This window comes from Aeromonas sp. QDB20 (genome assembly GCF_027707805.1).
Taxonomy (GTDB): Bacteria; Pseudomonadota; Gammaproteobacteria; order Enterobacterales; family Aeromonadaceae; genus Aeromonas; species Aeromonas dhakensis.
On the sequence record NZ_JAPCJC010000028.1, the window covers coordinates 1 to 51,390 of the forward strand.

47 protein-coding genes, 1 tRNA gene and 3 pseudogenes are annotated in these 51,390 nt (G+C 58.2%); 22 read left to right on the top strand and 29 right to left on the bottom strand.

Translation table 11 applies throughout. From position 1 onward, the window contains the following. The 3 genes from PG897_RS20540 to PG897_RS20550 form a co-directional block, all read left to right on the top strand. The coding region (locus PG897_RS20540; protein ID WP_270829329.1) for a type I secretion C-terminal target domain-containing protein at positions 1-3,360 on the top strand (3,360 nt) is incomplete at its 5' end. Positions 3,361-3,446: 86 nt separating this feature from the next. Beyond that, positions 3,447-4,004 carry a hypothetical protein gene (locus PG897_RS20545; protein ID WP_043169896.1) on the top strand — a complete coding sequence of 186 codons (558 nt, stop codon included), beginning with the start codon at positions 3,447-3,449 and terminating at the stop codon, positions 4,002-4,004. A 56-nt stretch (positions 4,005-4,060) separates the two neighbouring features. Beyond that, the gene (locus PG897_RS20550) at positions 4,061-4,765 is read left to right on the top strand and encodes an SIMPL domain-containing protein (RefSeq protein WP_017783052.1); all 705 of its coding nucleotides are present in this window, start codon (positions 4,061-4,063) and stop codon (positions 4,763-4,765) included. A 225-nt stretch (positions 4,766-4,990) separates the two neighbouring features. On the opposite strand, the gene PG897_RS20555 is transcribed toward PG897_RS20550, so the two are convergent. Further along, on the bottom strand, positions 4,991-6,367 hold the full coding sequence (locus PG897_RS20555; RefSeq protein WP_005302537.1) for an amino acid permease: 1,377 nt from the start codon (positions 6,365-6,367) through the stop codon (positions 4,991-4,993). Positions 6,368-6,729: 362 nt separating this feature from the next. Between PG897_RS20555 and PG897_RS20560 the strand changes: the two genes are divergently transcribed. Then, positions 6,730-7,017 (top strand): hypothetical protein, encoded by a 288-nt coding sequence (locus PG897_RS20560; protein ID WP_139752663.1) that lies wholly within the window; start codon positions 6,730-6,732, stop codon positions 7,015-7,017. A gap of 90 nt (positions 7,018-7,107) precedes the next feature. Here PG897_RS20560 and ppsR read toward each other — a convergent pair whose 3' ends face one another. Beyond that, complete coding sequence (gene ppsR, locus PG897_RS20565; RefSeq protein WP_005302533.1) at positions 7,108-7,920, bottom strand: posphoenolpyruvate synthetase regulatory kinase/phosphorylase PpsR; 813 nt, start codon at positions 7,918-7,920, stop codon at positions 7,108-7,110. 308 nt (positions 7,921-8,228) lie between these two features. Here ppsR and ppsA point away from each other — a divergent pair, with 308 nt between their 5' ends. Beyond that, positions 8,229-10,607 carry a phosphoenolpyruvate synthase gene (gene ppsA / locus PG897_RS20570; RefSeq protein WP_201884960.1) on the top strand — a complete coding sequence of 793 codons (2,379 nt, stop codon included), beginning with the start codon at positions 8,229-8,231 and terminating at the stop codon, positions 10,605-10,607. A gap of 301 nt (positions 10,608-10,908) precedes the next feature. After that, complete coding sequence (locus tag PG897_RS20575) at positions 10,909-11,886, top strand: AraC family transcriptional regulator (RefSeq protein ID WP_201885125.1); 978 nt, start codon at positions 10,909-10,911, stop codon at positions 11,884-11,886. Between the two features lie 95 nt (positions 11,887-11,981). On the opposite strand, the gene PG897_RS20580 is transcribed toward PG897_RS20575, so the two are convergent. The 6 genes from PG897_RS20580 to PG897_RS20605 form a co-directional block, all read right to left on the bottom strand. Next, complete coding sequence (locus PG897_RS20580; protein WP_201884961.1) at positions 11,982-14,363, bottom strand: beta-glucosidase; 2,382 nt, start codon at positions 14,361-14,363, stop codon at positions 11,982-11,984. Positions 14,364-14,775: 412 nt separating this feature from the next. Next, positions 14,776-15,234 (bottom strand): serine protease chaperone, encoded by a 459-nt coding sequence (locus PG897_RS20585; protein ID WP_201884962.1) that lies wholly within the window; start codon positions 15,232-15,234, stop codon positions 14,776-14,778. 17 nt (positions 15,235-15,251) lie between these two features. Beyond that, complete coding sequence (asp, locus tag PG897_RS20590) at positions 15,252-17,126, bottom strand: serine protease Asp (protein ID WP_201884963.1); 1,875 nt, start codon at positions 17,124-17,126, stop codon at positions 15,252-15,254. A 463-nt stretch (positions 17,127-17,589) separates the two neighbouring features. Further along, the gene (locus tag PG897_RS20595; protein WP_201881156.1) at positions 17,590-18,129 is read right to left on the bottom strand and encodes an isochorismatase family protein; all 540 of its coding nucleotides are present in this window, start codon (positions 18,127-18,129) and stop codon (positions 17,590-17,592) included. Positions 18,130-18,144: 15 nt separating this feature from the next. Next, a complete protein-coding gene (locus PG897_RS20600) occupies positions 18,145-18,519 on the bottom strand; it encodes a hypothetical protein (RefSeq protein ID WP_016351149.1) in 375 nt (124 codons plus the stop codon). A 267-nt stretch (positions 18,520-18,786) separates the two neighbouring features. After that, on the bottom strand, positions 18,787-19,521 hold the full coding sequence (locus tag PG897_RS20605) for an NYN domain-containing protein (RefSeq protein WP_017764172.1): 735 nt from the start codon (positions 19,519-19,521) through the stop codon (positions 18,787-18,789). A gap of 483 nt (positions 19,522-20,004) precedes the next feature. Here PG897_RS20605 and PG897_RS20610 point away from each other — a divergent pair, with 483 nt between their 5' ends. Continuing rightward, positions 20,005-20,835, top strand: a complete 831-nt coding sequence (locus tag PG897_RS20610) for a MetQ/NlpA family ABC transporter substrate-binding protein (RefSeq protein ID WP_201881158.1) — start codon at positions 20,005-20,007, stop codon at positions 20,833-20,835. 70 nt (positions 20,836-20,905) lie between these two features. Here the strand turns inward: PG897_RS20610 and PG897_RS20615 are convergent, their stop codons facing one another. After that, on the bottom strand, positions 20,906-21,652 hold the full coding sequence (locus PG897_RS20615; RefSeq protein ID WP_226014530.1) for a phosphatase PAP2 family protein: 747 nt from the start codon (positions 21,650-21,652) through the stop codon (positions 20,906-20,908). A gap of 314 nt (positions 21,653-21,966) precedes the next feature. Between PG897_RS20615 and PG897_RS20620 the strand changes: the two genes are divergently transcribed. The 7 genes from PG897_RS20620 to dedD all read left to right on the top strand — a co-directional run bounded on the left by PG897_RS20620 (position 21,967) and on the right by dedD (position 30,818). After that, positions 21,967-23,097, top strand: coding sequence for a 4-phosphoerythronate dehydrogenase (locus PG897_RS20620; protein WP_201881160.1), 1,131 nt, complete (start codon positions 21,967-21,969; stop codon positions 23,095-23,097). Positions 23,098-23,238: 141 nt separating this feature from the next. Further along, entirely contained in the window at positions 23,239-24,255 is a 1,017-nt protein-coding gene (locus PG897_RS20625; protein ID WP_201881168.1) for an aspartate-semialdehyde dehydrogenase, read from the top strand. Between the two features lie 273 nt (positions 24,256-24,528). Then, complete coding sequence (locus PG897_RS20630; protein ID WP_201881170.1) at positions 24,529-26,724, top strand: FimV/HubP family polar landmark protein; 2,196 nt, start codon at positions 24,529-24,531, stop codon at positions 26,722-26,724. 164 nt (positions 26,725-26,888) lie between these two features. Continuing rightward, the gene (gene truA / locus PG897_RS20635; protein ID WP_201881172.1) at positions 26,889-27,698 is read left to right on the top strand and encodes a tRNA pseudouridine(38-40) synthase TruA; all 810 of its coding nucleotides are present in this window, start codon (positions 26,889-26,891) and stop codon (positions 27,696-27,698) included. A 119-nt stretch (positions 27,699-27,817) separates the two neighbouring features. Further along, complete coding sequence (gene accD / locus PG897_RS20640) at positions 27,818-28,681, top strand: acetyl-CoA carboxylase, carboxyltransferase subunit beta (RefSeq protein WP_005302503.1); 864 nt, start codon at positions 27,818-27,820, stop codon at positions 28,679-28,681. A 2-nt stretch (positions 28,682-28,683) separates the two neighbouring features. Continuing rightward, on the top strand, positions 28,684-29,943 hold the full coding sequence (gene folC / locus PG897_RS20645) for a bifunctional tetrahydrofolate synthase/dihydrofolate synthase (RefSeq protein ID WP_201881174.1): 1,260 nt from the start codon (positions 28,684-28,686) through the stop codon (positions 29,941-29,943). Positions 29,944-30,017: 74 nt separating this feature from the next. Beyond that, positions 30,018-30,818, top strand: coding sequence for a cell division protein DedD (gene dedD, locus PG897_RS20650; protein ID WP_201881176.1), 801 nt, complete (start codon positions 30,018-30,020; stop codon positions 30,816-30,818). A gap of 57 nt (positions 30,819-30,875) precedes the next feature. On the opposite strand, the gene PG897_RS20655 is transcribed toward dedD, so the two are convergent. The 3 genes from PG897_RS20655 to PG897_RS20665 form a co-directional block, all read right to left on the bottom strand. Continuing rightward, positions 30,876-31,220 carry a TusE/DsrC/DsvC family sulfur relay protein gene (locus tag PG897_RS20655; protein ID WP_005302496.1) on the bottom strand — a complete coding sequence of 115 codons (345 nt, stop codon included), beginning with the start codon at positions 31,218-31,220 and terminating at the stop codon, positions 30,876-30,878. A gap of 20 nt (positions 31,221-31,240) precedes the next feature. Further along, entirely contained in the window at positions 31,241-33,394 is a 2,154-nt protein-coding gene (yccS, locus tag PG897_RS20660) for a YccS family putative transporter (protein WP_017764180.1), read from the bottom strand. A 163-nt stretch (positions 33,395-33,557) separates the two neighbouring features. Next, positions 33,558-34,214: a Bax inhibitor-1/YccA family protein gene (locus tag PG897_RS20665; RefSeq protein WP_005302492.1), complete on the bottom strand. Its 657-nt coding sequence runs from the start codon at positions 34,212-34,214 to the stop codon at positions 33,558-33,560. Between the two features lie 183 nt (positions 34,215-34,397). On the opposite strand from PG897_RS20665, the gene PG897_RS20670 reads away from it, so the two are divergent. Both PG897_RS20670 and PG897_RS20675 read left to right on the top strand, forming a co-directional pair. After that, positions 34,398-34,485, top strand: a tRNA-Ser gene (locus PG897_RS20670). Between the two features lie 275 nt (positions 34,486-34,760). Next, positions 34,761-35,791, top strand: a pseudogene (locus PG897_RS20675) (IS630 family transposase). A 210-nt stretch (positions 35,792-36,001) separates the two neighbouring features. Here PG897_RS20675 and PG897_RS20680 read toward each other — a convergent pair. From PG897_RS20680 to PG897_RS20745, 14 genes are all read right to left on the bottom strand, one after another. Next, on the bottom strand, positions 36,002-36,358 hold the full coding sequence (locus PG897_RS20680; RefSeq protein WP_270829334.1) for a hypothetical protein: 357 nt from the start codon (positions 36,356-36,358) through the stop codon (positions 36,002-36,004). A gap of 1 nt (position 36,359) precedes the next feature. Further along, entirely contained in the window at positions 36,360-36,902 is a 543-nt protein-coding gene (locus tag PG897_RS20685; RefSeq protein WP_270829336.1) for a hypothetical protein, read from the bottom strand. Positions 36,903-36,930: 28 nt separating this feature from the next. Next, positions 36,931-37,257 (bottom strand): type IV toxin-antitoxin system YeeU family antitoxin, encoded by a 327-nt coding sequence (locus PG897_RS20690; protein ID WP_270829337.1) that lies wholly within the window; start codon positions 37,255-37,257, stop codon positions 36,931-36,933. Then, positions 37,254-37,616, bottom strand: a complete 363-nt coding sequence (locus PG897_RS20695) for a hypothetical protein (protein ID WP_270829338.1) — start codon at positions 37,614-37,616, stop codon at positions 37,254-37,256. The genes PG897_RS20690 and PG897_RS20695 overlap by 4 nt, the downstream gene beginning before the upstream one ends. Further along, the gene (locus PG897_RS20700; RefSeq protein ID WP_270829339.1) at positions 37,613-37,828 is read right to left on the bottom strand and encodes a hypothetical protein; all 216 of its coding nucleotides are present in this window, start codon (positions 37,826-37,828) and stop codon (positions 37,613-37,615) included. Before PG897_RS20700 ends, PG897_RS20695 begins: the two co-directional genes overlap by 4 nt. Continuing rightward, complete coding sequence (locus tag PG897_RS20705; protein ID WP_270829340.1) at positions 37,828-38,334, bottom strand: hypothetical protein; 507 nt, start codon at positions 38,332-38,334, stop codon at positions 37,828-37,830. The genes PG897_RS20700 and PG897_RS20705 overlap by 1 nt, the downstream gene beginning before the upstream one ends. Positions 38,335-38,489: 155 nt before the next feature. Then, a complete protein-coding gene (locus tag PG897_RS20710) occupies positions 38,490-38,630 on the bottom strand; it encodes a hypothetical protein (RefSeq protein ID WP_270829341.1) in 141 nt (46 codons plus the stop codon). Then, positions 38,627-39,124, bottom strand: a complete 498-nt coding sequence (gene radC / locus PG897_RS20715; RefSeq protein ID WP_270829342.1) for a RadC family protein — start codon at positions 39,122-39,124, stop codon at positions 38,627-38,629. Before radC ends, PG897_RS20710 begins: the two co-directional genes overlap by 4 nt. 88 nt (positions 39,125-39,212) lie before the next feature. Then, positions 39,213-39,452 (bottom strand): hypothetical protein, encoded by a 240-nt coding sequence (locus PG897_RS20720; protein WP_442866315.1) that lies wholly within the window; start codon positions 39,450-39,452, stop codon positions 39,213-39,215. 37 nt (positions 39,453-39,489) lie between these two features. Beyond that, entirely contained in the window at positions 39,490-39,918 is a 429-nt protein-coding gene (locus PG897_RS20725) for a hypothetical protein (RefSeq protein WP_270829344.1), read from the bottom strand. 10 nt (positions 39,919-39,928) lie between these two features. Next, the gene (locus tag PG897_RS20730) at positions 39,929-40,354 is read right to left on the bottom strand and encodes a DUF2787 domain-containing protein (protein WP_270829345.1); all 426 of its coding nucleotides are present in this window, start codon (positions 40,352-40,354) and stop codon (positions 39,929-39,931) included. 19 nt (positions 40,355-40,373) lie between these two features. After that, positions 40,374-40,721: a YkvA family protein gene (locus PG897_RS20735; protein WP_270829346.1), complete on the bottom strand. Its 348-nt coding sequence runs from the start codon at positions 40,719-40,721 to the stop codon at positions 40,374-40,376. Positions 40,722-40,803: 82 nt separating this feature from the next. Next, positions 40,804-41,253 carry a hypothetical protein gene (locus tag PG897_RS20740; RefSeq protein ID WP_270829347.1) on the bottom strand — a complete coding sequence of 150 codons (450 nt, stop codon included), beginning with the start codon at positions 41,251-41,253 and terminating at the stop codon, positions 40,804-40,806. Between the two features lie 12 nt (positions 41,254-41,265). Beyond that, positions 41,266-41,589: a hypothetical protein gene (locus PG897_RS20745; protein WP_101320153.1), complete on the bottom strand. Its 324-nt coding sequence runs from the start codon at positions 41,587-41,589 to the stop codon at positions 41,266-41,268. Between the two features lie 219 nt (positions 41,590-41,808). Here PG897_RS20745 and PG897_RS20750 point away from each other — a divergent pair, with 219 nt between their 5' ends. Beyond that, the gene (locus PG897_RS20750; RefSeq protein ID WP_101320151.1) at positions 41,809-42,159 is read left to right on the top strand and encodes a helix-turn-helix domain-containing protein; all 351 of its coding nucleotides are present in this window, start codon (positions 41,809-41,811) and stop codon (positions 42,157-42,159) included. Positions 42,160-42,259: 100 nt separating this feature from the next. On the opposite strand, the gene PG897_RS20755 is transcribed toward PG897_RS20750, so the two are convergent. Then, on the bottom strand, positions 42,260-43,213 hold the full coding sequence (locus PG897_RS20755) for a DUF932 domain-containing protein (protein ID WP_270829348.1): 954 nt from the start codon (positions 43,211-43,213) through the stop codon (positions 42,260-42,262). A 320-nt stretch (positions 43,214-43,533) separates the two neighbouring features. Then, on the bottom strand, positions 43,534-44,580 hold the full coding sequence (locus PG897_RS20760) for a hypothetical protein (RefSeq protein WP_270829349.1): 1,047 nt from the start codon (positions 44,578-44,580) through the stop codon (positions 43,534-43,536). Between the two features lie 273 nt (positions 44,581-44,853). Between PG897_RS20760 and PG897_RS20765 the strand changes: the two genes are divergently transcribed. From PG897_RS20765 to PG897_RS20775, 3 genes are all read left to right on the top strand, one after another. After that, positions 44,854-45,153 carry a helix-turn-helix transcriptional regulator gene (locus PG897_RS20765; protein ID WP_270829350.1) on the top strand — a complete coding sequence of 100 codons (300 nt, stop codon included), beginning with the start codon at positions 44,854-44,856 and terminating at the stop codon, positions 45,151-45,153. Beyond that, positions 45,146-46,696, top strand: coding sequence for a YfjI family protein (locus PG897_RS20770; RefSeq protein WP_270829352.1), 1,551 nt, complete (start codon positions 45,146-45,148; stop codon positions 46,694-46,696). The genes PG897_RS20765 and PG897_RS20770 overlap by 8 nt, the downstream gene beginning before the upstream one ends. 458 nt (positions 46,697-47,154) lie before the next feature. Then, positions 47,155-48,219 carry a YagK/YfjJ domain-containing protein gene (locus tag PG897_RS20775; RefSeq protein ID WP_270829353.1) on the top strand — a complete coding sequence of 355 codons (1,065 nt, stop codon included), beginning with the start codon at positions 47,155-47,157 and terminating at the stop codon, positions 48,217-48,219. Positions 48,220-48,258: 39 nt separating this feature from the next. On the opposite strand, the pseudogene PG897_RS20780 reads toward PG897_RS20775, so the two are convergent. After that, positions 48,259-49,406: pseudogene (locus tag PG897_RS20780) on the bottom strand (IS3 family transposase). A gap of 713 nt (positions 49,407-50,119) precedes the next feature. Between PG897_RS20780 and PG897_RS20785 the strand changes: the two are divergent. Further along, a complete protein-coding gene (locus PG897_RS20785) occupies positions 50,120-50,521 on the top strand; it encodes an H-NS family histone-like protein (protein WP_270829355.1) in 402 nt (133 codons plus the stop codon). Positions 50,522-50,723: 202 nt separating this feature from the next. Then, positions 50,724-51,315 (top strand): annotated as a pseudogene (locus tag PG897_RS20790) (IS481-like element ISAs19 family transposase); the annotation flags it as partial. Between the last annotated feature and the right edge of the window lie 75 nt (positions 51,316-51,390).

A 51,390-nucleotide genomic window follows, 5' to 3' on the forward strand; every position in this document is an offset into this window, starting at 1 on the left:
AACAACCTCATCAGCCTGGCCAATGGCAAGGTGCTGCTGAGTGCGACCGTGACGGTGGTGGATGGCGACAACGACACCGCGACCGGGACGGTGAGTGCGGACCTGGGCGGCAACATCAACTTTGAGGACGATGTGCCGACAGCCAAGGACAACAGCATCGTCATTACTGAGGCGGGCTTGCCGCCTTTCAACCTCGTGATGGTGATCGATACCTCGGGCAGCATGTTGTGGCAGATAGGTACGACGTCAAATGGCTCGCCAAACCGTCTGGAACTGGCCAAAGATGCCCTGAACCACATGATCGAATCGTATGTGGCGCTGGGGGTTCCATTGGTCATTACGGTCATTGATTTTGCCAGTGGTGCAGTCCTGATCCCGCAAACCAGTGATCCTGATGTGGCCAAGGCCAGCATTTCTGGTTTGCCAACGGATGGCGGTGGTACCAACTACAATGCCCCCTTGGTACTGGCACAGAATCAACTGACAACGGATTTGGCAAACCCTGCCTTGGCCGGGTATGAAACCAAGGTCTATTTCCTGTCGGATGGTGCGCCCAATGAAGGCAATGTCCCCGCCGGCTGGACCAGCTTTGTGAACAACAACAACGTTGAAGTTTACGCCGTTGGTCTGAACGTGAGCGGCAATGCTTCGGCGATCGCCCAGCTGGGACTGGTGGAGGACAACGGGGATGCGGTGACGCTGGTCAACAATATCTATGACCTGGATGCCACTTTGCAGGCGACTGTGCCGCCTCCTGCCACTGGCAATGTGATCACGGATGTGGATGCGACTGCCGGCGTGGACAGTGCAGGCGCGGATGCCCCCGCAACTGTGTTCCAGGTCAGCTTCACCGTCAGCAATCCGGCTGCGTATGTGGGGGTTGCCGACAGCATCAATGGCAATGTCGTGACCTTCCTGGTGCAAGGAGGAACAACGGGTCCCATGACTACGCCTCTGGGTGGCCAGTTGGTGGTCAATGCCGACGGTTCCTACTCCTACACACCGCCCAATGATGTAGCAGTGGATACGTTGGAGACCTTTACCTACACCATAGTGGATGCAGATGGTGACACCTCCAGTGCCTTGCTGAAGATACTGGTGCTGGATACCACACCGATCACGGCCTCCGTGTTCGAGGATGGTTTGCCCACCGGCTTGCCTGGCAACGACCCGTCCCTGACAACCGTGGGCGGCTCACTGGCCCATATGGTGATTGACAGTGCCGGCGTCAGTTTCGGTGTTGGCAGCACAGCCGGCTTGCCGGCGTTGACCTCAGGCGGTGTGCCGATCACCTACAGCATCGTTCATGGTGTCGGGGTGGATACCCTGGTGGCCATGGCCGGCAGCAAACCGATCTTTACGCTGGCGGTGGAGGCGGATGGTGATTACACCTTCACCCTGCAGGGGCCGATAGATCATGCTCAGGCTGATGGCAATGATCTGGAACTGAAGGCGTTGAACCTCTCCAGTGCGATCACTGCCCATGAAGGACCGGACAATGTGACTCTGGTACGGGATTTCATCGTGCAGGTTGAAGATGATGTGCCCCTTGTCATGACGCCCGCAATGGGAGTCATGTTGAACCAGTCCGGGCTTACTGAGACCTTCCTGCTGGATGGCGATGGCTCGCTGTTGAACAACTACGGGGCTGATGGTGGTTCGATCCGCTTTGACAGCAGTCTGAATGGCAGCAGTGGCCTGACCTCGGGTGGCTTGCCCATCACCTATGCCTTGTCGTCGGATGGTATCACCCTGACCGCTACAACGGCGGCCGGCACCGTGTTCATTGCCACCCTGCAACCTGCATCCGGGACTTATCAGATCCAGATGATTGGCGAAGTGGACGGCGGGCAAACCACCATCGACTTCAACGGCGGGGGTTACGACTTCGTTGGCGGCAATGCATCCTGGGCCGGTTTTAATACGGCAGCGAATGACAACAGCAAGGATCTGCTGCTGACGGCGATGACCAATGGTGTGGATGGCGGTACCGTCAACACCTCTGCCAACACGGGGGGGATCAGTAGCGGTTCATCCGTCGGGTCGGGTGAGGCGATGCGGATAGACTTTGTCATCGATCTGACCGGCAACCCGGTCAGTGGTGGCTCCTACGGCGTCCTGGCGAACCAGACCCATGCCTTTGAGGCTCACTACGATGTAAATGGTGCCTCCGCCATGTTTACGGCGATCAATAGCAGCTCCAGTGTAAAACTGGTAGCCCGTCAGGATGTGGACAATGACAACGATATTGGCGATGGCAACAAGGAGTCACTGACCGCCGTGGCGATCAGCTATAACGGTTCAACCAGGATTGTCAGTATCGGAGCCGGCATGTCCCAGGTTGTCTCGGTGGGAGGCCACAGCTTCACGGTCAACTTTACCGATGACGATCCGACCGCTGGTGTGGCTTATGTCGCGACAGTTGCCGGGGTGATCTCCAATACCAAACTGGCGGCGTATACCGCAGATGGTTACAACAGCCTGGAGTTCCACTATGCCGCAGGGAGCACCTTCAAGATTGGCGACTTCGGCTCCAGCGTGGCGACTCCGGGTATTCCGGTCAACTTGCAGTTGCCGGTCACACTGACAGACGGCGATGGCGATGCCGTTCACAGCAACATCGGTCTGAGCCTGCTGCCGGATGCCCCCTTTACCGTGGACTACGAAGACTCCGCCAGCGCGGTGAATGTGACCCTGACCAGTACGCAAGGGCATGCCATCGGGTCCGACTTTGGAGACAGCATCACGGGCAACAGCCTGGACAACATCCTGTCGGGTGGTGATGGTGATGATCTGCTGTACGGGATGGGAGGCAAAGACACCCTGGTTGGCGGGTCGGGCAATGATGTGCTGGATGGTGGCAGCGGCAACGATACCCTCTATGGGGAATCCGGCAATGACACCCTGATCGGCGGAATTGGCAACGACATATTGCAAGGAGGAGATGGCAACGATCTGTTGATCGGTGGTCTGGGCAGCGACACCATGACGGGGGGCGCTGGCAGCGATACCTTCAAGTGGATTGCTGGCGATGCGGATGGCAGTACCGACACCATTACCGACTTCACGCTGGGCAACCCGTCCAACGGGGGGGATGTGCTGGATCTGTCGGATCTGCTGGTCGGTGTCCCCTCGGGGTTCAACAACAATGATCTGGCCACGGTGCTCAACAACTATCTGCAGTTCGACACCACGACCAACAAGCTGACCATAGACACGAACGGATCGGCGAGTGGTGGCTCTCAATTGACCGTCCAGTTCCAGGGCAACCTGGATCTGGATCAAAACGGAGGGCTCACAACCAACCACGACATCATCAAGCAGCTGCTGGATGACGGCAACCTCAAGGTTGATCCGTAACCAGCGAACGGGGCCGGGCCATGCCTGGCCCCTGTTTTTTGACTGAGGGGGCGGCTAAGATAGCGGCAGTACAGGAGAGGGTCACCATGCAGTCATTTAATTGGATCGATATCGATGGCATTCGCTACAGCTGGGACGGGCAGGGCAGCATTACCTGTACCGGCCAGTTTGGCTATCACGCCACGATGGCGGGTGATCGGATTGATGCGCTGGATCTGGAGAGCGATGATGGCGAGGTGGCGGGTTCACTGAATGTGGACTTTGCTGCGGCAACCATTTCCTTCACGCCGGCCCGGGGTGAGCAGCCACCTCATATGATGGTGCTGGTTGGCCATGAGCAGGGGGAGCAGGAGTATACGCTGCAAAGTCTGAGCGATATCAGCCTGCAGGATCTGCTCGGTCATTCCGACAACATCGACTGCGCCCCTCTGACGGTGGATACCATGGCAGACCCGGTCACCCCGCTGGCCGGACACGTTCTGTCGTGGGACTCCTTCCACTTTGATGATGATGTGCTGCTCAGCTCCCGCAGTGCCTCCCCCGTAACGGCTGGCCATCCGGAGCCGGCTGGCAGTGAGATCAGCATCAATATCGACATGACCAATCAGGTACTGGATCAGATCCCGCCGTTGCACGATATATGAATCCCATTCGGCGACGGGCATAATGACCTCACTCCAATAGATTGAGGTCTTTTTTTATGTGGCGTCCCCTTCTTACCCTGTCCGCTCTGGTGGTCAGTGCTCCCCTGTTTGCCATCGAAGTGCCGCAGGCTCCCCATCTGGTGGTGAGCGGCTATGCCGAGCAAAAAGCAGAGCCCGACATGCTGACCCTGAATGTCTCCGTGACAGCGCTGGAGAAACAGGGCATCAAGGCCAAACAGCAGGTGGATGGCAAGGTCGCCGCCTTCTTTGGTCAGCTCGAAGGGCTGGGCATCAAGCGCACTGACGTTGAGGCGGGCAATCTGGTGATCTCCCCGGAGTATCAGTATCCGCAGAACAAGAAGCCGGAACTGGTGGGTTATCGTGCCCAGCGCCAGCTGGCGGTCAAGCTCTATCAACTCGACAAGCTGAGCGAGCTGATGGACACCGCGCTCAAGGCCGGGCTGGAGTCCGTTTCCCAGATTGAATACGGCCTAAAGACACCGCAAGCCATGAAAGAACAGGCTCGCCTCGGTGCGGTTGAGGATGCCAGAAGCAAGGCGGAGTCGCTGGCCAAGGCATTTGGCATGAAGCTCGGCAAGGTTTACAGCGTCGAATATCGCAACAATACCCCCATGCCGATCTACAGCCGGGCCCTCAAGGCTGCCGCCATGTCGCCCGCCGCCGACATGATGGAAAACAGCTATCAACAGCAGCAGATCAGCATTACCGACAACGTGGAAGCCGTCTTCCTGCTGGAATAATCCAGCGGCTTTCGCCCCTTGTCGTCTCCAAGCCCGAGCCCAGTGTCTCGGGCTTGTTGCTTTCAGGGAGAAGCCTTCTTGCAAGCAGACTTTGGCGGGCTGTGTCGGCCCGCACTTGAGGCTGACCCTGGCCTTGGGCCATCTGCATATGGTGTCATCTGCATAGGTGAAGAGGGGGGGCCGATATGGATGTTGGTTCGCGGAGGGGCGATGAAGTTGATACCATCAACCCAAGTTGGCCGCGACGCGAGCCTGGCGCTTCTGCTTGAACTGATAGCCGATGGCCAGCACGATGATCCAGACCGGGATGAGCAGTACCGAGATCTGGATGCCCGGGGTCAGGTACATGATGACCAGGATGCCGGCCATGAAGGCGAGGCAGAGGTAGTTGCCGAACGGGTACCAGAACGCCTTGAACTTGGGAACCACGCCTTCGGCCTGCTTGCTCTTGCGAAACTTCAGGTGCGCAAGGCTTATCATGGCCCAGTTGATGACCAGGGCGGAGACCACCAGCGCCATCAACAGCTCGAACGCCTTGCCCGGCATCAGGTAGTTGATGAGTACGCACAGCAGGGTTGCCGCCGCGGAGACGGAGATGGCCACCACAGGCACACCGCTCTTGTTGGTCTTGAGCAGGCTGCGCGGGCCGTTGCCCTGCTTGGCCAGACCAAACAGCATGCGGCTGTTGCAGTAGACACAGCTGTTGTAAACCGACAGGGCTGCGGTCAGTACCACCATGTTGAGCACGGTGGCCACCAGATTGCTGTCCAGTGCGTGGAAGATCATGACGAAGGGACTGCCGCCTTCTACCACCTTGCCCCAGGGGTAGAGGGACATCAGCACGGCCAGGGCGCCGATGTAGAAGATGAGGATCCGGTAGATCACCTGATTGGTGGCCTTGGGGATGCTCTTCTCGGGATTGTCGGCCTCGGCGGCCGTGATGCCGACCAGCTCGAGCCCGCCGAACGAGAACATGATCACCGCCATCGCCATCACCAGACCGCTGATGCCGTTGGGGAAGAAGCCGCCCTGGGCCCAGAGGTTGCTGATGCTGGCGTCCGGGCCGCCGTTGCCGCTGGCCAGCAGGTAGCCGCCGAAGCCAATCATGCCGATGATGGCCACCACCTTGATGATGGCAAACCAGAACTCCATCTCGCCAAACGCCTTGACGTTGGAGAGGTTGATGGCGTTGATCAGCACGAAGAAGAAGGCCGCCGACATCCAGGTCGGGATCTCGGGCCACCAGTACTGGACATAAATGCCCACCGCGGTCAGCTCGGCCATGCTCACCAGCACATAGAGCACCCAGTAGTTCCAGCCGGAGGCAAAGCCGGCGAAGTCACCCCAGTATTTGTAGGCGAAGTGGCTGAAGGAGCCGGCTACCGGCTCTTCCACCACCATCTCGCCCAGCTGGCGCATGATCAGGAAGGCGATAAAACCGCCGATGGCATAGCCAAGCAGCACGGAGGGGCCCGCCATCTTGATGGTCTGGGCAATGCCGAGAAACAGGCCGGTGCCGATGGCGCCGCCCAGTGCGATGAGCTGGATATGGCGGTTTTTCAAACCGCGTTTCAGCTCCTCGCCGTTTTGTTGAAGATCCATTCTTCCTTCCTTACGTCTTCTGAAGTCATTCGTCTGTCATCTCGTCCGTCGGGTCACTCCATGTGACCGTGCACGGCAAAGCGTGCCTGAAACGTGACGAAATCCGTATTTATTTCGTTACGGCTGGTCGCTTTCTGTTTTTTATGGCGACTACCAACGGAAGCAGAATAGTGATAATCCATCGCTGATGCACCTATTTTCCTCATCATTCGCTGGTTTTTTCGGCGAAAGGCAGGTTTTTAGGGAGCGATGAAGCTGGCAGGGAAGTGTTTGGTTGTATTGTGAGCAATCGAATGCTGCTCGGTTGACTCTTCTGGTATTTCCTGTTTTATGAAGCCTCCCGTGCAACAAGGATGCGCTTCATGCAACGTATTATTGGCAGTTTGCTGGCCGTCGCGCTGTGGCTGACCGTGTGGCTTTCGCCCCTGTTGCTGACCATGGCGGCGGGATGCCTGCTGGTGTGGGCCGTACAGGGTGATGACTATCTGGTGATGCACCTGCGGGCTGTCTTGTTGAGCGCCGGTGCCATCGGCCTGCTGCCGGCCCTCTGGCTGACTGAACGGGTACGGCGGCGTCACGGTGTGCTCAACTTCTACGCCATGCTGATGAACAACAGAGAGCTGAACCGCTCGGGCTCCCAATCCCGTTGAGGTTCAGTCCACAAGCGCCGGATACAGATGTATCCGGCGCTTTTTCATGGTCGTTTGCCGTATCACCAGCTTGCCGGCGCGCGGCGTTTCTCAATAAAGCTGACGACGCAGGCCGGTGGCCTCGAGGATCTTGGCGCTGATCTCCTCAACCGAGTGGGAGCTGGTGTCGAGGAAGCGGATCGCCTCCTGGCGAAACAGCCGCTCGACGCAGGCCAGCTCCTGTTCGCACTGTTCCAGCGAGGAGTAGCGGCTGTTGGCGCGGCGCTGGTTGCGGATCTCGTGCAGCCGCTGGGGGGCGATGGTGAGGCCGAACAGCTTGTGACGATTGGCCTTGAGGGCGGCCGGCAGATCCAGGACCCCCATGTCCTGCTCGATGAAGGGGTAGTTGGCGGCGCGAATGCCGAACTGCAGCGCCAGATAGAGGCTGGTCGGCGTTTTGCCGCAGCGGGAGACCCCGATCAGGATGATGTCGGCCTCCTCATACTCCTTGGTGGTGATGCCATCGTCGTTGGCCAGCGCGAAGTTGACCGCCTCGATGCGATCGTCATAGAGCTTGCGGTTCTCCATGCCGTGAGTGCGGTGCAGCCTGGGCTCGGCTTTTACTCCGAGCTCGTGCTCCAGCGGGCTGACGAAGGTATTGAGAAAGTCGTGGCTGCTGGCCTGGGCCTTGAGCACCTCCTCGCGCACCTGATGATCGACGATGGTGTGGAACAAAATGGGGCGTACCCCGGTCTGGCGGAACTGCTCGTCGATGCGCATCCGTACCTGGCGCGCCTTCTCCAAGGTTTCGACAAAGGGGATGGTGATCTGCTCGAAGGCCAGCGGAAACTGGCTCAACACGGCATGGCCGAACACTTCGGCTGTGATGGCGGTGCCGTCTGAAACATAGAATACGGTGTGCACTGGGGGCTCCTGTGAGGGGGTCGGCGAGCTGGCTGGCAAGAAGTATCTCTCGAAACCATATCGTTTTTGTCAACCGGTCTGCCGTGCCCAAGTTGTGAAGTGGCTTGCAAACCTGAGTCGTTACCTTTTTGTGTTGGCATTGTAGAATGTCTGTGTCATTCGACCATCCCCAAATCTTGCTCGGGGATTTTTTTGACAATAAGTAGAAAACGTTTTCATGGTCGTTGGCAACAGTAGAAACAGACAATAACGCACATAAACTGGCGCACAAGGTGCCATGGCGGCACAGTGCCCACCAACCTGGAGACATGCAAGTGCAACAGTACGTACTCTGGTACGAGCAACTCGGAATGCAGGACGTAGAACGAGTTGGCGGCAAAAATGCATCCCTTGGCGAGATGATCAGCAACCTCTCTGGTGCCGGAGTTTCCGTGCCGGGCGGGTTTGCCACCACCGCCTTTGCGTTTAACGAGTTTCTGGAGTCAAGCGGCCTCAACGGCAAGATCCACGATCTGCTCGACAGCCTGGATGTGGACGACATCGCCGCCCTCAACCGGGCAGGCCAGCAGATCCGTGACTGGGTGATTGAAGCCCCGTTCCAGAGCGAGCTGGAGCAGGCGATCCGGGTTGCCTACGACAAGCTCAGCGGCGGGCTTGACGCTTCCTTTGCGGTGCGCTCCTCCGCCACTGCCGAGGATATGCCGGATGCTTCGTTTGCCGGCCAGCAGGAGACCTTCCTCAACGTGCGCGGCATCGACGCCGTCATGATTGCCGTCAAGCATGTGTTTGCTTCACTGTTCAACGATCGCGCCATCTCCTATCGGGTGCATCAGGGCTATGACCACAAGGGCGTCGCCCTGTCGGCCGGGGTACAGCGCATGGTGCGCTCGGATCTCGCCGCCTCCGGCGTCATGTTCACCCTGGATACCGAGTCGGGTTTCAACGACGTGGTGTTCATCACTGGCGCCCAGGGCCTTGGCGAGATGGTGGTGCAGGGCGCCGTCAACCCCGACGAGTTCTACGTGCACAAGCCGACCCTCAAGGCAGGACGCCCGGCGGTGGTGCGCAAGACCCTCGGCTCCAAGCTCATCAAGATGACCTATTCCGGCGATGCCAGCCACGGCCGCCAGGTGCAGATCGTCGACACCGATGAGGCCGAGCGCAGCCGTTTCTGCATCACGGATGCCGAGGTGATGGAGCTGGCCAAGCAGGCACTCATCATCGAGCAGCACTACGGCCGCCCGATGGACATCGAGTGGGCCAAGGACGGGCAGGATGGCAAGCTCTACATCGTCCAGGCGCGTCCGGAAACCGTGCGCAGCCGCCAGGAGGCCAACACCCTCGAGCGTTTTGCCCTCAAGCAAGCGGGCAAGGTGCTGATCGAGGGGCGAGCCATCGGCCACAAGATCGGGGCAGGTCCGGCACGGGTCATCTCTTCCATCAGCCAGATGGACGAAGTGCAGCCTGGCGACGTGCTAGTCACCGACATGACCGACCCGGACTGGGAGCCCATCATGAAGCGGGCCTCCGCCATCGTCACCAACCGGGGCGGGCGTACCTGTCACGCCGCCATCATCGCCCGCGAACTGGGCATTCCGGCGGTGGTGGGTTGCGGTGATGCCACCAAGCGCATTGAACCGGGCCAGCTCATTACCGTCTCCTGCGCGGAAGGGGATACCGGTTTCATCTACGACGGCGAGCTCGACTTCGACGTGGCGGTGACCGAGGTGGGCAACATGCCGCGCCTGCCCATCAAGATCATGATGAACGTCGGCAACCCGGACAGAGCATTCGACTTCGCCCAGCTGCCCAACGCCGGTGTCGGACTGGCTCGCCTAGAGTTCATCATCAACCGGATGATCGGGGTGCATCCCAAGGCGTTGCTGGAGTTCGACAGCCAGAGCCCCGAGCTCAAGGCCACCATCGGCAAGATGATCGCCGGCTACGAGAGCCCGCGCGAGTTCTATGTCGCCAAGCTGACCGAGGGCATCGCCACCCTGGCCGCCGCCTTCTGGCCGGAGCGGGTGATCGTGCGGATGTCGGACTTCAAGTCCAACGAGTACGCCAACCTGGTGGGCGGTCGTGACTACGAGCCTCACGAAGAGAACCCGATGATCGGTTTTCGCGGTGCGTCGCGCTATATCGCCGACAGCTTCCGCCCCTGTTTTGCCCTCGAATGCGAGGCGATCAAGCGGGTGCGCGATGTCATGGGGCTGACCAACGTAGAGGTGATGATCCCCTTCGTGCGCACCGTGGGCGAGGCGGAGCAGGTGATCGAGATCCTGGCCGAGAACGGTCTGCGCCGTGGCGAGCGGGGGCTCAAGGTGATCATGATGTGCGAGATCCCGAGCAACGCCCTGCTGGCAGACAAGTTCCTCGAGCACGTGGACGGCTTCTCCATCGGCTCCAACGACATGACCCAGCTGACGCTTGGACTTGACAGGGACTCGGGGCTTATCGCCCACCTGTTCGACGAGCGCAACGAGGCGGTCAAGGCGCTGCTGGCGATGGCCATTGCCGCTGCCCGCAAGGCGGGCAAGTACGTGGGGATCTGCGGCCAGGGGCCATCCGATCACCCGGACTTTGCCGCCTGGCTGGTCGAGCAGGGCATCGACTCTGTGTCGCTCAACCCGGATACCGTGGTCGATACCTGGCTCTATCTGGCCGAGCAGCACAAGGCGAACTGACGCAGGCTGCACACCCCCCCACCAAAATGGCGCCCACGGGCGCCATTTTTCATGACCGAACCTGACGCAACTGGTCCGATATGGCGGCCACATGTGCCCAAAATGGCGCGCTGACGCGTGCTTTTACACTCCGTTACATCTGCCCGCTTTGCAACCGCCCCATAATGGTCCCGCCAGCCCGCTGCACGGGGTGGCAGGCCCTCCGGCAGTGGCGGGCCGGGGGATCACGAGCAGTTTCCTGTCAGCACGGAGGCCAGGACGGCAGATGTCACAGAGCGTATCAAACCAGGTGATCAGACGAATGCTGGGCGCCTGCCAGCAGCAGGGGGGCGATCCTCATGCCATTCTGATGGCGGGCGGTCTCACGTCGTTCGACATCGAGCGGGAACAGGGCAGGCTGCCGGCCCACAGCCACTACCGGATGCTGCAACTGATGCAGCCCTATCTGGCCAGTTTTCACGAAACCATCCTCTCCTACGATATCGGCCAGCTCTACCAGCACTATCCGCCGCTCATCAGCCTGTGCCTGAACCAGCCCTCGCCGCGGGCGGCGCTCGAGGTGCTGCTGGCCTACCGCCCCATCATCGGCAGTTGTGACGAGCTGCGGGTGCGGCGGGGGGCGCAGGCCAGCCAATACCTGTATGTCAATCAGGGGCCCGCCAGCCTGGGGGCGAGTCAGGCCATCCCCAACTTCATCATGCTCTACCGGATTTTGCGGGTCTATCTGGCGGATCCCCGGGTCTCGGTGGGCTTCACGGGGCGACCGCCACCGCGCCATCAGCTGCTGGATCAATTCTTTGGAACCCGTTGTCGCTGGGAGCAGGGGGAAAACACCCTGACCATCGACAACGCCCAGCTCGACTGCCCCAGCCACTGCTATAACGAGCCGCTGGGTCATCTGCAACTGGCCCAGCTGGCGCAGATCTGCGCCGACATCGCCGAGCGAGCCCCCTTTGCCTGTCTGGTGGGGGAGCGGATCCGGCACAAGATCCGGGAAGGGGAGCTGGAGAGCGACGAGAGCCTGCTTAAGGAGGTGTGCGCCGCCATGAACGTCAGCCGCTGGACCCTGAATCGCAAATTGCAGGGGGAGGGGAGCAGCTTCTCGACCCTGCTGAGGGACGCGAGGGTGAGCGAAGCCTGCCGCTTGCTGGGCGAGGGGGATCAGCCGCTGCAGAACATCAGCGATCGGGTCGGCTTCTCCTCTCAAAGCGCTTTCAACCGCTTCTTCAAGGCCAACACCCGGATGACGCCGCTGGCCTATCGCAACGCCCGCCAATAAAAACGGGACCGGCACAAGGCCGGTCCCGTGGTCGGGTCATTGCTGGGCAATTGTCGGGCAAGGCCAGGCTGGGAGCCCGGCCGTGCCTGCCTCTATTAGCGAGTGATGGTGGTGACGTTGGCAGGATCCACTCCGGCCGGCAGTGCCAGTGCCCCTGGCGTGGTGTTGCTCACCACTATCTCCTTGCTCACCGTGAAGCTGACCGGCGTGCTGGCAAAGACATCCGACGAGGGGCTGATGTAGGCGCTGTAGCGACCCGGCTCCACGATCCACTGGTTGCTGGCCTCATCGAAGCTGGCAAGGATGCTGGCCGGAATGGTGAAGCTCAGCTGTTCGCTGGCCCCCGGTGCCAGTTGCGCCGTCTTGGCAAAGGCCTTGAGCTCGATGAGCGGTTTCTTCAGCTTGACCTCGGGGGCGGTCACATAGACCTGGGCCGCCTCCTTGCCTGCCACGGCACCGGTGTTGGTGATGGTGGCGGTCAGCACCAGGTTGCCGGCGCTGCCACCCTCCAGGGTATTGCTGGTGATGGCGGGGCTGGTGTAGCTGAAGCTGGTGTAGGAGAGACCGAAGCCGAACGGGTAGGAGACCGCCTGCTCGAAGGTGCTGTAGTAGCGGTAGCCCACGTAGATCCCCTCGTTGTAGTAGAGATCGTCCGGTTCGCCATCCCCGTCGGTGTCCTCACCCGGGAAGGTGCCGGCGGAGGGCACGCTGGCGTAGCTGTGCGGGAAGCTCTGGGCCAGCTTGCCGCTCGGGTTGACCGCGCCGGAGAGCACGTCCGCCACCGCATGGCCGGTCTCCTGGCCAGCCATGTAGGCCAGCAGGATGCCATCCACCTTGTCGCGCCACTGGGCGGTGTCGATGACGCCGTTGACGTTGAGCACCACCACCACCTTCTTGCCCTGGGCGTGGAAGGCGCTGCTCACCGCGTCGATGAGGGCGCGCTCGTCATCGCCGAGCAGATAGTCCCCCTTGCCGCTGCTGCGATCTGCCCCTTCCCCGGCCTGGCGGCCGATGCTGATGACGGCGGCTTGCTGGGTGGTGGCCGCATTGGCGATCAGGGCTGCCAGCTCGCCGCTAATCGGTGCCTCGGCGCAGGTGTAGTAGCCTTTGGCGCCAAATTGCCCCTCGTGATAGACCTTGTTGTTCTCGTAAAAATCGCGGTAGTAGCTCTGCAACGCCTCGTTGACCGGGAAGCGTGCTGCCAGTCCCTGCGCGATGGTGGTGGTGCTGGCGGCGTTCACATCCCCGCTGCCGGTGCCGCCCTTGTAGGTGTTGATCTGGTTGATGCCAAAACTGGCCAGGCTGCTGCTTGCCGCCAGCGGCAGGGCCGCGGCCTCGTTGCGCAGCAGCACCATGCTCTCGGCGCCGGCCTGACGGGCCAGTTTGGCGTGGGCGGTCAGATCCGGGCTGTTGCTGATGGCCAGCTGGTTGTAGGAGGGGCTCTTCATCACCTGGGTCAGGATGTGGATGGCGGCCTCGTTCACCTTGGCCTCGTCAATATCGCCCTGCTCGATGGATTGCTGCAACTGCTCCTTGACGTTGCCCGGCTCGATCAAATCCTGTCCCGCCAGCACCTGCTTGTAGGCGTTGTTGGCCACATCGCCGGCAAACCAGTCGGACATCACCAGGCCGTCGAACTTCCATTCGCCGCGCAGCAGGTCGGTCACCGCATCCTTGCGTTCGTTGACATAGGTGCCGTTGACCTTGTTGTAGGAGGTCATCACCGCCCAGGGCTGGGCCTCGTCCACCGCTATCTGGAAGCCGCGCAGATAGATCTCGCGGAAGGTTCTCGGTTCGCCGATGTCGTTGATCTGGTTGCGGTTGGTCTCTGAGTTGTTGCCGAAGTAGTGCTTGATGGTGGTGCCCACCCCGTTGCTCTCCACCCCGTTGACCATGGCAGCGCCGATTTTGCCGGTGAGCAGAGGGTCTTCCGAGTAATACTCGAAGTTGCGGCCATTGAGCGGGTTGCGCTGGATGTTCATGCCCGGGGCCAGCAGGATGTCGACCCCGTACTGGCGCACCTCGTCCCCCATGGCTTCGCCGACGGCCTTGACCAGCTTGACGTCCCAGCTGGAGGCGAGCAGCGAGCCGATGGGCCAGGCGGTGGCGTAGTAGCTGGCGCTGTCACCGTCGCGGTTGGCGTTGATCCGCACCCCGGCCGGCCCGTCGGCCAGTTTAAGGGCCGGAATGTCGATGCCGTCTGCGCTGCGCAGCACGCCGTTGATGTAACCCGCCACGCCGGGCACGTCCTGCTTGACGTTGATGGCGCCGTTGGCACTGCCGTAACCGGGGCCGGAGAGCAGGTCCAGCTTCTCGCCGAGGGTCAGCCTGGCCACCATGGCCTCGGCCTGGCCGCGGTAATAGGCATCGTCCTTGATCAGGGGATCCGAGTCATTCTGGTTGCAACCGACCAGCAGGCCGGCCAGCGCCAGGCTGACACCCAGTGAAACCGCTTTCAATTTTGTGGTGATAGGCATAAGACGTCCTCGTAACTGTCTGAATAAAAATAAAAAGGAGATATCGACACCGGGCGCAAGGCATCCGCCCGGGCTGGACCGCTCTGCTGGCGGCTGCCATTGGATATCGCAAGGAAGGCCGAACGGGCCCGTGGGCCGGCGTTTGGCTGCAGGCAGGTTAACAAGTCGGACGATGGCCGCCTTGCCCCGGGGGAGCGAGAAATGTGCCGACGGGAGCAAGGGGGCAGAGTTGTGAGCAAGGTCGCATCGAAAGGCGGTGCCAAACCAAGGGCTGAAAGTGACAAGAGGGGAGAAGGGCAGGGGAGATGGGAAAAACGGGTGGCCTGATGGCCAATGACGCTGGCAACACGCGAGGGGGCTGGTGGCCCCCTCGAAGATAAGTCAAAGCGTCCGGGCGCTGGCCCGGAGCGGTTTACTTGGGCCGTTTGAGGGCCCCGGCGAGTTCAATCTGCACCTTGACCCCCTCCTGCTTGAGCGCCGTGGCGACGGCGTTCAGATCGGTGCCCGGCTTGGCTTCCAGCAGGGCGATGCCGCCGCTGCTCAGCTTGAAGCGCAGGCCGTGGCGGCTGGCCAGCGTGCTGGCCTGGTTGTCATCGGCTTCCACCAGCAGGGTGCCGCTGGCGGTGAGCTCAGGGCTGGCCACCCCTTGCAGCAGCACGTCGCCGCTGCGCAGGGTTTGCCGGGGCGCCTTGCCGTCTGCGCTGCGGGCGACTCGCTGCTTGCTGCCGTTGTCCGGGGTGAGGTAGGTCTGACCGTTTACCTCTATGGTGCGGTACTGCTTGCCGTCGATCACCACCGATTCATCGGCGGCGTGCACGCCGGCCGAGGCCAGGAGGCCGGCCAGAGCCAGGCCGAGTAGGCTGTGTTTCATCTTGAGACTCCTTGTGATCATGAGCGGGCGGCATCGTGGCCGATCACCCGCAGGGACCAGTTGAGCAGTTGACCCGGCTGGCTGTTGTTGCGCTCGGTCAGGGTGCTGCGGCGGTTGGTGTTGAGGTCAACCAGCGTCAGCTGGCGGCTGCTGTTGGAGACGTCGGTCACCTCCAGTCGCCACTCGCCCTGGGCCGCTTCGCCATAGAACTTGTGGGAGAGCATGCGCATGTCGCGCAGCCCCTTGGTGCGCACATAACCCAGCTGCTGCCGGTCGAGGGATTGCCCCACCAGGCTGTTGTTGGGGTTGAGCAGCACGCTGCGGGTGCCGGACGGGGAGACCAGCTCGATCAGCAGGTCGGGCAGGCGCTGGTGATCCAGGCTCACCGTGACCTGGACCGCTTCGACGGTCAAGGCCTGCGCCACCTGGGTGCTGGAGCGGGTGGCACTGCTGCCCACATCCGCGATGCTCCCTTCACTGCGCGGCACAGTCACCTTCTGAGCCGGCAACTGCACCAGCGGCGGCAGCGGGGTGTGGTTGGCGGCGGCGGTCAGGGTCTTGTTCACGTCGATGAGACCAAAGCCATAGGTGGGGCTGTACCAGAGGCCGGCGGCGTTGCGCTCCCACCCTTCCAGGCCGGTGACCTGGCGGGGTTGACCGTTGGCGGCGGTATAGCTGACCTGGACCGGCTGCTGGCCGGCATCGATGCGGGTGGCGTTGCGGGCCAGCAGATCGCGCAGATCCCGCACCGACAGATCCGGGTAGGCGGACATCAGCAGCGCCATGGCGCCCGAGGTGTTGGGGGTGGCCGACGAGGTGCCGTTCATCACGCCGTTGTAGTCGCAGGTGGCATCCAGCTGCGGGTTGTTGTGCAGCCGGTTGGTGCTGGGATCGTCGGTGCGGTTGTAGCCCATGTCGCAGCCGGGCAGATCCGTGGTCACCATGGCCGGCGCATCGGTACCGTACTCGCCGCCGGGGGCGCTCAGGAAGACGTTGCTGCCGACGCTGGAGTAGGAGGAACGCACTCCGTCGGCATTGATGGCGCTCACCACCAGGTTCCAGAAGTTGCTGTTGGAGGGGTCTATGTTGCTGTTCTCGAACGGCAGCTTGGGCAGGACGCCAGTGCGGCTGAACATGTAGTCACCCGCGGCGATGCGGTTGAAGCCGTTGCCTGCCGCCTTGATGTAGGCCGCGCCCTGCGCCTGCTGGGTCTGCTGTTCGAACAGGCGATCGAGCTGAACCTGATCCAGCCCGCTAGCGCTTTGCGGATCCACCAGGCTCATGCCGTAGCTCTGGTTGAAGACCCGGTTGTCGGCGGTGGCGGGGCTGTCGCCCAGCGCATAGAGCCAGTCTTTCTGCAGCTGCTTGCTGCGCTCATCCAGCAGGTTGAACCCCTGCAGCTGGACGCGAGGGGCCACCCCCAGGGTGCCGATGCGGTTGTCGACCGCCCCGATCAGGCCAGAGACCGAGGTGCCGTGGGCACTGTCCGGATCGGTCGGGGTGGGGTCGCTGCTACCGGTCACCACGTTCTTCGAGCCGGGGCGCACATTGTCGGCCAGGTCCGGGTGGGCGATGGCCAGGCCGTCATCCACCACGGCCACGTTGATGCCCTGACCCTGCACGCCGGTACGGTGTGCCCACCAGAGGTTGAGGTCGTTGCCTGCCACGCCGCCGCGGGGGCTGAAGGCATTCTGGCCGCTGTTGAGCAGGTGCCACTGCTGATCCTGCAGCGGGTTGATGCCGGGCAGGCAGCGCGCTGCGCTGCTGCGGCCGGTATCGAGGCCGGCTTCCTTGCCGGTCAATGGGGTGCAACTCTCACTCGCCTGAACTGAAGCGATGGGCAGGGCCGAGAGCAGGGCCGAGATTGCCAACGCTAACGATGTTTTTCTCATTAATAAACTCCATCTTATATCGCACCGTCCTGGGTGCGACTGGCATCTATACATGGGAAGAACAGAGTCAAAAAGCACTCATTTTCATTCTGAGATAAGGCTCAAAGAAATCTCACAACAAATAATCGACAGACCATGTGGGGGTTCCTGCGAATCCTTTTCTGTGCTGTATTGAGAACTTTTCTCAGTTTGGCGCTATTGATATTTATCTTTTTATATCAATCGATTAGTAACCGTTTGTTAACGTCTGACGGGCCGCTACCGGTGTGAGAGAGGTGGGGCGGATCTGCGCAGGATGGGGGAAATCTTCGCGCTGGCGGGAGCGCCGCTGCGATGAAAACAGGGGGCACTGCAGGCAAGCCACACGGCGCCAATGGCGCCGGGTGGGATGACGTAGCTGGCCGGCAGGGGAGGCTATTTGATCAGCGGCAGCAATATGGTACGAAACGCCGGACGGCAGGGGCTATTTGATCAACGCCAGAATGGATCGAAACGCCGGATGGCGACAATCGCCCAGCAGCTCGTAGAGGCACATCTCCACCGAGGTGAGTTCGGCCCCGTGCGCCGCCAGCTTGTGGATGGCGAGCTCCCGGTTGGCGGCGCTGCGCGATGACACCGCATCCACCACCAGCGACACCTGGCTGCCCGCGTCCAGCAATCCCAACACCGTCTGGTAGACGCAGATATGGGCCTCGATGCCGCACACCAGCCAGTGGCTGACGCCCTGGCGGGTGAGGGCGTCGGCCAGCGCCGGCTCCCCCAGCGCACCGAAGCTGTGCTTGGGCAGCACCAGATCGCCTGCCTGCATCAACTGCAGCTCGGGCACGGTGGCCCCAAGCTTGTCCGGGTTCTGCTCCAGCCAGACAACCGGCAGGCCCAATAGACGGGCCCCCGCCACCAGTCTGGCGGCATTGGCGATGAGGGCATCGCTCCCCTCGACCAGACGGGCCAGTTTGCCCTGAATATCGACGACCAGCAGGCCGGTGTTCGTGGTGGTCAGCATGGATACTCTCCCGGATCAGAGTGAGACAGTGGCGCCGAGTGGGCGGGCGAGGGAGGCGCGCGACTGGTTCCACAGATAGATGAGGGTCAGCGCGATGACGGTACCGATCGGAAAGGCGAACAACTGCAGGGCGACGAAGCACCAGAAGACTACCTTGAAGGCGGTCACCTGTTCGGTGAGCCCGCGATAAGCGACATAGTTGAAGGCGAGCACAAACAGGGCGATGGCGGTTGCCAGGCCAAGGCTGAGACTCTGCGACGGCGCCATGTCAGCCGGGTGGAGCGGACTGACCGTGACGACGGCCCAGGCGACGAAGGCGATCATGGCGAGGGAGAGCATGGTCGCAACGATAAAGATGGCCTTGGCGAGCAGATGTTGTTTGGGGGTCATGAATACTCCTTGAATAGGGGGGGGGCGTGCTCCCTGCTGGTGAGTTAGCGAACCCTCCATGTCGTTCGCGACTGACAAGGTGACGTATAAAATATGAGTCACAGCACTGTGTCGATAAGGCATAAACCTACCGGCAGGGCCGGAGCAGGTCAAAAATAAAGTAATTCAAAATGTAAATTTGGTGGCAACCAAGCCATAAAATGTAGCAGCTCTGAGTCGAAGTATTTTTCCTGCACCTGCCTGCCAGTTGAAAAAACAACCATCACTCTATCTGGATTTGGTTAATTGGGATGCCCGTTTTTTATCTCTTACCCATAATACTGAGTTGTCTGTCTTCTTCATCTCGAACAAGTCAATTGCCATGAACAGGTCACTGAGTTTTTTAAAGCCATAATTTCGTTGATCGAATGAGGCATGATTTGAGATATGGCTGCCAATTGGGCTTAACCTTGCCCAGCCTCCGCCTTCTTCAACTGCTTCAATGGCTTGTCTGAGCAAATTGATGAGGCGTGTATCACTCTTGAGATTCTTGGCTTGCTTGGTAACGGGGTGCTCTTCTTGAATATCCTGCAGTTCTGCATCCAGATAGAGAAAGCGAGAGCAGCTATTGACGAAAGGCATCGAGGCTTTACGCTCGCCAAACCCTATCACAAACTTGCCATCAGCCAGACATCGGGTAACAAGAGGGGTGAAGTCACAGTCAGAAGAGACGAGGCAGATAACATCCACATCCTTGGTATAAAGCACATCCATAACATCGATGACCAAAGCCATATCGGTCGCATTTTTTCCCTTGGTCAAGTCGAATTGCTGCACGGGTTGAATGGCAAATTCGTGCAATATTTCTTCCCATGACTTGAGGGCGGGGTTTTTCCAGTTTCCATATGCCTTACGAATATTGACTACACCATAGCGAGCCAGTTCTGACAATACTCTGTCCATCTTGCTGGCTGGTGCATTATCTGCATCGATAAAGACCGCTATTTTCTCTTTATCTTTCAAGTGACCTCCTGTCATCACAATAAATTCAGTTGTAAAAATTTATCACTGTCTGGGCACTTTTCCCGTTCGAAATAAAAACTGCGCCGCAGTCTGTGCTATGTATGGAATATTCTTGGCCTGCAAAATGAGAGCATTGAGTGCCAGATATGTGTCCACAGCAGTTCCTTTGCTGGTTGAATAACAAGGTCCATCACACGCAACAGCCATCAAGTGACCACGATAAGCCAGCTATGGCCGATTAGGGGAGAGGGCAAAAGCAATAACTGTGTGGTTTATCAAATATTTCTTGTTTGGGTACCCAGCAAGGTTGAAAGCCGGGGTTAGCAAGCATCCGACAAACCTTGCCCGGTTTTGTTGCTTGGCGAAGAGAAACGGCTCTGTTATGGTGTGTTTAATTAGCCGTTTGGATGGCTAGATGGTTGTGGTGGTTCAAGCACGACTCTGCCATCGCGCCAGCCGTTGAGATGTTTACAGGGAGTTTTTATGCAGCGTCGTTCCTTCTTTGCTCTTTCCGCCCTGGCCCTGCTGGCCGGAACCCTGCCATTGGCCACGCTGGCCGCCGATCCGGCCAAACAGGCGATCGTCATCGGCACTACTGTGGGGGATTTTGCCGACATGGTGACCGACTCCATCAAGCCCCAGCTCGAAGCCAAGGGCTACCAGGTCAAACTGGTGGAGTTCACCGATTATGTGACCCCCAATATCGCGCTGGCCGACGGCTCGCTCGATGTGAACTGCTTCCAGCACAAGCCCTATCTGGAGAGCTTTGCCAAGGATCGGGGGCTGTCGCTCGCCCCCATTACCCAGGTACCGACCGGCCCCATGGGGCTCTATGCCGGCAAGCTGGGAGATCTGAAGGCGGTGCAGGAGGGGAGCACGGTGGCCATACCGAACGACCCCACCAATCAGGCGCGGGCGCTGCTGATGCTGCAGGATCTGGGCTGGCTGACCCTCAAGGAGGGGATAAATCCCCTCAAGGCGAGCGAGTTCGACGTGGTGCAAAACCCGCACAACCTCAAGCTGGTGCTGCTGGAGGCGGCCCAGCTGCCCCGCTCGCGCGAAGACGTAGACTTCTCGGTCATCAACGGCAATTTTGCCGCCTCAAGCGGCATTCCCTTCAGCTCAGGCCTGTTCCTTGAGCGCAGCTACGACTTCATCAACTGGGTGGTGGTAAAAAGTGCCGATGCGGACAAGCCCTTCGCCAAAGATGTGGCAGAGGCCTACAACTCGGCCGCCTTCAAGGCCTATGCCGCCAAGCGCTTCGTCGGCTACAAGTACCCGCAGGGGTGGCAGGGCGCGAGCGCCAGCAACTGAGCCACCACGGCAGAGAGCAGAGAACAAAAACGGGCACCCGCAGGTGCCCGTTTTTTTGTCGCACGCATTGTTAGTAACGGCGTAGCCACCAGCGCACCGCGAACAGCGAGGTGAGGCTGCCGAGCAGGGCGCTCGCCAGCACATCCAGTGGCCAGTGCATGCCGATCAGCATGCGCGACAGGCCGACACCGATGGCCCACAGCGGCAGCAACCAGGCGCCGGCGGGGGCGCGCGCCAGCCAGATCAGGCCGAAGAACTGGGCCAGGCTCATGGCGGCGATGCTGTGGCCGGAGGGGAAGGCATAGTTCACCTCCGCCTGCCAGTGGTTGGCGAGCCACTCGGGCAGCGCCAGCAGCTGGCTGGCGGCATGGACCTGCTCGCTGCGCACCTCTACCTTGCCGGCGTAGAACTGCTGGATGGCAGGGATCAGGTTCTGGCTCTCAAGCCAGAGCAGGTAGGGGCGGGGCTCCTCGGTCAGATGCTTGATCAGGCTCTTGATGAGCCAGTCGCCGGCCAGCACAGCAAACAGGGCGGCGCCGAGGGTCAGCAGTGCCGGCAGGCTCAGCGTCAGCTTGTGTCGGGTCAGCAGCAGCAGGGCCAGGATGCTGACGCCGATGCCGGGCACATCCACCATGCGGGTGAGGGCGTAGGGCCACCAGAGCCAGTCCGAGTGCAGGGCCTGGCTCATGAACGGTTGCCAGGGCAGGCAGATCAGCAGGAGCAGCGGCAGGATCAAGGCGGCACTGAAACACAGCACCTGGCGGCGCGGCAGAGAAGAGGCGTGAGTCGGCATAACGGGGCTCGGCAAGGTGCCCATTCCTGGGCAGAAAAAAAGAGGCGTCATTGTGCCAGCCCAGTGCGGTCGGTCAAGTCGCGCCCCGCCCGCTGTAACACGGGGTTACAAATGAGTGTGGTGATGGTGTGATTGTTGACCAAGGCCCGCTGATGACGGGGCGGTCAGCAGATATGGTCCGGGCAGGGCGCTTCATCGGGCGCAGATGAGGCAATAGCGCACCCACCCCGGCAGAAAGTCGCGGCGACGGCCGCGTATGGGTGAATAAGCATCTGAAACTTCGGTCTGTTTGGGCTAGAATGGCGCGCTTGTGGCCGCTAGCGAAGTGAGAGAGCCCGATGAAGATCGTTGTTGATGAGAATATGCCCCACGCCCGTGAGTTGTTTGCCGAGTTTGGCGAGGTCATCCCGCTGCCCGGCAGGCAGATGCAGGCGGCGGATCTGCAAGAGGCCGACGTGCTGCTGGTGCGCTCCGTTACCCGGGTGGACGCCGCCCTCTTGGCCAGCTGCCCTCGACTGAGCTTCGTCGGCACCGCCACCATCGGTACCGATCACGTGGACAAGGCGCTGCTGGCAGAACGGGGCATTCCCTTCTTCAGCGCCCCCGGCTGCAACAAATATTCGGTCGGCGACTATGTGCTCTCCGCCCTGCTGGTGTTGGCCGAGCGCCATGAGCTCAACTTGAGCGAGATGAGCCTAGCGGTCATCGGCGCCGGCAACACCGGCGAGTGTGTGGCAGGCAAGGCCGAGGCCCTCGGCATGCGGGTGCTGCGCTGCGATCCGCCCCGTGCCCGCGCCGCAGGGGCAGACGAGGCTGTGCAGTTTATCGATTACCAGCAGGCCCTTGAGGCCGACATCGTCAGCTTCCACGTTCCCATTACCCGTCAAGGGCCGGATGCCACCTTCCACCTGCTGGATGCGGCGCAGATTGCCGCCCGTCCGGCCGGGCAGATCCTTATCAACGCCTCCCGCGGCGAGGTGTGGGACAACCAGGCCTTGCTGGCGCGCCAGCAGAGCCAGGAGCCGCTGCGGCTGGTGATGGACGTGTGGGAAGGGGAGCCGGAGCCGCTGCAGGCCCTGGTGCCCCATACCGAGCTCGCGACACCGCACATTGCAGGTTACAGCCTGGAGGGCAAGGCCCGTGGCACCTGGATGCTCTATGAGGCGCTCTGCCGCCAGCTGGGGCGCACGCCGCGCCAGGATCTGCAGAGTCTGCTGCCCATCCCCGAGGTGCGCGAGGTGACGCCGGGCCAGCCGGCGGATCAGGCATTGATCAAGCAACTGGTCCACCTTATTTATGACGTGCGCCGTGATGACGCCCGTTTTCGCAACCGGCTCGGTGTGGCGGGCAGCTTCGATGAGCAGCGCAAAGATTATCCGGAGCGGCGCGAGCTCTCGGCCCTGCAGCTAAAGGGGCCGTTTGCGAGCGATGCCCTGGCCCGGCTCGGGTTTGTCTGCCAGCCCGGCTGAGCGCTCTACATACTTGAAGGGGCGGGAGCCATGTCCCGCCCATACCCGGTCTGGCTGACGCCAGACCCGCTATCAGGCAGGTCCGCCTGCCAGCGGTGATGCCAGCGCGCGTCACCGGCACCATCATAGGAGAGAACAGCAGTGAGTCAGCAATTCAACGTAGCGGTATTGGGCGCCAGCGGCGCCGTGGGCGAGGCAATGATCGAGATCCTGGAAGAGCGTGCCTTCCCGATCGCCACCCTCTATCCGCTGGCCTCCAGCCGCAGCGCCGGCGACACGGTGCGTTTTGCCGGCAAGAACGTCGAGATCCTGGACGTGGAGGAGTTTGACTGGAGCCAGGTGCAGATCGCCCTCTTCTCCGCCGGGGCCGAGGTCTCTGCCAAGTGGGCGCCGATTGCCGCCGAGCACGGCTGCATCGTCATCGACAACACCTCCTGCTTCCGTTACGACGAAGAGATCCCGCTGGTGATCCCGGAAGTGAACCCGGATGCCCTGGCCGATTTTCGCAACCGCAACATCATCGCCAACCCCAACTGCTCCACCATCCAGATGCTGGTGGCACTGAAGCCTTTGCACGATGAGGTGGGGATCGCTCGCATCAACGTGGCGACCTATCAGTCCGTCTCCGGCTCCGGCAAGGAGGGGGTGAGCGAGCTGGCCGGCCAGACCGCCCATCTGCTCAACGGTCGTCCGGTGGAGCCGAGCCTCTACCCGCAGCAGATCGCCTTCAACCTCATTCCGCAGATCGACAGCTTCACCGACAACGGCTACACCCGGGAAGAGATGAAGATGGTGTGGGAGACCCAGAAGATCCTGGGGGATGCCAGCATCGCCGTGAACCCCACCTGCGTGCGGGTGCCGGTGTTCTACGGCCATGCCGAGGCGGTTCACGTCGAGCTGCACCAGCCGCTCGACGCCGAGCAGGTGAAGGAGCTGCTGCGCCAGGCGCCGGGCGTCACCCTGTTTGACTACGAGCATGACTATCCGACCCCGGTGCGCGACGCAACCGGCAAGGACGAGGTACAGGTGGGCCGGGTTCGCCAGGATATTTCTCACCCCTGCGGTATAAATATGTGGATCGTGGCCGATAACGTTCGTAAGGGCGCCGCGACCAACAGCGTGCAGATTGCCGAACTGCTGGTGCGCGATTACCTCTGATCGGCGAGTCCATGGGTCTGGCGGGGAGGGATGCCCGCCAGAGATGGCACCGCCGAGCGCGAGGCAGATGTGACCGGGGGCGCACAGTGCGACTTCTGGAATGTTTCGCGATATCAACTGATTAAGTTTTTTCCTACACTCAGGGGCAAGTTGGGTGCTAAATGTGTCGGACTGCTGGCTTGCAACCTGAGCCTGATTTATATTGAACCGACTGTTTTGGGGTAACTATCCAGATTTTTCAATGTGATAGGGCCGTCATACGAAGGAACGAATATGGGACATTCCCGCATAACATTGGCAACGCTACTCGCATTGGGTCTGCTGGGCATGGCCCAGGCCGAAGACTCGGCGCGGGAGCCCTTTTTTGTTGAGCTCAAAGGCCCGGACGAGCCGGCTCCGCCCGCCGTCAATTCCCAGCCGCTGGCACAACCCGTCGCCACTCCCAGCGCCACGCCCCAGCCCAGCCGAGCGACGGCCCAGCCCATCGTGCGGCAGGTTGCGAGCAATGCCGGCAGTTATGGTCCCATTCGTCCCACCGACACCCTCTGGAGCCTGGCGAGCAAGTACCGTCCCTCCAGCAGTGTCAGCGTCTACCAGACCATGGTGGCGATCTACGAGAAAAACCCCCGCAGTTTCGCCGACGGCAACATCAACCACATTCTGGTGGGTTCGCGCATCCTGCTGCCCACCGCCGCCGAGGCCAGCGTCATCACAGATGCCGAGGCCCGCGCCAAATTCCGCAGTGACAACGCCAGCTGGAAAGGGCTGAGCCCGAAATACCTGGCCAACAAGCATGTTCAACCTGCCAAACCGGTGGCCACCAAGCCGGCCCAGCCCAAGGCGACCCCCACCAAGGCAGCCGAGCCGGCCAAGCCCGAGGTTGCCAAGGTAGCGCCCGCCAAGGCGGCGCCCATCCCGGCTCCGGCACCCAAGGTGGAGGCGCCCCAGCCGGCCACCGAGGTCAAGGAGGTCGCCAAGGCCCCCGAGCCGGTCGCGAGCCAGGCCGCGACAACCAGTGCCGCCACCGCCAGTGCACCGGCCCCGCTGCCGGCCGACCTCGACAAGCCGGTCGGCAAGCCCTCCACCGAGATGGCGCTGGCGCTGGAAGATGCCAATGCCCAGCTCGGTCAGGTCACCGAGATGAACCACAGGCTCAAGCTGCGACTGCAGTCGCTGACCGAAGAGGTGGAGACCCTCAAGGCCCAACTGCAGGATCAGACCGCCCTGCAAAAAGAGATTGCCAAGCTCAAGGCCAAGCCGGTTCCGCCGGCGGCGCCGGCCCCCGAGCCCAAGCAGAACTGGCTGATGGACCTGCTCTCCTCGCCGCTCAACCTCGCCATGATCATCCTGTTGCCGGTGCTGCTGGTGCTGGCGCTGGTGACTCTGTGGCTGCGGGCTCGGGCTCGCCGCGAGCTGGAAGAGCAGGAGAAGAGCCTGTCCGAATCCACCGCCATGGTGATGGATCAGGAGAGCAGCGAGTTTGACGAGCTGATGACGGTCGGCATCACTGATGACGAACCGATGCGGCCGACACCGGATCTCAACACGCCCGATGGCTACATGGCGGTGGAAGAGCCCGCCGCGCCGGCCGATCTGGTGTTCAGCGACGATGGCGAGATGGATCTGGCCAGCTTCGATGCCGAGCCGGCACCGGCCGCCAAGGCCGCCATCCGGGATCCGGATCTGGTGCCCGATCTGGATCTGGCCCATGACGATCCCATCACCCTCGACACCGAGCCGGATCTCGATCTCGCCAGCGAGTTCAACCCCAAGCCCAAGGCCGACAACGAGGTCATGAGCGAAGAGGAGCTGCAGGCTGCCCTGTTCGCCGAGCTGGATGCGGATCTGGAGGCCGACCTGACGCTGGATGGCGCCGATGACGGCCAGCCGGACGCCGAGGCGGTGGTGAGCGATGAGGATCTCGCCTCCTTCGATCTGAGCGACTTCGAGACCGCCTTTGCCGAGCCGGGGGCCGACCAGGCTGCCGCTGCCGGCGCCGACGAGATGCTGGCTGAGCTGGGGCTGGAGCCCGAGCCGGTCAAAGGTAAAAAAGAGGCAGAACCGGATTGGGATCCCAACGAGATGGCCCTCTCCGATTTTGAGGATGCTTTCGCCGAAGTGGAACCCCATCAGGGTGAGGTCAAGCCGCGCGAGCAAGCCCAGGAGAGCGGTTATGTCGAGATCGACAAGCTGCTGGCCGAGGCCGATGCCACCACCACGGAGCAGGAACCCTATCAGGGCTTCTCGCTGGATGTGGGGTTGGATGGCTTCCCCGAGGTGCTGCCGGAGTCCACCGGATTTGACGTGGATGCCGACGATGGCGGAGTGGGGGCCAAGCTGGATCTGGCGCGCGCCTACCTCGAGATCGACGACAAGGACAGCGCCCGCGAGCTGCTGCAGGAGGCGGCGGAGCAGGGCACCGAGCATCAGCGGGCCGAGGCCGAGAAGCTGCTCAAGCGCCTTGGCTAGGTAGCCACAGTACCATGATGACAGCAGGGGCAGCCGATGGGCTGCCTCTTCTTTTTGGCGCCTGGTCTGGCCTGGGCGCTGCGATTTGGGATTTTTGAGGCGAGATGGGTATAATCCGCCCCGTTTCTTTCACCGCATCCTTTTATCAGAAGACAAGTTTATCCATGCGAATTGCCCTAGGTATTGAATACGACGGCAGCCGGTATTTCGGCTGGCAGCGTCAGCGCGAAGTGATCAGCGTACAGGAGGAGCTGGAGAAGGCCCTCAGCCGGATCGCCAATCACCCCGTCTCCATCCAGTGTGCAGGACGCACCGATGCCGGCGTCCACGCCACCGGCCAGGTCATCCACTTCGATACCGATGCGAACCGTGCCGAAGGGGCCTGGACCCTGGGGCTCAACTCCAACCTGCCGCCCGACATCGCGGTGAGCTGGGTCAAGGAGGTGGACGAGGGGTTTCACGCCCGCTTCAGCGCCACCGCCCGTCGCTACCGCTACGTCATCTACAACCACAACTACCGGCCGGCCATCCTCGGCAGCGGCGTCAGCCACTACCACGAAGCGATCGACGCGACGCTGATGCACCAGGCGGGCCAGTGCCTCCTGGGCGAACAGGACTTCAGCTCGTTTCGGGCCGTCGGCTGTCAGTCCAAGACCCCGTGGCGCAATGTGACCCACCTGTGCGTCAGCCGCCAGGGCCCCTATATCGTGCTGGATATCCGGGCCAACGCCTTCCTGCATCACATGGTGCGCAACATCACCGGCTCCCTGCTGCTGGTGGGGCAGGGCCTCAAACCGGTGGAGTGGGTGGCCGAGGTGCTGGCGGCCCGGGATCGCAACCTGGCAGGCCCCACCGCCAAGGCGGGGGGACTCTATCTGGTGGACGTGGATTACCCGCTGGAACTGGGCTTGCCGCGGGTGCCGCTCGGTCCGTTGTGGCTGCCGGACTCGGCACCGGGTACGACCAGTTTTTAGTAACTGGGCCCGAAAATTTGTGGTTTAATGATCCGTCATTTATTGCCATCGAGCTATTAAGTCATTGAACAATCTAGGCTCGATGCGTTTTGTCAGGCACAAAAGCATTAAGGAATTCCATGAGCTGGCTTGAGAAGATCCTTCCCAAGAGCAAGATCACTGCCCCGCGTCGCCACAACATTCCGGAAGGGGTGTGGACCAAGTGCAGTGCTTGTGAACAGGTGCTCTACCGGGCAGAGTTGGAGCGCAATCTCGAAGTGTGCCCCAAGTGTGATCATCATATGCGCATCAGCGCCCGTGCCCGCCTCGAGAGCTTTCTCGACGAGCAGGGCCGCACCGAAGTCGGTGCCGAGCTGGAGCCGCAGGATGTACTGAAATTCAAGGATTCCAAGCGCTACAAGGATCGTTTGTCAGCCGCCCAGAAGGATACGGGCGAGAAAGATGCGCTGGTGGTGATGAAGGGGACCCTCAAGGGGGTGCCGGTCGTTGCCTGTTCGTTCGAGTTCTCCTTCATCGGTGGCTCCATGTCCTCCGTGGTGGGCGCCCGCTTTGTGCGCGCCGTCGAGGAGAGCATCAAGGAAGGGCGCGGTCTGGTCTGTTTCTCCACCTCGGGTGGTGCCCGCATGCAGGAGGCGCTGTTCTCCCTGATGCAGATGGCCAAGACCAGTGCTGCGCTGGACCGACTCTCCAAAGCCGGCCTGCCTTATATCTCGGTGCTGACCGACCCCACCATGGGTGGCGTCTCAGCCAGTCTGGCCATGCTGGGCGACATCAACGTGGGCGAGCCCAAGGCGCTGATCGGCTTTGCCGGTCCCCGCGTCATCGAGCAGACCGTGCGCGAGAAGCTGCCGGAAGGCTTCCAGCGCTCCGAGTTCCTGCTGGAGAAGGGCGCCATCGATCTCATCATCGACCGCCGCGACATGCGCAACCGTCTGGCCAGCCTGCTCGCCAAAATGCTGAATACTCACGTCATCGAAGAGTGAAGATGAGTTCCAACATGCAACAATCCCAAAGCCGGTCGCTGGTCGACTGGCTTTCTTATTTGGAGCAGATCCACCCGGTCAACATCGACATGGGGCTGGATCGGGTCGGTGCCGTCGCCCGCCGCATGGGTCTTACCCAACTGCCGTTCAAGGTGATCACGGTGGCGGGCACCAACGGCAAGGGCTCCAGCTGTGCCATGGCGGCCAGCATCCTGATGGCCGCCGGTTACCAGGTCGGCGTCTACTCCTCTCCCCATCTGCTGCGCTTCACCGAACGGGTGCGGATCAACGGGGCCGAGCTGGCCGACAGCGATCACTGCACCGCCTTTGCCGAGGTGGAAGCTGCCCGCGGCGAGATAGCTCTCACCTTCTTCGAGTTCGCCACCCTTGCTGGTTTGTGGCTGTTTCGCCGCGCCGCGCCGGATGTGCTCTTGCTGGAAGTGGGGCTGGGCGGCCGGCTCGATGCCACCAATGTGGTGGAATCCGATGTCGCCATGATCACCTCCATTGCCCTCGATCACTGCGACTGGCTGGGGGATACCCGCGAGGCGGTGGCGGTGGAGAAGGCGGGCGTGTATCGCGCCGGCAAACCTGCCATCAGCGGTGAGCCCAACCCGCCTGCCACCATCGCCAGCGAGGCTGCCCGTCTCGGTGCCTGCCTGCGTCAGGTCGGAATCGATTTTCGTGGCGATGAGCACGAAACCGGCTGGGATTATCACGGCCTTCATCAGTGGCGCGACCTGCCCAAACCGGCTCTGCCGCTGATGAACGCGGTCACCGTGCTGGCGGCGCTGGAGTCTCTCGGCCTGCCGCTGCCGGAAGAGGCTATTCGGCAAGGGCTGGCCAATGCCCGGCTGGCTGGCCGGATGCAACAGTTGCAAAGCGCGCCGCTGGTCATCGTCGATGTGGCCCACAACCCCCATTCGGCGGCCTATCTGGCTGCCCAGCTGCGCAAGTTGCCTTGCACCGGCGTGCGCCGCGCCGTGGTCGGCATGCTCAAGGACAAGGACATGGCGGGGTCGCTTGCCGAGCTCGATGGCCTCATCGGCGAATGGCATCTGGCCAGCCTGACCGGCCCGCGAGCGGCGAGCGCGGCCCAGCTGGCGGCGGCCCTTGGCAGCGAGCGGGGGCCGGCGACCACCTTTGACAGCGTGGGGCAGGCCTATGCTGCCGCGTTGGCCGCATCGAGTCCTGATGATATGGTCATTGTGTTTGGTTCGTTTTACACTGTTGCCGACATTCTGGCGGGTGTCGCCGTCTAGGCCACACCCCGGCTCCCCGGCCCTTTGGCGGGGAGCCAGATCGCATATTGAGTTACGTAAAGGTAGGATTCAACTTGGCCTCTAAGTTTCAAAACCGTCTGGTAGGGACCGTCATCCTGGTGGCCCTGGTAGTCATTTTTCTGCCGGATCTGATGGACGGCCACAAGCTGGAGCAGAAGGAAGAGGCGTTTGCCAAGATCCCGCTGCGCCCCGAGCTGGAACCCGCCAAGCCCGCCTTGCAGGTATCGGCCGCCAGCACCCTGCCGGCGGAGCATCTGGCCAGCCAGCAGCAGGCGTCGGCTGCCGAACAGTGGCAGGTGGAAGAGGTGCCCGAGCCGGTCACCCTGGGGGCCAAGCAGGGCCAGCCGCAGGTGCAGCAGCCGGCCGCCAAGCCGGTGACCCAGCCCGTTACACCGCCTGCGGCCAAGCCCCAGCCCAAGCCCGAAGTGATCGCCAAGAAACCGGTGGAGCAGCCCAAGCCCAAGGTGGTGCCGCCCAAGCCGGTAGAGGTGCAAAAGCCGGTTGAGAGCAAGCCGCAGGCGGGCCAGATCAGGTCGATGGACGATCTCATCGCCAGCAAGATGGGGCAAGCGCCCACGACCGCAGCCCCGGCGCCTGCCGCGACGGCCCCGGCCCAGGGCAGCTGGATCCTGCAGCTCGGTGCCTTCAAGAATGTCGACAGCGTCAACGCGCTGGTGGGCAAGCTGCGGGCGGCGGGTTACTCGGCTCACACCTCGCCGCGCACGCCGGTGCAGGGTCAGCTCAACCGGGTCTTCATCGGACCGGATGTCTCCAAGACCAAGCTGCAGGGCATGCAGAGCCGCATCGGCCAGATGACCGGCCTGAGTGGTTCCGTGGTGGCTTACAACCCTTAAGAGGGTCGACAAGATAAAAAAATACCGCGCTGCATCTTGGATGGGCGCGGTATTTTTTTAGATGCATTTCACCGGTTTGGGCAGGCCGCCAATCTTGGTGGCCTGCTTGGCGGGGCCTTCCGGGAACAGCTTGTAGAGGTAGCGGCTGTTGCCCTTCTCGGGGCCGTATTGCTTCTCCATCGCCTTGACCAGGGCGCGAATGGCGGGGGAGGTGTTGAACTCCAGATAGAAGGCGCGCACGAAGCGCACCACTTCCCAGTGCGGCTCCTCCAGCACTATGCCTTCCTGCTCGGCCAGTACCAGTGCCAGCTCCTCGCTCCAGTCGTTGCTGTTGAGCAGATAACCCTTGGCATCGGTCTCGATGAGTTGGCCGTTGAATTCCAGCTGGTGATGCTCGGACATGGTGGGCTCCTTGTGGCCTGTCAGGATTGGGCGGGCATGGTAGCGCCTTGTTCCCGGGTGAGCAACCGGCTCTCGTTGGCCAGGGCGAGCAATTCGTCTGCCAGCTGGCTGATGAGGTTGAGCTGCTGGGTCAGCATCAGCTGCTCCTCGCTGCTGTCTGGGGTGATGACAGGGCACTGCCCCTCGATCTGCTCCGGCATCTCTCCCGCCAGGTGGCCTGCAGCCCGCTCCAGGGTGTGGCTCAGGTGGCGGCTGATCTCGTCCAGCTCGCCGATGGCCTCCAGCTTGTCGCGATGGGCGCCCAGCGCCGAGATGTAGGAGAGCAGGGCATGGTTGCGCCAGGTGAGGGTAAAGCAGAGGTCGAGGAAGCGGCGGCGTTTCTGCGGCTCCACCAACATGCTCTGCCAGGCCATGGCCAGCTCGCTGTCCGCCAGATGGGCGCTCTTGCGCGCCACCCGGTAGTCGAGTGACTCATCCCGCTGCTGCTGCAGGCTGGCCAGCACCGCCGAGAGGTAGCGGGCGTTGGCCGACAGCGAATTGGCGATCAGGGTCGGCAGCCGTTTGTACTGCCAGTCCGGCCAGAGCCAGGCCACCAGGGCGTAGGAGAGCAGGCAGCCGAGCAGGGTATCGAGCATGCGCGGCCCCAGGATGGCGAAGCCGATGCCGTCCAGCAGGTTGAACGCCATCAACACGTAGAGGGTGATGAAGCAGACCGCGGCGCTGTAGTTGCTGCGCACCTGGGTGAAGAACAGGAAGGCGGCCAGCCCCATCACCACCAGCTGTACGTGCAGTTCGGGGAAGAGCCAGAGCACCGGGATCCCCACCAGCAGGCCGGCGAAGGTACCGAGCATGCGCTGTACCAGCCGGCGACGGGTGGCGCTGTAGCTTGGCTGGCAGACGAACAATACGGTCAGCAGGATCCAGTAGCCCTTGTCCAGCTGGAAGGCCTGCAGGATGCCGTAGCCCACCACCAACCCGAGCGACAGCCGCAGGGCATGGCGAAACACCATGGAGTTGGGGGTCAGGTGCTGCTTGAGCTGGATCAGCAGTGGCAGGCGGGCGGGCCTGGCCAGGGGCGGCAGGCTCTGCGGGGCCTGCTCGGGGTTTTGCAGCTCCTCGGCGCTTTGCAACAGCTGGTTGATGCTGGCCAGGTTGCGGCGCAGAAACTTCATCGGCGTCAGCAGGGTTTTCGGGTAGTGCTGCTTGAGGTGGGTGAACTCCAGCTGATCGCCTAGGGCCTCCAGCGTCCAGTGGATGCGCTTGTTGTGGGCATAGGGCTTGTGCACCAGGATGGCGTAGCCGAGCCGCTGACACGCCTCGGAGAGCTGCAGGAACACCTCCTGGAAGCCATCCAGCACGATGCCCTGTTTGAGCTCGGCTTCCAGCTTGCTGTAGGGATAGTGGCTGGAAGTGGCCCGCTCGTGGATCTCCAGCGCCAGCAGGTAGAGGCGCAGCAGGCTGGCCAGCTCGGGGGAGGCCCGGTGACGGGTGCTGAGGCGGGCGTTGAGGGCCGACTTGGTGAGCGTCAGGGCATTGACCAGGTTGATGTTGAGCTGGGCCAGGTTGTGGCGAATGGCCTGGGCGCCGTGCTCGTCGGCCGGAAAGAAGCGGGATTTTTCCAGCAGATAGCGGGAGAGGGCAAAGTAGCTCTGGGCCAGCTGCTCGTGCAGGGTCTTGTAGGGCAGCAGCCAGAGCCATACCAGCGACACCAGGCCATACCAGAGTGCCCCGGCCCCCAGCGCCAGCGGCTGATAGAAGAGATCCGGCGCCTTGGCGGCCCCCAGCATGGTGTAGATGGCAATCAGCAGGGAGCCAAAGCTGATGGTGGCGTAACGCTGACCGAGCGCCCCCACCATCACGAAGATAAAGGTGGAGCCCGCCAGCCCGATGGCAAACAGCCAGGGGGTGGGGAAGAGGTACTGCACGCAGAGGGAGGCGAACAGGAAGCAGAGCAGGGTCATTGCGAGGTTCTTGACCCGGCCCCACAGGCTGTCGTCGGTCTCGGCGATGGCGCCAGCCACCACCCCGAGGGAGAGCAGCACGGTGAGCTGGATGTCGCCGGTCGCCAGGGTGAAGGCGAGCAGCCCCATGATGGCCAGCAGCACCTTGAGGGCGAAATAGATATGACTGTCAGTCAGCAGCCGGCGCAGCAGGCCAGAGAAATCCGTGGGCATGGGAGAGCGCAACCCTTGAGCGAAACGAAAGCGAGAGCATAACCGGTCAACAACGAAGTGGCCCTGATTTGGATCAGGGCCACTTCGCTTCATATCCTTGATTTGCAACTTATCCTGACAGAAATAGGCGCCAATAAAAACCCCGCCGAAGCGGGGTGTTTGATTAGTTGCGGTTGCCGCCGAGCAGGCTCAGCAGACTCAGGAAGATGTTGTAGATGGAGACATACAGAGTGACGGTGGCGGAGATGTAGTTAGTCTCGCCGCCGCGCACGATCTGCTGGGTGGTCAGCAGGATGGCGCCGGAGGAGAACAGCATGAACATGGCGGAGAGGGCCAGGCTCAGGGCGCTCATCTGCAGGAAGATGTTGGCGACCATGGCCACCAGCAGCACCCAGAAACCGACGAACAGCATGCCGCCGATGAAGGAGAGATCACGCTTGGTGGTCAGGGCATAGGCCGACAGACCGAAGAAGGTGAGCGCAGTGCCGCCGAGCGCGGTCATCACGATCTCGCCGCCGCCGTTGTTCATGTACATGTTGATGATGGGGCCCAGGCTATAGCCCAGCAGGCCGGTCAGGGCGAAGGTGAACACCAGCCCCATGCCGTTGTCACGATTCTTCTCGGTCAGGAACATCAGACCGTAGACGCCGATGAGGAAGATGGCCCAGTGCAGGGGCGGCATGTTCATCACGGTGGCAACCCCGGCCACCACGGCAGAGAAGCCAAGAGTGAGGGAGAGCAGCATGTAGGTGTTGCGCAGTACCTTGTTGGTATCGCGCGCGGCACTCTGGGTGCCGGTATAGATAGAACGGGTATCCATCTTGGGTGTCCTCTTGATTTCCGGGGTGAGGCGGCAACGCCGCCTCGTTAACGCATTGTATGCACTGAATGTCGGGATGACGAGCGCTGATTTCAAGCCCCACCCCAGCCTGTTGCCCCTACTATCCCAAATCAAATATGTATTGCATATGAACAAGGGGCTGACGTAGTATGCACGCCGTTCGGAGGGGTGGCAGAGCGGCTGAATGCACCGGTCTTGAAAACCGGCGATGGGCGACCATCCGTGGGTTCAAATCCCACCTCCTCCGCCATCTATATGGCCCAACAGATTGATTCTGTTGGGCTTTTTTGTATCTGTAATTTTTAGTATGCCAGTAAGTATGCCATTGAGTGTTGGCTGGTATGCGACCTCACTGCACTGCTTTGGATTGATTATTGTGTTTATCTATTAAAGCACACAGGTCACGTGGTAAATGACTAAATAGCTGTTCCGAATAGTAGATCACTGGAGGAAGGGAACTCAGTCCAGTTTGTGCGATCTCATTAGTCGCCAAACAAAACAAGCCACACCCAAAGGACTGAGTTGATGCCTATCCTACCACCCCTGCCACGACCACAACGGCGCCGTATTCACAAATCATCCATGCCACCCGTGATAAAGGGCATGCTCGTCGTTTGATGGCCATCTTGCTGTTACATGAAGGACGCACGATCACTGATGTTCATCACCTTACCGGCGCTGCTCGCTCGACCATCGGCCGTTGGCTTCGGTGGTATCGGGATGAAGGTGTGGGTGCTCTAGAAGCCTTACCGGCTGGCCGTGCCCCAGTCTTACCTGTCGCAAATATTGCCACCTTAGTGGTGCTGCTCATGCAGTTTTCTCCGCAAGATTTTGGTTATCAGCGCAGCCGCTAGTGTACCGAACTATTGGCTATCAAAATCAATCGGTTAACGGGGCTTAATATGGCAGCATCCACGCTCCGCCGATGGTTACCTCGTATGGGTATTGTCTGGCGAAGGCCCGTGCCGACCTTGCGGATAAAAGACCCTGCCTATCAGGAGAAAATGGCGAATATCGACGCAGCACAGGCCCGTTGTAATGCCGATAATCCGGTGTTTTATGAAGATGAAGTCGATATAGACCTCAATCCCAAATTAGGGGGCGACTGGATGTTCAGAGCGCAGCAAAAGCGGGTTGTCACACCGGGACAGAACGCCAAACATTACCTGGCAGGCGTTCTCCATGCAGGCAATGGAAGAGTACTTTACGTCAGCGGGATAAAGAAAAACTCATCCCTGTTTATCGCCATGCTGGAAAAGCTGCGCCGCCACTACCGACGAGCCAAAACCATCACGCTGATCCTCGATAACTACATCATTCACAAAAGCAAGCAGACCGAGCGATGGTTGAAGAAGAACCCCAAGTTCTGCTTGGTGTTCCAGCCAGTTTATAGCCCTTGGGTTAATCACATAGAACGGCTGTGGCACAAGTTACATGAAACCATCACGCGCAATCATCAATGTAGAGGAATGGCCAGCCTGCTGGGCCGAGTGAAACACTTCATGGATACCGTGTCGCCTTTCCCGGGGAATGGCTATGGCACAGCGAAGGTGTAGAACTATTGGGATCAGTTATTTAGATCCAGATCAACATTGTTGTTCTGATTCTTTAGCAATCATCTTCAGTTTGTTGAGCTCGGGGGCATAGCGATGCACCTTGAGCCCAGTGATAAGACGGGTCATGTTCGGTGACTCCAATGATGCCAAGGACCAGCCCTTCCAGGCTGGCCCTTTATGCTGTTTGTAGATGAACGAGACAGTGGGGCGTCAACGAGTGCAGTCAGCAATCTCGTTGATAATCGGCTTACAATTCAGCCGGTCCAGCAGGTGCTGCGAGCCGTACTGGGCCACCAGTCGGTCTATGGCCATCTGGGCGCAGTCCGTTCTGTTGGGCTTATTCTCGGGTATGGCGTAACGCGCGGTCAGCCAACCACCGAGCAACGCGATGCGGTAGCCACTCGGAATGTGGCTTAGCGACGTACCGATGCCCCTCCCGTGAATAAGGAAAGGCACGGCTTGGCCGCCGATGTCGATATCGATGCGCTGGCCCTTGAGCTCAAAGGTGGCGAGCTCGCCGGTTTGCGGATGTTTGCCGGGCACCTTGATGGTGATGTTTTTTGCCATCTCACACCTCCGGTTTGGCTTCAAAATGGTGGGTCACAACGCCCGCCTCTGGGTCGATGCTGATAAACGCCGGGGCTTGTGGGTGGTACTGGTAGAGTCGCGCCAGTTCGGCACGAAACACCTCGACGTTCGGTGCAATCACATGGCTGGTATCCCCTTCGGCGTAGGTAAAGGTCTCCAGCTTCTCTGTGTGAATCCAGATGCCGTAGTACCATGCGTCCTCCTCGGTGTCGTATTGCTGCCAGCCTTGGGCCAGCAGTGTCCGGTCGTAGTAGTAACGGTCAGCCTGATGGCTCCCCCGGTCGATGCGGCAACCGGTCACAGTGAGCTCAAGCGGGATACGCCCTACCTTCAGAGCCTTCTTGACCCGGCGCAATGTGTGCCGTGCCTTGGCCTTCTCTTTGCGCGGGTCGTAGGGGTTCAGCTTGCTGCCCACGTAGTTGAGGATCCCCTCGGCATTGGCGGCTGCATTGTGCGTCAGCGTGTGCAGCAGGGCGGTGACTTCACGGCGGGCCAGTGTGCCCACGTGATAGAACTTGTTCATGATACTTCTCCTTGAAACAAACACCCCGCTAGCTAGCGGGGTGGTAGATGTCGAGGTAGAGGTAGCCGTAGCTGCGTCTTGGACTGGCTTCACACACCCAGCCCTTGTGTTCAAGACGAAACACCTCGTCCATGTCGGTGCATATCTGGTATGCCTTGGCCATCTTGGTTAACTCACGCAGGAAGTGCGACAGTACCGTGTCGCACTCGGCCCGCCACGCCTCGTCTGGCTCGCCGTACATACCGGCATGGTCGCCGAGGAAATCAACATAACCACGTTGCAGAATGGCTCGAGCCCCCAGCTTGGGCAGGTTCGGGGTGCCCAGTCCCCATGTCATGTGCTCGAAGATGCTCATGTGTGGCTGCTCCAGTTTGGGATGTCGTTGGTGCCGTGGTTGAAGTAGGCACCCACAATGGTGCGTCGCCACTCTCCAACGGGATAGCCGAGGTCGTTGCACTCACGCTCCCACCACGCAAAGTTAATCTCGCGGGGCAGGTTGTCCACGATGTCCAGTGGACTCACGAACAGCGTGGTCTTGTGCATCGTTGGCACGGGCTTGATCTTGTCGGGGCCAGTGCGCTTGCCGGTCTCGTCATAGTCGTGTGCCCACTTCGGGAAGGTGAGCTGATAGGTAATGAGCCTATGCAAATCGCCATGTGCGCTCATGGCCTGAGCTACTGCGACCTGAGTGAAGCTATCGTGGAATTCGATCATGGGTGTTTCTCGCATTCTGCAGGTGAACGGTAAGCCGCTGCCAGCAGCGCAAACTGTTCAACCAGGTAACTGATGCTGATGCCCAGTTCATCACTGACCCCATCCCCTAGACGGTGATGCAGGTGTGCCATGTCATCGGCGATACGCTGGGCTATATGGGCAGTTGAGCTCGGTGGCGAGTTGGTCATCGTCAGGGTGATGGAGAGATCCATCACATCTCCCCCCAGGGGGCTTGGTCCCACAGTGACAACCGGGTCAGCACATCTTGCGCCAACGCCTGCTGCAACTGCTGGATTACCTTCACTAACCGGGGAGCTTGCTCAGGGTTCCCGGTCCATTCACTCGATTGGTACAGAGCGCAGCAGGTGAATTTGTAGAGGGCCACCAGCTCGGCATCGGTGAGTGATGCTTGGTGATAACGGTGAGCCGGTTTCAGCGGTCCTAGCTTGGTTGAGCTACGCTGGCGTTGTTCCTTGTGGTCCTGCTGACGCCCCAACTGATAGCGATGCCAAACTGCACGCCGGTTGGCGAGCATCATCAACCGTACCTGCCTGTCTATTCGCCACGTCCAAGTACTGGTCGTGTCTGCTGGCGGGCTCCGCCAGAGAGTGCGCAGCAACTCAAGGGTGTAGTGCGGTGGCAACGGGGCATTGCAAAAGCGGTGTAACTGTACGGCAAAAGCCAGGTAGTCCTGGCGATCGATCATAAAAGCAGACATGGGCATGGTTCCTTAAAATGCAAAAGGCCACCTTCGGTGAGGTGGCCTTTTGGGTGATGTCGGGATATCCGGATCATGGTGTTGGCGCTGATGATCCGGATTGGCTAATCGCGCAGCTGATGTAGCAGCGCATCAATGACCTCGATGCAGTCAGCCTAGATGAGCAGGTAGCCGTTAGGCAGGTGAGCCACGATGGCGAGCTCGGCCTGCATCTCGACGTTGTTTGCCAGCCAGCAGCGCAATTCGAGGAGGATATCGAGGACGGTGAGGTGTGATGAGCCTGGGACCAAGTTCATAGCTGACCTCTCTCGGCCAGCGAGACTACGCCCTCGGCACCGACCACCAGATGGTCAAGCAATCGCACATCGACCAGCGCTAAGGCCTCTTTGAGAGCTTGGGTAAAGACCCGGTCAGATTGACTGGGTTCAGGGTCACCGCTGGGGTGATTGTGGACTGCGATGATGGACCCACTGTTGAGTAATAAGGCTCGCTTGACCACTTCCCGTGGGTAGATGCTGGCGCTATCGAGGGTACCGCGAAACAGCTCTTCAAAAGCCAGTACGCGATGTTGGGAGTCGAGGAACAGTGCGCCAAACACTTCATGTTCCCGGTCCTGTAGCAGGGTTTGCAGCCGCTCGGTGGCCTCTGTGGTACTGGTGATGGCAGTGCCTTTGGCCAGGCGTTTGCGAGCAATCTGATTGGCGATACGCAGCAGGTCTTGCTCGGTCACCGGTTCGGTAACGACATAAGTGCCGGGGCATTCCCCAGCTTTGAGTTTGTGGTAACGCATAGTGGTCTCCTGAAAAAGAAAAACCCCGGCAGCGCGAGGCATACCGGGGCTAAATACAGCGGTGTGTTTGGTTCATTTTGAAGGTAGTTCAGTTGGCAGTGGTGGTGACGCCTACCCTGGCGGTGGGTACCCGCTTCACCGGCATCAGCGATTCTGGTACCAGTACATTGAGCGGGATAGCGAGTGCCACGCTCAGCCGTTCCGCCAGTTGGTAGGCCGGTCCGATGGTGTCGTAGTCAGCTACCCAGGTAGCTAAGGCCAGCTCGCTTGCTTTCACCACCCGCAGATAGACGCTGTAGCCCTGTACGGCCAGTCCACTGTCACGCACCACCTGCGTCTCGCCATCTCGATTGATGGCTTCGAGTTCAACGGCTATCGGTTGTTTGGACATCGTGAGCCTCCTCTTGGGGTAAGGGGTCACTCTCCACGCAATAGCCGTGATGAATGCAGGTACGCTGCAGGTCGCTCAGAAAGCTACTCAGCACGCGGGGCTGCTCAGAGAGTGGCACCGGTCCTGCCTGGCCGCGCCAGAAGCAACGACGCGTAGGGTCAACGCAGATTTCATCCATGGGCTGGCTCATGGTGCACCAGTCCTCAGCATTGGTGAGGGAGAGCAGTTGCCACTGCATCCCAGACCAACGCAGATGCAGCGTGACCGTGCGGGCATGTGGGCTATTAGGGGTCAGGTGCAGCAACCAGCGCTCGCCCTGGCGAGTAGGTATCAGCTTGGCCTTGGCCGCAACCAGCCCCAGCCACTGACATGAGGTGTGGGACAGCGGCAGTTCGTTAGTCATCACACACCTCCTACTCCCCACTGACCGTGACGGTGAAGTATGCCATCCGGCAGTAGGCAACAAAGTTGGTCTGCCACAGGGTGAATAACTCATGGGCCTCGGCGCGTTGCATCGGGCCCCATCCTTGCAAATAGTGTTCGTCATCCAGGAAGTTGAAATCGAGCTCCTTGCAGAGCTCGGCATCCTGGCCCAGTCCCTGGTAGCTGAAGTCGGTGACGTAATCGAACAGCCAGCCATCAAGGCCGCGTATCAGACGTATCTCGACGGGGTGAGTCCCTCCTTGCTCGGGGCTGTAGGTGGGACTGCGAAAGTTGAAGGTGAGTTGGGTCAGGCGCTCGAGGTTGAGGCCAATATGGCTGACCTCCTGATTGAGTAACGTGAGCAGCGCTTGGGCAACGGGCAGGGCAAAGCCGTCCCGGAAAAAGGGAATGGTCATGGTGTGCTCCTTGTGGGGGTTAATCTTGGCCGAACAGGTCGCGCATTTTTCTGGCAACACGGGCACGGATTTGGTCATCAATGAAGGCGGTAATACTAGCGAGTGCGGCACTCAGCACCGCGATGTCATCGGCCAACCCCATCGGTAGCACATCCGGAATGGCATCGATGGGCGAAATAAAGTAGGCCAGCGCACTGTAAATCAGCAGCTTGGCCCACAGCGGCAAATCCTCTTTCTGGCTGGTGTAGTAGAGCAACAGACAGGTCTCGATAAAGGGCCGACCGGCACGTTTGGCAAAGGCCCAAAGTTTTCGCCAAAAGCCTGGGTGATCGAACGACTCGCATTCGGGGGGAATGCAGGGGGGCATAGTGTGTCTCCTTCACGGGTGGGTGAATGGCGGAAATGAAAAGAGGAGGCAAAGGCCTCCTCTGGGATGAAATGGACGTGAGCTATTGGTCCCACATCAAGCAGTCAAACTCGGGGGTATTAGTGGCGGGCAGCACAGAGGCCACCTCTTTGGTTGGCAAGGCGAGCTGCTTACCGTCAGCCGTCAAAATGCGGATCGACTTGGCCTTGCGCAGCTTGCCCCACATGTCGAAGAAATTATTCTCACCGACACGGGACTCGGTCTCGTAGGGCGCATCGTATTGGCTACCATCGACGATGATGGAGAAGGCTTGTCCTGCATAAGAGCCATACTCCTTGCCCTGTACGGTAGCCGTCATGCTGACCTTGCGGGTGTCATTGCAGGCGATATAGAGATGGTTCTGCTCGTTGACCACCGCCGTGTATTCGCTGGTGCCCTGACCCCAGCCACTGCTCCAGCGTCCGGCCTCACCATAGGCCAGGGCGTTATTGCACAGCAGGATGGCCGTCAACGTGATCCAAGAGTTTTTCATGGTTAATGCTCCTTATCCAACGTAGTAACCCAACACATTCTGTAAAAATCCGCCGGCAGCAATGTAGCCAACGACACCCCCGATGAGCTGGGGACCAGCTTTCCAAAACAGCTTCTTCTTGAACATCTCCTGTGCGCCGTCAGCCAGCAGCAAATCAGGCTGAGTGAAGCGGCGAAAGAGTTCGCCAGCCATCATCCCCAGCGACGAGAACAGTGAACCGAACACAAAGAACCAGATATGGCCCCATACCCCAAGTTGGGGTGAGCCTCCAGTCCAGAGGGAATGAATGGTGGCAGCCAGTAAAAAGAGGGTGGCAATGATGGGGTAGCGGATCATGATTTTCTCCTTGGGTAATATAGTGAGTGTGAAAAGAGCGTGAGTGATGCTCGAGCCAGCGAGGACAGCGGGCTACACGTCTTGCCTGGATGGCGACACGAGCAGCCTTGATGGTCATCGTATTATGCTCAAGATAAACCCATGGGGTTGATATTCGTCTTTTTGGGTCCTTATCGTCAATGGGTCCATGGTCAACCATAAGGGTTGACTGGAGGGACTATGACAGACATCAACTTTGAACAGCTGGCCAAGAGCGTGGGTAAAGCGATTGGGCGCCAGCGCAACCAGGCTGGATTTACTCAGGAGCAGGTGGCTGAACATCTCAATATCGGGATGGAGGCCGTATCCCGAATGGAGCGGGGTATCGTGGTGCCAACCGTGGTGCGGCTGGCGGAGCTCGCTCAGCTGTTTGGCTGTGAACTGGCGGACTTTTTGCGTGAGACCAGTAACCGACCCACCGAGCAGAGCATTGTGTTGAGCCAGCAATTAGCACAACTTGATGATGCCGACCGGACCTTGTTGCTGGAAACCATTAGCCGTCTTGTGACGCGATTAACCCAATCAAAGTAAATGAATTAGACAACGTTGATGGCATAAATCGCCTTACTCGGACTGGCGTCAACCAATCCGGGTAAGGATGTTTATGCCGGTGGTATAAAGAGAAGAACAATTATTGTAGTAACGTGAGAGCCTGTTCCAGGGCGTGGGATTTGAGCTGAGCACCTTGGCCGAACCAGGCTGAATCAAGTCGATTATCCTGACTGCGTGCACGGCGATGATGATCGACATATTCCGTGACAGCATTAACTAAGCCCCAAGCAGTATTTTTGGCACTGGCAAGGTCTGAGCCCATTCCTGCACCTTGGTAGAGTTCCTGTAATTTCTTGGTAGGACGACTCAGTACAATGTTGCCGTCATCACCTGTCGGGTCATTAATCAGGTCACTGAAGAAGAGAATAGCTTCAGCAGGAGAGACTGAGCGATGACTCAGCTCATGTATATTGCGTTGAAACAGGTCCCAGTTTGCTAAACCAAGACCGAGCACCTCTTTGACATGTTCCGGGTTGAATTTAGTTGAGTGGGGCACTTTAATGGCGTCGGCTTTATCGTTGAGTGCCATCTGTAATGTATTATTACAAACCACCCGCAGAGAGGTAAATTGAGCTGTGGTACAGAGGGTGCCATCACAACTGGTCGCCAGCAATAAATAAGATTTCACTATGTCACCGCCGTTTAGTTTCATGCCCTGGCCCGTCTTGGCCAATGCCCACAACTTTCTCCCTCCTTTTAATACGCCTGCTGTTTCTAATTCAAACCCACCTGCTTGCACCAGATCCTGATAGAAATGCAATACCTCGTGAGGCTGTACCACATTGTAACGTTTGGAGACCACCGAGAGTGGAGCCAGCGTATCGGAGCGGTAAAGGACTTTACTCATCGTAAAGGGGCGGATATGCAGCTCATCTGAGGTGACATTGTAGAGTACATCGCTTTGTTCGATGGTCCAATCCATCCCGGCAGCTTGCTGCCAGATATCTAAAGATTGTTTTTCTGGTAATTGATTACCCAAGCCATGCCAAGGGGTTTGGCCAGTGTGGGCCATTGTTTCAATCAAGTGCGCCATATTTAATCCCTCTATGTATAAATATCACAAAGGTTATATAGGGATGAATATATTTGGAGATGGATGCTCGCTTAGGTCCTTCATGCATTTTTTGAATAATGCAAGCATAAATAAGATGTTGAAGGGCTTTGCTATCTGCTATTTTTGCTACAGTAGCAAAATAATGAGAAATATCATCGCCTTTTGGGGTGATTTGTCGCGGTAGGGGAGGGGAGAGAGTGGCGGTTTGTGCAAACGGCTATGTGTCTTCTCGATCTGGATTTACGGGTCAGAATGACAGACTCATCATTCTGACCCGTACGTCTCATCAATACCACTCACTATAGGCAATTCATTTCATCGTAATAATTGCCCCATTCATCAATAGCAGTGGAGATAAGCGCGAGTCTATTTTTCAACGAGGCAAACTTATTGCTTGAATAGCCCTTTGGGAGAACTGATGATATAGCCTCATTGGTCCCAATACCATCTAGATGTATTTTTTCCCAACAAATGAGAGCGAGAATATGTTCTTCTATGTTGCTTTTTCTCTTCACATACTTATTTTTATTGAGGTTTCGCTTTAGTAATGGCCTTAGCTTTTCAATTTCTGGAGCTTCGATAAAGTCATTGCTGTTCATGTGATAATAATTTCTAAATTTTTCAAATTGGTATTCGTATTCATCAAAAGCTTCATGTATGTCTTCTTTTTTTGCATTGAAGTGACAGCTTATCGCCAATGAGGAAATTGGTGAGTTATCATCAATCTGGGGGTAGACATAAAATATCCCAGGTTTCAGTTTTTCTGGATAAAATGATAATGCGTGACTTAGTGGTGTGGGTTGAGCAGTATTGGCTTCAAGGGATGTACGAATAGGCTGGTTATCATCATGACTGCCTACTCGTCGTTTACTTTGTAAATATTTTTTGGCATCTCTTATGTTTTTTAAAAAATCTTGTGGTGTCACAGCATTAATGATATCTGCAATTCTTAACCAATTCAGGTGGAAAAAATTACTGTTCAAGTAGTTTATTGTTGTAATGAAATCAGGGTTGGATTTGAGATCTTTAATAAATAAAATAAGGCTTTTGTATATTGTTTTCTCTTCTTCTGAAAGCAATGCCAAACTTAATACTCGGTCGTAAGAGAAGTTACATTGCACCGAGTCCCAGAATTCAGAGGTGACTTTTAACTTTACAATATGTTCATCGTTAACTTCTGCATCGTGAAGCATGGAAATGATTTCGTTATTTATCTCTTTCAATGAATTTATTTCGTATGGTTTATTCAATCTGGCATGGTTGTAAATAACATAAAACCCAATAAGTTGCTCTGTAGCGTGAGCCAGTAGAGTATTAAAGTCTGCATGCGTAATACGTGCTTTCATTATGCCGCCCCTCCTAATGGGCCGTTACATCAACGAGATTATTACGCATTGTGTTTATTCTGTGTTGGAAGTGAATCACAGTTATTGGTTCTTTTTCAATAGACGGCGTCTATCAAGGAACAAGCAGAACATGTTGTTGCCAAGGTAGAAATAGATGGCGCACCTCATACGAGGTTCGTCATGTCAACATTAAGTTCTTTAAAAGAACCTCATGCTGCGTAAAAAAATGTGCTCCGTATGATGACCTCGTACACATTAAACAGAGGAAATCACATGGCGATGCACACGAGTGAAACAGGTGCTGCGACTCACCTGATGCAGCACGTAGACAGAATTATCCGACTGCCCGAGGTGAAACGCCTGACAGGGTACGGTCGCTCCACCATTTATAACCGCCTCAACCCCAAGTCCAAGGGCTACGACCCCGATTTTCCGCGCCCAGTCAGTCTTTCTCCCTTCGGTGCCGCTCGTGGGATAAAAGGGTGGCGCATGAGTGAGGTCATGCATTGGTGTGCGACGCGTCCTTATGTTGAGGCGCGCCATTCTTCGCTCGAGGGTTCAAAAAATGATTAATGAGAAGGGGGAGCTTATCTTTCGCGATCAGCCATCATTTACCGAGATCTTGGAAGCTGCCAACCAACAAGAATCTGAAGCCCAACGCGCAGCACTTGCTCCTGTAGGGTTTCCTGTATCTGCGTTGTCTGAGCAATTGCAGGCGGTCATCCGCGGTGTGAAGAAGCAAACGCAAGCTTCAGAGGAGCTCATCGGGTGCATGTTGATTGGCATGATGGTACCTGCAGTTCATGATCTGTTTGTCATCACGCCCTTGGACAACATGTCTTTCCCCCTGTCGGCCAGCATCATGGTCGTAGCAGGGTCTGGCGAGGGCAAGTCATCCGTTGCTAAATGTTTCCTGAAGTCCATTCGTACACTCGAGAGTGATTTCGCCATGCAGTATCAAACAGAGATGGCACAGTTTGCTGACGAGCTGGAACATTGGGAGATCAAACATAAAGTTCTGAAAAAAGGGTACCAGCGTGCCATTACACTGGGTGAGGAGGAAGGGGCATGCAAGCGCCGCCTGGATGAGCATATGGCGAGCAAACCAACCAAGCCTGTCCAAAAACGCTTGCTGGTGAACGATCTGACGACGGCTGGGCTTTTGAAGCTCCTGGGGACGGGATGGCCCTCGCTCTTTTTATTCTCCGATGAGGCTGGCAGCATTCTGGATAACGAGCTATTCCACAAACCGCATTTACTCAACACGCTGTGGGATGAGCAGTGTATCAGGGTTGACCGCGGTGGCAGTCATACTGCGTTCTCGATTGACAATGCACGATTTAGCAGTTTGTTGATGACGCAGCCAGCATCGTTTCACCGCATGCTCAAACAACAGCGTGGCGTTGCCATCACATCAGGTCTCTGTGCGCGTCTACTCATCTGCGCGCCTAAATCGACAATGGGGGAGCGGCTCATAGGCGATGCACAAGAGCAGCAAGACGAGGTTGAGCGCGCGGCGCTGGAATGGTTTTCCCAGCGACAAGCAGCACTTTTGATGCAATCGATGGCGCGTCGGGAGGCAGGCTACGAGTACATCAGCCTGCAACTTTGTGCAGAGGCGAGAACCTTGCTTTGTGAAACTGCCAATACTGTCACGTTGAGACTTGATCCTCAGGGTGACCTTCACCAGTATCGCAATTTTGGTGCCAAGTACTTTGAGCATGTTGCACGTATAGCTGGGGTGTTGGAAGCCTTCTGTACAGGAGGTAAGATGGTTTCTACTGCTACCGTGCGAGCAGCTATTACCATCGTCGACTATTTCTTCAAGCAGCATATTCACTTGATGGCTGATGATGTCATGCCGAGCATGCGTACTCATGCCGAAGAGTTAGATGCGTGGTTGAAAAAACGTGCAGGGAGCAGGGTTGATTTTGAAATCCCTAAAAATGAAATTCTTCAAAAAGCGTTCGTGGCATTAAGAAGTGTTGCTGTGCTGGACAAGGCCATTGATGAGTTAATGGCAAAGAACAAGGTCCATCTTCGCACGGAATATCGCCATCAAGGGCATAAACCAATAATGATGGTGTGCTATTGTAATGTTGAAAATAAAAAATAACATTCTGGTCAATATTCTGATGGAGGTAGAATAAACTTCCCGTCATGCCGACTAACAGACAACTGACTGATAGCGTGTCTGGCCATGCACAAACAAGTCTGAGACCTTAAATAAAGGTACGCTAACTATACAAGTGTCAGTTGTTTTTAGATTATCGGTTATGTCGATGAAATCAGCGCTAGATACGCGTTTTTGCTGATGTCACAGTTTTAAATTGAGTCATGAATATTGGTTTTTAATGTTATTGGTAGTTCACTTAACTAATGTCTAAGTTAACGTAATTTATTCTGCCACCTAATAAATAGCTAAGGTGAGCTCATTTGCACGTCAGCTCATGCATCACTCGATGCAACGATAGGCAGCCTACGACTTACTCAATCAGCCATGATTGAATGAAGAGACAACCTAATACGAGCAGGACATGACCACATGTCCTCACTCATCGTTAACATCAAAACATGGAATTGGTAATCAGCATGCTTAAGTATAATTACATTGATATCGATGCTATCCCTATACAGCATAAACCAACGAAAGCGTTACGCATGAAAAAGGAGTCCTCTATAACAAGAACGCTGAGCGAGATGTGTCATCAATCTATTTATTACCCACAACTATTCAAATTTATCGACCATCTGGTGCAGAGGGAGGCTCTTCCTGCTCTATTTTCCAGTAAGATGGCGGGGGGGATTTACCCTCTTACCAAGGAGGGGGCGAGGCTATCAGGTATCATCACGCTTGCTGTGCAGGTGTACCTGCATCAGGAGTATTTTAATTTGGATCCCAAGTTGGCCTGCTTGTGTAATTTCGTCGTCAAGCATCAACTTCGTGAGATGATCATGGATGGTGGCACCAGCCAAGATGCGCAGGAGAAGCTAGATCTCAGGTATCAGCAGTTGATGTCGGAATTGAAGTCAGAAGCCATTCAGGGCAAGTGCGATACCTTCATGAAGGGGGCGCAGAGGAATACCGCCTCACTGCGTCGCTATGTGAATGGGTTGTTTGGGCGCTATGCTCGCCTCCTGGTGCTGCGGGTCGATTTGTACTACAAAACAGAGTTCTTGGATGAGCTTTCTATTGAAGAGATCATCAAACACAAAAAGGCACTGTTTAAATCCCGTGGTAAAGGGGCATTGGCTGCCAATTGGGTAGGGTATGTTTGTCGTTTGGAGTTTTCCCCTCAAACAGGCTTTCATTTTCACTTGGCAGTCTTTATGAACGGTGCTCATTTCCAGCGTGATGTTTTCTACGCAGATGCCATCATTAAGGAATGGTTGCGTATCACGGGTAACCGGGGCAGAGGGCATAATTGCAATCAGAAAAAGGCTGAGTATCGGGAGTGCGGGATTGGTATGGTGGGGCATGCCGACAAGACGAAACGGGGCTATTTACAAAAAGCCCTTGCTTATCTGACCAAATCAGAGCCAGCCGCTAGGCTGAAGCTCAAGGGGCATCGTACCTTCTTCAAAGGCAGCGTGCCCAAGTGCGCCACTGCACGAGGTAGACCGCGATTGAATGCGTAGGCTGGATTTGACCTCATAGATCCAGACACTTTTTCCCGCTTAGGGTTGTGATACCCGACTGCGCAGAAATTCCCGAGGTGAACGGTATCCCAAGGCGCTGTGCGGGTGGTGCTCGTTATAATGCTCAAACGCGATAGCCAAATTGCCAACCGCTGTTCGGCTATCCGGTTTTGGCATCATCTCGATATAGTCTCGCTTCATCGTCTTCACGAAGCTCTCCGCTATACCGTTGCTCGGTGGGCTCTTCACCGCCGTCGTTCTGGGCTACAATCCGATTTCTCGTGCGAATGCACGGGGCTCATGAGCTCGATACGCCGAGCCATTATCTGTCAGCCATTCCACTGGTGATGCCGGCAATGAATCCCCGAAGCGTCGTTCGACAGACCTCAGCATGACATCTTGCACTGTGTCACTGTCGTAACCCCCGGTACTGGCAGCCCAGTCCAAGGTTTCCCTGTCACAGCAGTCCATGGCGAACGTGACTCGTAGTTTTTCACCGTTATCGCAGCGAAACTCGAAGCCATCCGAGCACCAACGTCGATTGCTCTCTTTGACGGTAACGCGCCCCTTATGTGCCTGCAGGGTCAATGGTGCCGCCGGTTTTCTTTCCAGCAGCAGGCCATGATCGCGCATGACACGATATACATGCTTGGCGTTTACCACAGGCTGTCGTGTTGCCTCTGACTGACGCCGTAACAGCGCCCAAACTCGGCGATAGCCATTGGAGGGAAGCTCTGCCATCGCCTCCATGATCCGGCCAACTAAGGCAACATCATCGCCAGCGCGATGATGACGACCATCTTGCCAACCCGGTTTTCGATGAACACGAACGGATAGCTGCGCACGCGATACATTAAGGGCCTGGCTCACAGCACTTAATCGTCGTCCCCCGGCAACAAGGGCGCATGCGCAATCCATTTTTTTGCTCGGCCATACTCCACGGCTTCTTTGAGGAGCTCGTTCTCCATGGTCTTCTTCCCGAGCAGACGCTGGAGCTCTCGGATCTGCTTGATGGCAGCAGCCAACTCTGAGGCTGGAACAACATCCTCACCGGCGGAGATCGCCGTGAGAGACCCTTCCTTGAATTGCTTACGCCATTTGAAAAGCTGGTTGGCGTTGACGTCGTGCAAGCGAGCGACATGAGAGACGGTCATTCCGGGCTCAAAGTTCTGCTGAACGATGGAGATCTTTTCCTACGGAGTCCGGCGTCGACGGCGCTCGGCTCCAGTTAACACTTCGACCATCTTCTCGTTGTGACTAGTACTGAACATAGTTCCAAGACTACCTCTTAAGTTAAGAGGGGTGAAGTGTCTGGATCTTCAAGGGGTCAATCTATAGGCTGTGATGACAGTCTCTTCAGTTAATAAGACTGTGATGTGCATATTTCAATCCAGGTTAAATGAGATAGCAGAATGAGCCAGTTAACCACCTCGGAACTCGTTGTTGATTTTAAGTGAATATGAGAAGGTTGATTCTATCTCTGTTTAAGGAACGTTCGTGATAGATGAATGTGGGCTGGCCATCAAGGAGTTTGAGAGGATATCATGTCCGGTGAGGTTAGAGTGTTATCATCAAGTGTGCTGTAATGCGTCTAGATACATTTATTTTAGCTGAGGTGTAGGGTAGGTTTGGTTTGGTATAGTCCTCAATGCTCACAACAAGGTATATAAGCACAATATTGATGGGTGTAAACAGCTCAGTGTGGATGGGATACATTAAGTAATGTGTGATATTTCAACTAACCATTGCAACTCATGCGCATAATGATACTTTTTACTCGTGCAATATCTATTGGCGTTCAAAAGGGGGAGGTGATAACATTGGGAGGTTGATATAACATGCTTGGATAATGAAATGTTGTTTTTCTTCGTCATCCAATCTACTGAGCGAGAGGCTATTGATGAATGAATTTTTGAAAGTCTTGTTGAATGTGCGTAGTCTGCGAGCTGCACTGCGTGAGTTGTCTCTGGAGCAAGTACAAGAAGCCCGCGAGAAGATTGAAGCGACTTATCTGGAACGATTAGAGCAGGCAGAGAAAAAGCAAGCAGCCCAAGCTGAGCATCAGCAAAAGCTGGCTGAGTTTCACGCCATGTTGGCTCAGGCAGGTATTGACCCGACAGAGTTGGTGGGGAGTACTTCGGCAGCGGCGACTTCGAACAAAGCGAAACGCGCTCCTCGTCCGCCGAAATACCGTTATGTTGATAATGGGCAAGAGAAGACCTGGACCGGTCAGGGGCGAATGCCTAAATACTTGGCACTGCAGGTAGAGCAAGGTCGTCAGTTGGATGACTTCCTCATCTAAGTGTTAGATTCATAGAGATTGTTTCAATTTTCTAAGCTTCAAATCCACTCAGTAATTGGGATTGCGAATCCGTTCCTTTTCTAGTATTTAGGTGTGTATGGAGATGGTATTCACCTGACAGTTGCCCACAAAAGGGAGTGGTCATACGGCTTCAAACCGGATAACAAAACGGTACCCCTACCGTGTTATCTGGAGTCACCGTATGACCACCAACGAGAAAGTAGCACGTCGCAAACTCAGCCTGCTAGAGCTCGCCAAAGAGCTCAATAACGTCAGCAAAGCCTGCAAGCTCATCGGCTACAGCAGTCAGCAGTTCTACAAAATTCGCCGTAATTACCAGACCTATGGCGCCGAGGGCTTGCTCGACAAATTGCCCGGCTGTAAAGGGGCTCATCCCAACCGGGTCGCGCCCGAGATTGAGCAGGCCATCCTCGATTACTCCCTCACCAGACCAACCCATGGCCCGCTGCGGGTCGCACAAGAACTGGCTCTGCAAGGTATCAACGTCAGTGCTGGTGGAGTACGTGGCGTGTGGCAACGCCACGATTTGCTCTCTAAACACGACCGCTTGTTGCGCCTCGAGAAAACCCACCGGGAGCAGACCATTGAGCTCAATAACGAGCAAATTCGCCTGTTAGAACGCTTCAGCCCCGAGTTTCGCGAACGCCAGATTGAGGTCCACTACACCGGGGAACTGGTAGCGGTCGACACCTTCTTCGTCGGCGCGCTCAAGGGGGGTTGGCAAGGTGTATCTGCAAACCGTGCTGGACTGCTACAGTCGCCACGCCTGGGGGTAATCCCCCCGAAAAACTGAGGTGCTCATAAGTAGAATTTTCTCGTATCTTGAACGCAGGAGGTTCTACATGAAA

Excerpts from the sequence above, each read along its gene's own strand:
- PG897_RS20545 (WP_043169896.1), top strand. The coding sequence starts at position 3,447 with ATGCAGTCATTTAATTGGATCGATATCGATGGCATTCGCTACAGCTGG.
- PG897_RS20550 (WP_017783052.1), top strand. The coding sequence starts at position 4,061 with ATGTGGCGTCCCCTTCTTACCCTGTCCGCTCTGGTGGTCAGTGCTCCC.
- PG897_RS20555 (WP_005302537.1), bottom strand. The coding sequence starts at position 6,367 with ATGGATCTTCAACAAAACGGCGAGGAGCTGAAACGCGGTTTGAAAAAC.
- PG897_RS20560 (WP_139752663.1), top strand. The coding sequence starts at position 6,730 with ATGCAACGTATTATTGGCAGTTTGCTGGCCGTCGCGCTGTGGCTGACC.
- ppsA (WP_201884960.1), top strand. The coding sequence starts at position 8,229 with ATGCAAGTGCAACAGTACGTACTCTGGTACGAGCAACTCGGAATGCAG.
- PG897_RS20575 (WP_201885125.1), top strand. The coding sequence starts at position 10,909 with ATGCTGGGCGCCTGCCAGCAGCAGGGGGGCGATCCTCATGCCATTCTG.
- PG897_RS20580 (WP_201884961.1), bottom strand. The coding sequence starts at position 14,363 with ATGCCTATCACCACAAAATTGAAAGCGGTTTCACTGGGTGTCAGCCTG.
- PG897_RS20585 (WP_201884962.1), bottom strand. The coding sequence starts at position 15,234 with ATGAAACACAGCCTACTCGGCCTGGCTCTGGCCGGCCTCCTGGCCTCG.
- asp (WP_201884963.1), bottom strand. The coding sequence starts at position 17,126 with ATGAGAAAAACATCGTTAGCGTTGGCAATCTCGGCCCTGCTCTCGGCC.
- PG897_RS20595 (WP_201881156.1), bottom strand. The coding sequence starts at position 18,129 with ATGCTGACCACCACGAACACCGGCCTGCTGGTCGTCGATATTCAGGGC.
- PG897_RS20600 (WP_016351149.1), bottom strand. The coding sequence starts at position 18,519 with ATGACCCCCAAACAACATCTGCTCGCCAAGGCCATCTTTATCGTTGCG.
- PG897_RS20610 (WP_201881158.1), top strand. The coding sequence starts at position 20,005 with ATGCAGCGTCGTTCCTTCTTTGCTCTTTCCGCCCTGGCCCTGCTGGCC.
- PG897_RS20615 (WP_226014530.1), bottom strand. The coding sequence starts at position 21,652 with ATGGGCACCTTGCCGAGCCCCGTTATGCCGACTCACGCCTCTTCTCTG.
- PG897_RS20620 (WP_201881160.1), top strand. The coding sequence starts at position 21,967 with ATGAAGATCGTTGTTGATGAGAATATGCCCCACGCCCGTGAGTTGTTT.
- PG897_RS20630 (WP_201881170.1), top strand. The coding sequence starts at position 24,529 with ATGGGACATTCCCGCATAACATTGGCAACGCTACTCGCATTGGGTCTG.
- truA (WP_201881172.1), top strand. The coding sequence starts at position 26,889 with ATGCGAATTGCCCTAGGTATTGAATACGACGGCAGCCGGTATTTCGGC.
- accD (WP_005302503.1), top strand. The coding sequence starts at position 27,818 with ATGAGCTGGCTTGAGAAGATCCTTCCCAAGAGCAAGATCACTGCCCCG.
- folC (WP_201881174.1), top strand. The coding sequence starts at position 28,684 with ATGAGTTCCAACATGCAACAATCCCAAAGCCGGTCGCTGGTCGACTGG.
- PG897_RS20655 (WP_005302496.1), bottom strand. The coding sequence starts at position 31,220 with ATGTCCGAGCATCACCAGCTGGAATTCAACGGCCAACTCATCGAGACC.
- yccS (WP_017764180.1), bottom strand. The coding sequence starts at position 33,394 with ATGCCCACGGATTTCTCTGGCCTGCTGCGCCGGCTGCTGACTGACAGT.
- PG897_RS20665 (WP_005302492.1), bottom strand. The coding sequence starts at position 34,214 with ATGGATACCCGTTCTATCTATACCGGCACCCAGAGTGCCGCGCGCGAT.
- PG897_RS20680 (WP_270829334.1), bottom strand. The coding sequence starts at position 36,358 with ATGGCAAAAAACATCACCATCAAGGTGCCCGGCAAACATCCGCAAACC.
- PG897_RS20685 (WP_270829336.1), bottom strand. The coding sequence starts at position 36,902 with ATGAACAAGTTCTATCACGTGGGCACACTGGCCCGCCGTGAAGTCACC.
- PG897_RS20690 (WP_270829337.1), bottom strand. The coding sequence starts at position 37,257 with ATGAGCATCTTCGAGCACATGACATGGGGACTGGGCACCCCGAACCTG.
- PG897_RS20695 (WP_270829338.1), bottom strand. The coding sequence starts at position 37,616 with ATGATCGAATTCCACGATAGCTTCACTCAGGTCGCAGTAGCTCAGGCC.
- PG897_RS20700 (WP_270829339.1), bottom strand. The coding sequence starts at position 37,828 with ATGGATCTCTCCATCACCCTGACGATGACCAACTCGCCACCGAGCTCA.
- PG897_RS20705 (WP_270829340.1), bottom strand. The coding sequence starts at position 38,334 with ATGTCTGCTTTTATGATCGATCGCCAGGACTACCTGGCTTTTGCCGTA.
- PG897_RS20710 (WP_270829341.1), bottom strand. The coding sequence starts at position 38,630 with ATGAACTTGGTCCCAGGCTCATCACACCTCACCGTCCTCGATATCCTC.
- radC (WP_270829342.1), bottom strand. The coding sequence starts at position 39,124 with ATGCGTTACCACAAACTCAAAGCTGGGGAATGCCCCGGCACTTATGTC.
- PG897_RS20725 (WP_270829344.1), bottom strand. The coding sequence starts at position 39,918 with ATGACTAACGAACTGCCGCTGTCCCACACCTCATGTCAGTGGCTGGGG.
- PG897_RS20730 (WP_270829345.1), bottom strand. The coding sequence starts at position 40,354 with ATGACCATTCCCTTTTTCCGGGACGGCTTTGCCCTGCCCGTTGCCCAA.
- PG897_RS20735 (WP_270829346.1), bottom strand. The coding sequence starts at position 40,721 with ATGCCCCCCTGCATTCCCCCCGAATGCGAGTCGTTCGATCACCCAGGC.
- PG897_RS20740 (WP_270829347.1), bottom strand. The coding sequence starts at position 41,253 with ATGAAAAACTCTTGGATCACGTTGACGGCCATCCTGCTGTGCAATAAC.
- PG897_RS20745 (WP_101320153.1), bottom strand. The coding sequence starts at position 41,589 with ATGATCCGCTACCCCATCATTGCCACCCTCTTTTTACTGGCTGCCACC.
- PG897_RS20750 (WP_101320151.1), top strand. The coding sequence starts at position 41,809 with ATGACAGACATCAACTTTGAACAGCTGGCCAAGAGCGTGGGTAAAGCG.
- PG897_RS20755 (WP_270829348.1), bottom strand. The coding sequence starts at position 43,213 with ATGGCGCACTTGATTGAAACAATGGCCCACACTGGCCAAACCCCTTGG.
- PG897_RS20760 (WP_270829349.1), bottom strand. The coding sequence starts at position 44,580 with ATGAAAGCACGTATTACGCATGCAGACTTTAATACTCTACTGGCTCAC.
- PG897_RS20765 (WP_270829350.1), top strand. The coding sequence starts at position 44,854 with ATGGCGATGCACACGAGTGAAACAGGTGCTGCGACTCACCTGATGCAG.
- PG897_RS20770 (WP_270829352.1), top strand. The coding sequence starts at position 45,146 with ATGATTAATGAGAAGGGGGAGCTTATCTTTCGCGATCAGCCATCATTT.
- PG897_RS20775 (WP_270829353.1), top strand. The coding sequence starts at position 47,155 with ATGGAATTGGTAATCAGCATGCTTAAGTATAATTACATTGATATCGAT.
- PG897_RS20785 (WP_270829355.1), top strand. The coding sequence starts at position 50,120 with ATGAATGAATTTTTGAAAGTCTTGTTGAATGTGCGTAGTCTGCGAGCT.